This is a genomic window from Streptomyces sp. NPDC126503, from assembly GCF_040302405.1.
In the GTDB taxonomy this organism is placed as follows: Bacteria; Actinomycetota; Actinomycetes; order Streptomycetales; family Streptomycetaceae; genus Streptomyces; species Streptomyces gulbargensis.
Genome location: NZ_JBEORS010000010.1, coordinates 53,865 through 109,368, shown reverse-complemented (window position 1 = coordinate 109,368; position 55,504 = coordinate 53,865). Strand labels below are relative to the sequence as shown.

Sequence of the window (55,504 nt, the reverse complement as noted above, 5' to 3'; positions counted from 1 at the left end):
GGCCGCCTGCTGGTACGTCGTCGCGGGCGCGGCGGCACTGACCGTACCGGCCGTCGTCGTCACGGGCTTGTGCGCGGTGCGCGGCCCGGCGGCGGAGCTGGTGAGCGGCGACCGTGGCTGAGGGCGGAACGGGGGGCCGTGGCGACCGGCCGGGGGCGCGGGCCGGGAACCGCGACGACGGGTCCGGGGGCCCTGGCAAGGAGCCGGGGAGCGGCCCCGTCCGCGTACGAGCCTTCCGGGCGTGGCGGGCGCGGTCCGCGCGGGTGGGTGGCGCGGGATCGCCGGGGTCGTCCACGGCGGAGCGGGGACTTTCGCCGGTGCGGGGCGGGGAGTGGGCCTTCGCCGTCGCCGGTCTGCCCCTCGCCGTGTTCGGCGGCGTCTACGCGCTGGCCGTCCTGTACGCGGGGGCGCTGCTCTCGGTGACCGTGGTCGGTCTGCCGTTCGTGGCCGCCGCTCTGCTGGGGGCACGTCGTCTCGGCGCGCTGCACCGGTGGCTGGTCGGCCGGCTGCTCGGCGAAGACGTCGAGCGGCCGGCCCGCCTGCCCCGCCCGGGGGGCGTGCTCGCCCGTGGCCGCGTCGTCCTGGCGGATCCGGTCGCCTGGCGGGCGCTGCTGTATCTGGTCCTGCGCCTGCCGCTCGGGGTGCTCGGGTTCACGGCAGCCGTGGGACTCCCCCTGGGCTGCGTCTGGTTGCTCGGCTTTCCCCTCTGGGGCCGTCTGCTGGAGGCGGAATCGCGGTCGGCCGGCCTGCTGGACGCCGTCTCCGTGGGGCTGGGCATGGCGGTTCTGGTGGCGGTGCCGGGGGCGGTCCGGGCGCTGAGCGCGGTGAACCGGCGGCTCGCGCGGCTGCTGCTCGGCCCGGCCCGCGCGCAGCAGCGCGTCCGGCAGCTGGAGGCCGCCCGCGCCACCCTGCTGGCCGACGGCACCGACCGGCTCCGCCGCCTGGAGCGTGACCTGCACGACGGTACGCAGGCCCGGCTGGTCGGCCTGGCCATCACCCTCTCGCTGGCCGAGGACGCGCTCGCTGCCGCCGACCGTCCGGACTCCTCCCGGCTGCGCGCCCTGGTGGAGCGTGCCCGTGGCCAGACCGACGACACGATCACCGAGCTGCGGAGGCTGACCCGGGGCATTCATCCCGTGGCCCTGGACGGCGGCCTCGACCAGGCCCTGCCGGGCCTCACCGCCACCTCGCCGGTGCCGGTCACCCTCCGCCTGGACCTGCGGGAGCGCCCGCACCCGGCGGTCGAGCAGGCGGTGTACTTCTGCGCCGCCGAGCTGCTCACCAACGTGGCCAAGCACAGTGGTGCCCGTGCGGCCGCGCTCACGGCGAGTTCGGCCGACGGCCGCGTCCGGCTGCGCGTGCGGGACGACGGCCGCGGTGGCGCGGCGCTCGGCACCGGCACGGGCCTGACGGGGCTGGCCGAGCGGCTCGCGGCGGTGGACGGCGTCCTGCGGGTCGACAGCCCGCCGGGCGGGCCCACCACGGTCACCGCCGAGCTGCCGACACGCCTGCGGTGAGGCGTCAGCCGCCGGACCGGTCGTGGGCGTCCGCCCCGCCACGGTCACGGATCCGGGTGCCCGTACCGGTACGGGGACCGGGGCCCGACGCGCCCCCGGCCCCGGTGCCCGTACCGGTCTCGGAGAGGTAGTGGAGGACGGCCTTCACCCGCCGGTTGTCGGTGTCCGTCGGCGGCAGGTCGAACTTGGTGAAGACGGCGGCGACGTGCTTCTCCACCGCCCGCTCCGACACCACCAGAAGCGCCGCGATGGAACGGTTGGAGTGGCCTTGTGCCATCAGCTCCAGCACCTCGCGCTCACGGGCCGTCAGCGCGTCCACCCCGCGCCGCCGGCCACCGCCCATCAGCTGGGTGACCACCTCCGGGTCGAGCACCGTACCCCCGTCGGCGACGCGGTGCAGAGCGTCGACGAACTCGGCGGTACGGGCGACGCGTTCCTTGAGGAGGTATCCGACGCCCGCGGCGCCGTCCGCCAGCAGCCGGGAGGCCCAGACGGTCTCCACGTGCTGGGAGAAGACCAGGATGCCGGCCCCGGGACTCCTTCTGCGGATCTCGACGGCCGCGCGAATGCCCTCGTCCGTGTGCGTGGGCGGCATCCGGATGTCGACCACGGCCACGTCGGGCCGGTGCTCGGTGACGGCGGCGAGCAGCTCGGGCGCCGTACCGGCGGTCGCCACCACCTCACAGCCGCGGAGGGTGAGCAGCTCGACCATGCCGTCCCGCAGGACGACGGAGTCCTCGGCCAGTACCACCCGCAGGTGCCTCGTGATCATCACGTCATTGTCGCGGGTCGGCCGACGGCCGCCGGGGCCGGGGCGGTGCGGCCCGCCGCGGCGGCTCGGGCAGGCCATCCCCCGGCGCGTCCCGGACAGCGGAGTGACCAGGCCGGACGGCCGGCGTCCCGTCCGGGACGCGCGACGGACGTTGCCTGTGCCATCGGCTCGCGCGCATCGTTCCCCCGGCAACCCGCGAGCCTTCGGATCCGGAGCACGACCGAGAGGGTTCGCCCCCCCCCCGGGCGATGAAGGAGAACACGTATGAACGCGCGTCTTCGGTTCGCCGGCCTGGCCCTGTCCGCCACCGCGCTGTGGGGCGGCGCCGCCGCCGCGCAGGCCGCCCCGTACCCCTTCAGGTGAGCGCCGAGGCGGCTGTGCCGGGGTACTGGAAGTACGACGGGCGCTACTCGGAATCGACGTGCTACGCGCCGGCGTCGTCGTACGCCGGGCCCGCCTACTGCACTCCGTCCGGAAGCAAGTGGGCCCTGTACATCTGGGTCGCGTGACGGCGAATGACCCGGCGTCCGGCCCCTCCCCGTCGCCGGGGAGGGGCCGGACGCGCACCATCAGCGGGAATCCGGTGGACGCGCGGCGCGGGACACCGGTGGGAGCGCGGGGTCCCCTCCCCCTGGCGGCCCCGTCCGGTGCCGGGCGGCCGTTCCGGTCGCGAGAGGGTCGACCGCGCGGCCGCGTGGAACCGCACGTACGCCGCGAGCCCGGCGAGATCCGAAAGACAGGCCCCTAACGGAGGTGCTTTCTGACCTCTTCGTAGACCGCTTGGTCGCTGAGCAGTTCGCTGTGGCCGAGGCAGGCGGTGGTGTGGTTGACGGCGCCGGTGACGGCGACGCTGTCCTTGGGGCTGATGATCATGTCGCAGGGTGAGCGCCAGGTGGCGTAGCGGGGCGAACCGGGGGTCTCGTCACCGGCGTTGAGGGTGTTGAGGAAGGCGGATCCCGGTCGCATCTCGACGCAGGGGGCGCCGCCGCACCAGCGCGCGGTCTCCGTTCCGTGGTTGGGTCCGGCCAGGGAGACCCAGGCGTCGACCTTCGCGGCGCCGCCGAGCTTCTTGAGGTAGTGGCGGGAGGAGAGGCCGCCCATCGAGTGGGTGACGACGTCGACCTTCGCGGCGCCGGTGGCGGCCAGGACGCGGTCGATCTCGTCGGCGAGCCGTGCGGCGGTCGTGGCGTTGGACTGCGTGGCGTCGTACGTCCACTGGTCGAGGCGGCCGGCCGGCCAGCCGTCCGAGCGGAAGCGTCCGGCCATGGTCCGCCAGGTCGAGCCGTCGGAGTTCCAGCCGTGGACGAAGACGACGGGGTCGGGGGCGAGGGCCTTGTTCCCGTGGCCGGCCGCGGGGGCGGTGGTGAGGACGAGGGGGACGAGGGCGAGGAGGAGCGTGGGCATGCTCCGGGGGAGGTTCCTGATCACGGTCGGTTTGTAGCGTCCCGGCCCGGAACCGAAGGGTCCCGACGCGCGGCCTCACCCGGCCGGACGCGGTGTTTCACCGCAGAAACGTGTCGGCCCCACCGGACGCGCGATCCGGCGGACACGTGCGGGGGCGCTCACGCCCGGCGCCCGACGCGTCCGCGCGCTCGTCGTGCGCGCCGGGGGACGGCGGCTCGCGCCGGGGGACGCGGGGAATCTGATCCGACTATTGGCGTGACCCTGACAGGGACGCGTTCCCTGCGGCGCCCCGGAGAAGTCTGGGGGTGAGACGCCGGCATCCGCGCCGGAACGTCGGCCGGTACGGGCCTCCACGCACGCTCACGACACCGCCACCGGCACCGGCACCGGCTCCACCACCACCGGCATCAGCACGCCCCTCCAAGCCGCCGCGACCGCCCCCGTTCCGCCCGGAAGCCACCGGCCGGGACCAGCGCCTCTCCGGGGTTCGCACCCGCCCCGACACGCACGGCCCGCCCCGGGCGGGGCACGGCATGTCACCGCACCGCCGAATCGAGGAGTACGTCATGAGCACCCCTCCCTCCGCTCCGCACCGCGTCGCCCTGGTCAACGGCAGCTTCGAGCAGCCCGCCGTCAACGGCGTCGAGTTCCTGCCGGACGCCTCGCAGACCCAGGCGGCCAAGAAGGTCCCGGGCTGGCTCACCACCGCCTCCGACCACATGATCGAGCTGTGGAGCAACGGCACCAACGGCGTCCCCTCGGCCGAGGGGGCACAGTTCGCCGAGCTCAACGCCAACGAGGTCTCCACGCTGTACCAGGACCTGCCGACCGCGCCCGGCACCAAGCTGTACTGGCGGCTGTACCACCGCGGCCGTCAGGGGCAGGACACCATGGCGCTGGACATCGGCGTGCCGGGCTCCGCGGCCGAACAGCGCACCTTCACCGACGGCAACACCTCCTGGGGTTACTACACCGGCACCTACACCGTCCCGGAGGGCCAGACGGTCACCCGGTTCGCCTTCCGTTCCGTCTCCGCGGCCGGCGGCAACCGCAGCGTCGGCAACTTCCTGGACGGCGTCTTCTTCGGCACCGCGCCCCACGTCGAACTCACCAAGACGGCCATTCCCGCGGGCCCGCTGGAGGTGGGGGACGTGGTCACGTACCGCATCACGGCGAGGAACGAGGGCGGGGGCGGGGCCGAGGCCCTGGTGCTGACCGACCGCATCCCGGAGGGCACCACCTACGTTCCCGGCTCCCTGCGCATCGTCGACGGCCCGAACGCCGGGCCCAAGACCGACCGGAAGGGGGACGACCAGGCGTCCTACGACGCCGGGGCCGACCAGGTCGTCTTCCACCTCGGGGACGGCGCGACCGGCTCCCAGCCCGGCAGCCTGCCCAACACCGGCGTCCTGCCCGGTGGCACGACGGTGGAGTACCGGGTCACCATCGACCGCGCCAGCGGCGGCAAGCAGCTCCGCAACACCGCCACCGCCACCTACGAGAACCGGCTCGGCGACACGCCGGAGCCACTGACGGCGACGTCCGGCGAGGCGGTCACCGAGGTCCGGCCGGCGGCCGACCTGACGGTGACGAAGGCGGCCGACGCCACCACCGTGACCGTCGGACAGACCGTCACGTACCGCGTCACCGTGCGCAACGACGGCCCGAACGGGGCCACCGGGGTCACGGTCACCGACCGGCTCCCGGAGGGCCTCGTCTTCCTCTCGGCCACCGACTCCCCCGGCACGTACGACCCGGCCGACGGGCGGTGGACGCTGGACGAGCTGGCCGAGGGCGGTTCCGCGACCCTCGTGCTGCGGGCCAAGGCCACCCGGGCCGGATCCTTCACCAACACCGCCACCGTCACCGGCGACGACACCGATCCCGACCCGCACGACAACACCGACAGCGTCACCGTCTGCGTCCGGCCGGCGCCCTCCTGCTGCGGTCCCTGCGGCTCCGAGGAGTGAGCCGGAACCGTGACGCGCGCGGGCGGCCCGGACCGGCATGACCGTCCCCGCCGCCCGGGCCACCGCTCCCGGCTCCCCGACGCCACCGGGGGCCGCCCGACACGGGGGCGGTGGGCCTGCCGTGCCGTAAGGTCCCCTTGTCCAGGGGCTCTTGCGGTACGGCCGCGCGCCACGGGACACCTTCGGATCCGCAGAAGAAAGCCGAGTATGAGACACCTCTCGACACCCCTCAGGGCCCTTGCCGCCTCGGCGTGCGCCCTCGCCCTGCTCGCCCTGCCCGGCCCGGCGGCGCAGGCGGCTCCGGAGCCGGCCGTGTACGGCGAACTGGCACGGAACGGAACGTTCACCACGAACGGCGAGCACTGGTGGGCGGGTCCCGGCGCGTCGCTGGCCTCCGTCGGCGGCGCGCTGCGGGCCACGGTCGAAGCGGCCCCGGCCGACCAGATCGGGCAGTCCTACCGTACGGTCGTGGGCCAGAGCGGCATCACCCTGCGTCAGGGGGCGCGCTACACGCTCTCCTTCGAGGCCCGCGCGTCCACGCCCACGCGGATCGGGTCGACGGTCCAGCTGGGCGACCCCCCGTACCCCCAGACCCTGGGGAACACCCTCGATCTGACCACCACCCCGCAGCGGTTCAGCTGGACGTTCACCTCCTCGCTGGCCTCGGCCGACGGACACATCGACTTCCAGGTCGGCGGTCAGCCGGTCCGCACCGACATCACCTTCGACAACGTCTCGCTGACGACGTCGACGGCCCGCGAGGGCTTCTTCGTCGACCCCCGTTCGACCGCGCGCGCCTGGGTGGACGCCCACCCCGCCGACCAGCGCGCCGGCACGATCCGGACGCAGATCGCGGACCGGACGACGGTGAAGTGGTTCGGCGGCTGGAACACCGACGTACGGGCGGACGTCGACCGCTACGTGGGCGCGGCCGCGGCCGCCGGCCGGCTCCCCACGCTGGTCGCCTACAACATTCCGGGCCGGGACTGCGGCGGGGCCTCCGGCGGTGGCGCGGACGACGCCCGCGCCTACAAGGAGTGGATGGACCGGTTCATCGCCGGCATCGCCCGGCGGCCGGCGCTCGTCATCCTGGAGCCGGACGCGGTGGCCCAGGCCGACGTGGAGCAGAAGTGCCTCACGGCGGAACAGCGCGAGGCCCGCTTCGACATGCTGTGGTACGCCAACCAGCACCTCGACGCGCAGGGCCCGCACGTCCGGACGTACCTCGACGCCGGCAACGCGACGTGGACGCTGGGCGCGGGGCGGACGGACGACCCGGCGGACGGCGGCATCGGCCTGAACGACATGGCCGACCTGCTGGGGCGCTCCGGGATCTACCTGGCCGACGGGGTGGCGGTGAACGTGTCCCACTACCACTCCACGGACGTGTCGAACGACTACGGCCGCCGGCTCGCCGCGCGCGTCAAGGAGCGGCTGGGCGTCGACACCACGTGGGTCGTGGACACCTCCCGCAACGGGAACGGCGCCTACACCGTGCCCGGGGACGAGAGCAGTGGCCTCGTCGGATTCTGCAACCCCCCGCTGCGCAAGCTGGGGCCGTCCTCCCGGGTCGGCGAGGGCGGCGCCGCGTACTACCTGTGGGTCAAGAACCCGGGTGACTCCGACGGCCGGCACGCCGACGACGCGCGCTGCCCGGCGGACGGTCCGCAGTACGCGGCCGGCTCCTTCTCCCCGGAGTTCGCGCTGCGGCTCGTCGACGGCAGCTGAGCCGGGCACGGTGCGGCCGCTCCCCGCGCCGTACCGTGCCGGCTCGTCCCGGGGACGGGCACCGGCCGTCCGGGAGACGTGTCGGCGCACCGTCCCCGGGTAGGCGCGCGGGAAGGTCCGCCGACGGAGGAGGGCAGGTGTTCGACGGCTTCGAACTGACGCGCCGCGAGGGGGACGGTGCCCGTCTGCGGGTACGGCACGGCGGCGCGGGGCCGCCGGTGCTGCTCCTCCACGGCCATCCGCGCACCCATGTGACCTGGCACCGGGTCGCCCCGCTCCTCGTGGCGGCCGGCCACACCGTGGTCTGTCCCGATCTGCGGGGCTACGGCGAGTCGGAGAAGCCTCCGACGGACGAGCGGCACCGGCCGTACTCGAAGCGCGCCATGGCCGCCGACTGCGTGGCGGTCATGCGGCGTCTCGGCCACGAGCGGTTCGCCGTCGTCGGGCACGACCGGGGCGCCTATGTGGCCACCCGGCTCGCCCTGGACCATCCCCGGTCCGTCGTCGCCCTCAGCGTGCTGGACGCCGTCCCCATCGGGGAGGCCCTGCGGCGCTGCGACGCGGAGTTCGCCGCCCGCTGGTGGCACTGGTTCTTCCTCGGGCAGACCGCCAAACCCGCCGAGCGCGTGATCAACGCCGATCCCGACGCCTGGTACAAGGGCAGCGCCGAAGGGATGGGCGCGGAGGCGTTCGAGGACTACCGGCGGGCGATCCACGATCCGGCGACGGTGCACGCGATGTGCGAGGACTACCGGGCGGGTCTCGGGGTGGACCGGGAGCACGACGACGCCGACCACGAGCGCGGGCGGCGCATCGGCTGCCCGGTGCAGGTGCTGTGGGCCACCCGCGACGACCTGGCCGACCTCTACGGTGACGTGCCGGGCGTCTGGCGGCCGTGGGTGGACGGCCCGCTGGAGGGCGGACCGGTCGAATCCGGTCATCACATGGCCGAGGAGGCGCCGGGTCCCCTCGCCGAGGCCCTGCTCTCGTTCTGGCGCAGGGCGTAGATCCCGTCCCGTGGACCGGCGGGGCGCCGCGGCCGGGCCTCCCTGAGGAGACCCGGCCGGACGGCAGGAGCGGGCCGGAAGGGGCCGGACGGCTCAGGAGCCGTACCAGGCGTTGTGGATCGTCAGCGCCGACCGGTTGCCCTGCCGGTCGGTGACCTGGGCGCGGAGCGAGATCCCCTTGTCCTTCTCCGGGGTCCTCACCGCCACCGTGCCGTGGTCGACCTTCAGGGTGCGCCAGGTCTTGCCGTCGTCCTCGCTCACGGAGACGGTGAGCGAGGCCAGGTTCTTCCCGGCCGCCGCTCCCTGGACGGTCACCGGCAACAGGACGGGCGTCCGTGCCGGGACGCGAGAGGCGAGGTCGACGGGGGCGGCGAAGCGGACCGTCGACACCGGAAGGGCGGTCGTGGCCGCGACCTGCCGGGACCGGAAGGTGAAGTCGGTCTCGACGCGGGTGGTCGCGGCGGCGACGTCCGCCGGCCTGGTCGCCGAGGTGACCAGCCGGTACTCGGCGTCGGCGGCGTCGACCGTGAAGGGCCGCGTGCCGCTGAGTGGGTCGTCGTTCCGGCCGGCCTCGACCCCGTCGCGGTACAGCGTCGTCGTGGCCGAGGTGCCCGCCGTGAGGCCCACGTGGCCCTGGCCGTCGGCGAACAGCGGCAGCGATCCGACGATGTGCTGCTCGCCCGTCGCCGGGTCCGGGGCGGTGCGGAAGACGCCCGCCCCGCCACCCAGGAGCGGCCCGAAGACGCCGGTGTTGAAGGTCTCGCGGTACGTCCGGCCCGCTTCGTACCGCTTCGGGCGGGTCATCTCGTAGCCGCCCTCGAAGGCGGGGTAGCCCCACTCGTCGGGCTGCCCGAACTGGTTGAACTTGGACAGCCAGCGGACGCCGTCGGCGGTGGAGATGTGGAAGGTGCGGGTGCCCGGCGCGGGCTGCGGCGCCGAGAAGCCGTTGCCCTCCGGCGCGCCCGGCAGGTGGGGGAACGGGGAGGCGAGAGCGGTCTTGCCGGGGGCGGAGGCGCCGAGGCCGATCCGCAGCGTGGCCAGTTCGTCCGCCCGCACGTGCCGGGTGTAGCCGGTCGCGACCGTGCTCGCCGGGCCGCCGAAGGCCACGGCGTACTGGCTGGTGGCGTCCTTGAGGAAGTGCGCGTCCCAGGTCTGCAGGAGCGTGCCGTCGGTGACGGGCGGGCCGGCGTGGGCGGTGCGGAAGCCGGTGAAGCCCCGCAGGACCCAGCCGTTGCCGACGCGGCCGATGTCGGTGGCGCGTTCGTAGTACGTCCCGCCGTAGTCCGCCCGGTCGAGGCCGGGCACGGTCAGGTCCACCGGCCGGGTGGTGCGCGCGTCGGCGGTGACGGTGGTGTCGGCGGAGATGTCCAGCTGCGGCCGCGCGATCCAGTCGGTGCCCCGGGTGTAGTCCGAGGGGTCCTGGTAGACGGCCGTGTTGAGCGTGTACGAGCCCTTGGGCACGCGGAGGGTGTGCGTCCCGGGCTCGTTGTCGACGCGGGCCTCGAAGCCGGCGGCGGGGCCGGCGACGCCGGTCAGGGTGGTGGAGAAGTTCTCGGCGTCGGTGCCGTCGCGGTCGACGGCCCTGAGCGTGAGGTCGTACGACTCGGCCTCGCGCGTGGCGACCGCGGCCGTGCGGACGGTCGCACCGCCGGGAGCGGTCGCGGTGAGGGAGGCGGAGTAGGTGCCGTCGGCCTCGCCGATCCGGGTGTCGGCGACGAGGTCGACCGCGGCGGTCCCGCCGGCGGGCACGGTCACCTGCCGGGTGGGCAGCGCGAAGAATCCGGCGGGGGCGGGCCTGCCCGCCGGGTCCAGGGCGGACACCGCCAGGTCGAGGGTGACGTCGGTGGTGCCGAGGTTGCGGTAGGTGACCGTGCGGGTGAGCGGCCGGTCGTCGGTGTGGGGCCAGGCCGCCGTGCCGAAGTTCAGCGAGACGGGTTCGGCGATCACGTTCTGGCCAGGGCCCGGTCGGCCCGGATGCGGCCCGAGCCCTGCTGGAAGGCGGTGTGGCCGCCGTCCTCGGCCGTCGCGACGAGGGCGCCCTTCAATTCGCCGGCCGTCCAGTCCGGGTGCCGCTGCTTCAGGAGCGCGGCCGCGCCGGCGACGTGCGGGGTGGCCATGGAGGTGCCGTCGAGCCGCAGGTACCCGGGGGCGGGATGGACGGTGCCCGGGCGGGTGTCGAGGGTGCTGCCGGGCGCGGCGGCCGCGGCGACGGCGACGCCGGGCGCGGTCACGTCGGGCTTGACGGCACCGTCGCCGACGCGCGGGCCGGTGCTGGAGAAGGGGGCCATGCGGTCCTCGTGGTCGACGGCCCCGACGGTCAGCGCGGCGTCCGCGCTCCCGGGCGAGCCGATCGTCGAGGCGCCGGCCTCGCCCTCGTTGCCGGCCGCGACGACGAAGAGGATGCCCTTCTCCGCGGAGAGCCGGTCGACGGTCGCCTCCAGCGGGTCGGTGCCCGGGCTGTCGGGGCCGCCGAGGCTGAGGTTGACCACGTCGGCGCCTTCGGCGGCGGCCCATTCCATGCCGGCGAGGACGGAGGAGTCGTCGCCGTGGCCGTCGTCGTCGAGGACCTTTGCGCTGATCAGCTCGGCGCCGGGCGCGACGCCCTTGTACCGGCCGCCGGACTTCGCGCCGGTGCCGGCGGCGATCGACGCGACGTGGGTGCCGTGGCCGACGCGGTCGGCGGTGTCGGGAGAGGCGGAGAAGTTCTTCTCGGCGACGACCCGGGTGCTCAAGTCGTCGTGGGTCTTGTCGACCCCGGTGTCGAGGACGGCGATCCGGACGCCCGTGCCGGTGTACCCGGACTCCCAGGCCCGGTCGGCGCCGATCTGCCGGGTGCCCCGGTCCAGGCTCGCCGTGCGCACGCCGTCGAGCCACACCGCGGCGATGCCGGGGGCGGCGGCGCGGGCGCCGGTCCGCTCCGTGGCGGTCAGCGCCTCCCAGACGCGGGGCTCGTCCCCGGGGGCGGTCTGCACGGCTTCGGCGCCGAGGGTCGGGAAGGTGCGGCGCGTCCGTGTCTCGCCGGCCGCGCGCACCTCGGCCCGTGCCGCGCCCGCGGCCGCCCCTTCGTACCGCACGATGAGCTTGAGGCCGTCGCGGTGACTGACCCGCAGCCGCGGGTCGGTGAGCACGGCGAGGTCGAAGAGGCGCTGGTCGAGCCGGCCGTCGGCGATCAGGCGCCGCGCGTCTGCGGGCACCACCAGGGTGCGGTCGCCGGTGCGCTGCACCTGGACGGGTATGCGCTCGCGGCCCTCGGCGGCCTCGAAGCGCACCATGCGGCCCCGGGCGTCCACCACCAGGTGGTCGCCCGTGACGAGCGGGATCCGCTGGTGCCCGCCGACGGGGGTGATGTCCGGTGCGGCCGCGGGGTGCGCGGCGGTCGCCGTCGCGGGGCCGGTCGTGCCTGCCAGCAGGGCCACGCAGGTGGCCGCCGCGACGGCGCAGGCGCGTGTTCTCTTCACATGTGCGCGCAAGTCTCCCCCAGGGAGCTCGGGATGAGGTCGGGTGGTGTGTCCGGCCCGGGGTGCGAGGGCACCCGGCGACCGGTCAGCGCAGTATGCGAGGCGCCCGACGGCCCACCACCGCCCACGCGTTGCGGAATGACGCTTTCCGGCCATCCGGGGGCCGCCGGGTGCGATGGCACCATGACGGCACTGTGACGGGGCCGTGACCGCCCTGCGATGCTTGCGCGACGGCGGCAGGCGGTCGCCCGTCCCGGCGGCGTCACGGGGCGGGCGCGGCGGGCATGTGGCGGTCCGGTGGCCTTCCGGCCGGGGCGCTCCCCTCCTCTTGGCCGTATCCGAACCCCTGCGCGGGGTCGCCGCCGGGCGGTGCGCCGCGCGGATCACGGCCGGATGGAGCAGCGGGAGGGCGGGCGCGGCCCGCGCGGCGGATGCTGGGCGGACCCGCACCTCCGGGTGTCCCCCGATGTCCCGTCGAGAAGGAGTCGTTCGTGGCACGTATCGGAACCCGTCCGCGCTCACGCGCCCTCGTGCGCCTGACCGGCACCGCACTCGCCGCCGCCGCGCTGGTCGGCGGTCTCGTCCCGGCCGCGCGGGCGGGCGGCGCGCCTTTGTCGGGGGAGTTCCTGGACAAGCGGCTGGAGGAACTGGTCCGGACGGCGGGCGGGCCGCCCGGGGCGATCGCGCTGCTGCGGGTGGGGGACCGGACGGTGGTGCACCGGGCGGGTGTGGCCGACCTCCGCAGCGGCCGGCCGCCCCGGACGGTGGATCACATGCGGCTCGCGAGCGTCGCCAAGGCGTACAGCGGGGCGGTCGCCCTGCGGCTGGTGGACCGGGGACGGCTGCGTCTGGACGACACGATCGGTGAGCGGCTGCCCGCGCTGCCCGCCGCCTGGCACGCGGTGACGCTCCGGCAGCTGCTCCAGCACACGAGCGGGCTGCCCGACTTCTCGGCCGCGCCCGAGTTCGTCGAGATCGTGGTGGCGGACCCGCAGCACCGCTTCGACTCGCGCCGGCTGCTCGACTTCGTCGCCGACCGGGGGCTGGAGTTCCGGCCGGGAACCCGGTACGCGTACTCGAACTCGGACAACATCGCCGTCACCCTGATGGCGGAGGCGGCGACCGGCGAGCCGTACGAGCGGCTCCTGGAGGAGTTGGTGTACCGGCCCCTCGGCCTGCGGAACACCAGCCTGCCGCAGAGCCCGCGGATGCCGAGGCCGTATCTGCACGGCTACGACGTCACGCCGCCCGACCCGCCCGAGGACGTCAGCGAGCTCCTGAGCCCCACGGGGGTCTGGGCCTCCGGCGGCATCGTGGCCACGCCCGAGGACCTGAGCACGTTCATCCGGGCGTGGGCGGGCGACCAGGGGTACCTGTCGCAGGAGACCCGGCGCCAACAGCGGCGGTTCCTGCCCGGCGCGGCCTCGGAGCCGGCGGGGCCCGGTGCCAACGCGGGCGGCCTGGCCGTCTTCCGGTACACGACGCGGTGCGGCACGGTCTACGGCCACACCGGCAACTTCCCCGGCTACACCCAGCTCGCCGTCGCGACGGCGGACGGCCGGCGGTCCCTGACCTTCTCCCTCACCACGCAGATCAACAAGACCGTGAAGCCCGACCTGTTGGCGAAGGTGCGGGCCGTGCAGGAGGACTTCGTCTGCGCCCTGCTGCGGCGCTGACGCGGCCGGAGACGGCGGGCGGGCGGCCCGTGGTCAGAGCATGCGGCGCAGCAGCCGGTCGCGGTCGACGAGCTGGTGCTTGAGGACCAGGCCGACGTGGGCGGCGAGCGCCGCGAAGAAGGCGAGGTGCGCCGTGACGTGCAGCCACAGCAGGTCGTCGCCGGAGGCCAGGAGGACGAGTCCGGTGGCGGGCACGGCGAACGTCAGGGCGTAGAGGGCGGTCTCGGTGCGGTGGGCGAGGCGCCGCTCGGCCGCTGAGAGGGTCGGCGCCCACGGCGGCAGGGGCAGGCGCCGGCGCAGCACCAGGCGGACGGCTCCCAGCAGGACGATCGTCACGCCGAGCAGGATGTGCGCGGTCAGCGGCCCGTCCTCGCCGAACGCGGGGAATCCGCCGCCGCGCCCCCTGCCGGGCCCTTCGCCCCTGCCCCTCCCCCGGCCGGACTCCGAGGCGTCGAGGACGTAGCCCAGGACGAACTGGGCGGCGAAGGCGAGGACGACGGTCCAGTGCAGGAGCTTGGTCACAGGCCGGTATCCGGTGGTCGGTCCCATGGCTCCACTGTGCACCGGGGCGGCGGCCGGTGGCGCCGTGGGCGCTGCGCCGTCCGGGCGGATCCCCGTGGTGCGGGGATCCGCCCGGAGCGGCCGTGCGGTCAGGCGGCGGTGTCGAAGGTGTAGTGGCGGGAGTGGTCCAGCATGTCGGCCGGGGTCACGTCGTTCCAGGGGCGCATGGTGTCCCGGAGGTCGACGACGTTCGGGGTGCCCGCGGCGGGCAGGTACGGGGATCCGGGGTGGCGGGCCTGCCAGTCGGCCCACAGCTTGTCGATGAACGCGTGGTGCAGCCAGAACACCGGGTCGTTGGGGGACACGCCGGTGGCCATCTGGCCGCCGACCCAGACGTGGACGCGGTTGTGCAGGTTCACGCCGCGCCAGCCCTCGAGGTGGTTGCGGAAGCCGTCCGAGGAGCTGTTCCAGGGAGCGGTGTCGTACGTCTCCATGGCGAGGACCGAGTCGACCTCCGCGCGCGTGGGCAGCTGGCGGCCTCCGGCTCCGAGGTCGCGGCGCAGGTAGTCGCGGCCGTCGACGCGGACGTTGACGGTCCACCGGTTGCCGGCCCGGGCGAAGGGCCCGTCGGTGACCTGGCCGTCGCGGGCCCGGCCGGTGCCGCCGAGGAAGTCGGGCGCCCAGAGCGAGGAGCGGGCGGTGCGGTCGGCCGTCCAGTCCCAGTAGGGCAGGGTGACGGTGGGGTCGACGGACTGCAGCGCCTGCTCGAACTCCAGGAGGAAGCGCCGGTGCCAGGGAAGGAACGAGGGCGAGCGGTGGCCGACCCGGTCGCCGTTGTCGGTGTCGCTCATGATGAAGGCGTTGTGGGTGGTCACGAAGGTGTCGTACCGGCCGGAGCGCTTGAGCTCGAGCAGCGCGTTGACGAAGCGCCGCTTCTCGTCGGCGGTGAGGGTGGCCTGGTTCTTGCGTACGGTCATGGTGTGCGGGCTCCGGATCGGATCAGGCGAGGGTGAGGGGAACGAGCGGGGCGCCCTGGAGTTCGCGGACCGCCGCGCGGGCGACCGCCTTGGGCGTGGCCAGCGGCTCGTAGTGGTTGATCACGCTGATCCAGGTGCCGTCGGCGTTCTGCATGACGTGCAGTTCCTCGCCGTCGATCGTCACGGAGTAGCCCCCCGTGTGGTGTCCCCCGTGGTGACCGCCGTGCGTGGCGCCGCCCTTGATGCGGCGGCCCAGGTACACCTCGTCGAAGGCCGCCGGAGCGGGGCCCGTGCCCGCCGTCCCGGCGGACGGGGCGGGACGGTCCGCGGCCCCGGTGCGCGCGGTGGCGGCGCCGGCGGAGGCGGCGGGTCCGGCGAGGGCGAGGCCCGCGGCGCCGACGGCGGCGCCCAGGGCTGTGCGGCGGGTGATGCTGGACATGGAAAACCCCCTGTTGGTCTGCGCGCCAGGGGATTGGTCATATGCCCCCGGCAGGCCTCATCAGTACCCGGGGGTGCCGGTACCGGGGTAATCGCCGCGCACCGGTTGGCCACGATACGGACAACCTGCCGTGAAAGGTGCAGGATTGAACGAAGTTGATCTTGCTGTTCACGGCGCACCGCGGCCGTCGTGGCGAAGTTTTTACGGAGAACGTGATCGATATGTGAACGATCTTTCGAGTGGAGTCCCGCGGTGTGGTGGGGTTCACGCCGTCAGACTGTCCGGAACGTGCTGGTGACCGTGAGCGACAGGAGGCGGGAAACGGGCCGGTCGCTCGTGTTCAGGCACCGGGAAGGAAGAGGCAGAACAGGTGGCCGTGCGGGTCGCGGAGGACCCGTACGTCCTTCTGCGGCTGGTGCTCCTCCACCGTGGCTCCGAGGGCGCACGCCCGCCGGGTCTCCCCTTCCAGGTCGTCGACCTGGATGTCCAGGTGAGCCTGCATCTGCTGACCGCCGGGCGTCTGCGGCCAGACCGGCCGCACGTGATCGGTCTCCAGCTGGAAGCTGAGGCCGGGGCGCTCCCCGCCCGGGGACCGCAGGCGGACCCACGCCGCCTCGCGCTCGGCCTCCTCCCAGCCCAGGAGGGCGCGGTAGAAATCGGCCAGTGCGGGCGGATCGGGGGTGCCGAGGACAAAGGCGGCGAGCATCGTCGTCATGGATCGACGCCTGCCCTCGTCGCGCGCACACACACGTCCCCGCGCCCGTGACACCCCACCGGCACCACATCCGGGCAGCGCGGGTCGCGCCGGTCCGTCCGTCGCGTACCGCCGTCGTGAAGTCCGGGACATCCCTCGGCGGGATCGGGGCACGCGAAGGGGCATGCTGGGACTCGAGACGTTCACCATGCCCGCCGTGCGCACGCGGACGCCGGAACGACGGACCGGCGACCTTCCCCGACGGACCGAAGGCAGGCACCGGCGCTCCGGACGGCGCTGGGGGAGGTGGCACCGCCGCATCGTCGCCTACCGGGACGTCCGCCTGCTGTCCTCCCCCGCCCCCGGAGGGCACGGCGAGGAGTGCCTGCTGCTGGTGCACGTGCGCCGGGTGGTCGGGCGGGTGACGTACCGGGCGTGCGCGCGGTGCGCCGAGGGGGTCATCACCGAGGTGGTGCTCGACCCGCCGTTCCGCGACTGCGGACTGGGCACGAGGGCCCTGTCGCACCTGCGGGCGCGGTATCCGGGTGTCACCTGGCGCACCACGGTCAACCGGCGCCTCACCCGTGATCTGCTGCGGCGGATGCGGGTCCTCCGGGCCGCCGCCGGAGGGACCTGTCCTCATCTGCGTCCGCCCGGCGCCGGAGCCGCCCGTTCCGGTGCGTGAGGGCGGTCGGGCGGTGACGGTACGACGAGGGCGCGACGGCGCGGGAACGGGGTCCACGAACTGGGTGGGGGCGGTCGGCACGAGGTGCCGGGAAGTGGCGCGCGGCCGGCGGGAGACGCTGCTGCGAGCGGTGCGCCGGCCCGGTCCGGAGCGGGACGCGCTGCTGCTGCAGGCCAAGGGCGCCGCAGCCGCCGCGACGGCCTGGTGGCTGGCCTCCTGGCTGCTGCCGCACACGGTCACGGCCTTCGCCGCGTTCACGGCCCTGATGGCGCTGCAGTCCACGGTGTTCCGGTCCCTGCTGGACTCGGCGCAGTATCTGGGGGCCATGGCCCTGGGGACGGGGGTGGCGGCCGCCTTCGGCAGCACCGCCGGCGTCCACGCCTGGAGCGTCGCGGTCCTCGCGTTCGTCGCCCTGACGGGGGCACGGCTGAACCTCCTGGGGCGGCAGAGCACCCAGGTGCCCGTGGTGGCGCTGTTCGCGTTCGCGGGCGGCGGTGGCGAGATCGGCTACATCGGGCACCTGGTGGCGGCCGCGTCGATCGGCGTCTGCTGCGGCCTGGCGGCCCACGTCGCGGTCGCGCCCTCGCCCCATACGGACACGGCGGAGGAGATGACCGGCGACCTGGCGGCCCGGGCGCAGGACCTGCTGCGGACCCTGGCGTGCGCGGCGGCGGGCGAAGGAACCGAGGAGTCCTCGCCGAAGGAAGGCGACCGCCGGTGCGAGGAGCTGGCCCGCGAGGCGGCGCGGGCACGGACGACCGTGGACAAGGAGCAGGAGAACACCCGGCTCAACCCGCGCCGGCCCTGGAGCAGCGCGGAGGGCTCCCTCCAGCGGTGCCAGGACACGATCAGCATGATCGAACGGGTCGGCACGCATCTGCGCTCCGTCTCCCGGGCCCTGTCCCACGCCCGGCGCGCCACGGCCACCGAGGAGGTTCTGGCCTCCTACGCGGAGCTGCTGCGCTGCGCCGCCGCCGCGCTGGGCTGTCTCCGCCTCCCGCGAGGACCGGAGGACTCCGGCCGGCTCGACGACTGCCTGGAGGAGGCGGCACGTCACTACGACGACGTCGCCGCGTCGGTGCGGCAGGGCCGCCTGGACACTCCGGGCGAGTGGCCCGTCTTCGGGACGGCCCTCACGGAGGCCGAACGGGTCCTGGACGAGATACGCCACATCCGCGAGCACGCGGACCGCGCGTGCCGGTCGGCCTCCTGACGTACCGCCGGCCGCGGTGCCGACGGGCATGACGGCGCCTCGATAATGTCCTGACAGGTACATGACTTCAGATGCGCGTGGGTCTACCGTCGGAGTTCCCAGGGAGGAGCCTCCAACTCCAGGCGTACGCGCACCGGTTGGGTCCCCCGCTCCTTCCCGCTCCCCCGGCCCGATCCCCGGTGCCGGGTCCCCCACGGGTGAAGGGACAGCGATGCAGTTCTCCACATGGGTGAAGACAGGAACCACCGCCGCGGTGGCCGTCCTCGCCGCAACGACCGCCGGCACACCGGCGAACGCCCTCGCGGACACCGGTCCGTCGGCGGCGAGGCCCTCGGCGGTCGTGACGCTCCGCTACGACGACAGCCGGGCCGGCGGCTGGGAGGCGGCGATCGCGGCCGGTGTCGCCTCCTGGAACGCGAACGTCGACAACGTACGACTGGTGGAGGCCGCGCCCGGCACGCGGGCCGAGATCGTCATCGTGGCCACCACCGGCTGGCCGCAGGCCACCCTCGGCCCGGTCCGCCCGGGCGGCCAGGTCCGCGTCGAACTCGGCAGCCAGGCGGTCCTCCAGGGCTACGACAAGACCCGCATCGCCGCCCACGAGCTCGGACACAGCCTGGGCCTGCCCGACACCAAGCCCGGACCGTGCTCCCAGCTGATGTCGGGCTCGAGCGCCGGTACGAGCTGCCGGAACGCGGTCCCCGACGCCACCGAGCAGGCCCGGGCGGAGTCCCGCTACGCGTACGGCGCGGCCCTGCTCGTCCCGGCGGACGGGCGGACGCTGGTGGACGCCCCGTAGCCGAAGCCGTCCGGAGCGGGCCCACCACGGTCGCGTGGTGGGCCCGTCGGGCGAGGGGACGTGAACGGCGCGGGGACACCGCCGCGGCGCGGCCCCGCGTCCGGCCGCGAAGAGGGGAAGGGCGTCGACAGGTCCGGCGCGCACGTTGCGTCCGCCGATTGGCGGGCACACGAACGCAGACGCAAGCGACGAACGCGGACGCGCGCTGACACATACGGACACGACGCCGGCCGAAGGAGAGACCATGCCGCAGGACCCCTCAGTGAGAGCCGTCGGATGGGCGCGATCGCTGCCGATCAGCAGCGGAGTGAAGACAGCACGGGACTGGACCCGCGATCACCTGGCCGCGCTCGGCTGGCAGCACACGTCACCGGACCTGGTCGACGCGGTCGTCCTGGCCGTCTCCGAGATGGTCACCAACGCCCATGTGCACGCCCACAGCAACGCCCAGCTCATCCTCACCTGGGACGAGAAGTGCCTGCACGTGACGGTGCACGACGCCTCGACGCAGCTTCCCGAGCAGCGCAAGGCGAGTGAGGGGGCACTCGGTGGGCGGGGGATGCTCCTGATCGACGCCCTCGCGGACGAGTGGGAGGCCCGCCGCTGCCCCCGCGGCAAGGACGTCACCGCCTGCTTCCAGCCACCCGAGTCCCGGGAGCCGGCCGAGGCGTGAGACGGATCGGGCCGCGTACCCGCCCTCACCGGCCCCAACCTCAAATCAACCTCTGAACGTTCCCCCGACGAGATTCGAACGCCCGGCGCAGGGCCATCACGTCAGGGACCGAAGGAGGGGACATGGGGGAACTGGTGATCGGGGCCGACAGGCGCCCGCGGATCACGGAGGCGGCCGCGGTGCCGCCCGGAGTGGGCCGGCAGGAGCCCGCGGCGGAGACGACCGGCGCAGGGCGGCGGCTGTCCGACGCGCCGTTCCGGCCCGGTGGGAGCCGGTTCGGGGGAGGTGGGCGCCGATGACCGCGTTCGCCGTACTGGTGGCGGTGGCCGTACCGGTCGCGCTGGTCCTGCTCGTCGTCCGGCTCCGCGCCGTCCGCGCGGACCGGGGCGGAGCGGTGCACGACATGGCCGAGGCCGCGTTCCTCCACGGGGGTCCGCCGCGCGTCGTGGACAGCGCCCTCGCCCAGCTCCACGACGACGGGCGGATCGGCGTCGGCGGCCCGGGTCTGGTCGTCGTGCTCCGCCCGGACCTGGCCCCGCGCGATCCGGTCGAGCGGGCCGTCATGGAGCGGTTGGCCGCCGCGCCGAGCGGAGCCCTGCACGATCTGCGGCTCGCCGTGATGCGGGACCCGGCCGTCCAGGAGGTGGGTGACGGCCTGGCGGCGCGCGGCCTGCTGGTGGACCCGGAGCGGCGCCGGGCGGACGGCCGTCTGTGCGGGGCTCTCGGCCTCGCACTCCTCGGCCTGTTCGCCCTGTCGGTGGTCCTGTCCATGGCGGTCGATCCGGGCCGGGGCGAGGCACCGCTCGCCTTCAAGGTGGTGCCCGTCCTGTTCCTGGGCGGGCTGGCCACGCTGGTGTGCGCCGGATACAACCGGAACCGGGTCACCCGGGGCGGGGCGCGTGCCGTCGCCGCCTACCGCGGTGACCACGTGTACGACCCGGACGCCGGACATCAGGTCGCGCTGCGAGGGCTGCGCGCCCTCCCGAACGACGAACTGCGGACGCAGCTGATCGACGCGGCGCGGGTGTACGGCCCCCGGCGCGGGCAGCGGCCGCTGCCGGTGGCGTCGCGCTCCTCCTCCGGCTCGGACGGGGCGGCGGCCCTCGCGGTGATCCACTGGTGCGCGGGGACCCCGGGGGGCGGCCCGTGCGGCGGTTCCCCCGGGGCTTCGGGCGGAGGATCAGGGGGGTCGGAGTCCGGCACCGGGTCGGGCTGTTCCGCGAGCGCCTGTTCCTCGGGCGGCGCGACCTGCGCGAGTTCCTCCGGGAACGGCTCGTCCGGAGGGGGCGGGTCGAGCTGCGGCGGATCCTCGGGGGGATCGAGCTGTGGCGGGTCCTCGGGCGGGTCGAGCTGTGGCGGCTCCTCCGGTGGATCGAGCTGCGGAGGGGGTTCGAGCAGCTGATCCGGGCCGCACCCGGCGCCCGCCGGTCCGTGCCGTCTGTCCCATCGCGAGCCGCCCGACTTCGGGCGGCTCGCACTTTTGTCCGCCTGTGCCCCGATTGGTGTGACGTGACCCGGGTACTCGTCGGCTGGGCGGGGTCCCCGGGACCCCCCGCAGCATCGACACCCCCGGCCCCACCACAGGCCCCACCGGCACGGAGGCCCGTCCGTGAAGGACAGGAGCGACAGGAGCGAGATGAGCGAGATGAGCGAGCAGACGCCGTCCCAGGCCGAGGGCGAGCGCGAACAGGAGAACGGGACGGCCGACGGATCCTCGGGATCCGGCTCCTCCGGTGTTCCCCGTACGACGCCCTCGCAGGCCGAGGGCGAAAGGACCGGAGACGACGACGGACCCGGCGCCGGGGCGACCGGCGCGGACGCGGCCTGAGGAGCGGCGGGATGCCCGGAACGATCAGGGAGCAGACGGTCGCGGAGCTCGGGGGCCGGGACAGTGTCCTCGCGCGCCAGCGCCGTGACCACGCCGAGATGGACCGGCTGATGGACCGGTACGACACCGTGACCGACCCCGGTGAGCGGGACGAGGTCCTGAGGCAGCTCGTCCGGCTCGTCTTCGGCCACGCGTTCGCCGAGGAGACCGTGCTCTGGCCGGCCGTCCGACGGAGCGTCCCCGACGGCGAGGCCCTGACCGCGCGGGTCGAGGAGGAGCATCAGGAGATCAACCGGCTCACCTCCGAGATCGAGCGCCTCCCTCCCGGGGACGACGCGCGTGAGGAGCGGGTGCGACAGGTCTTCAACCTGATCCGGCAGGACATCAGGGACGAGGAGGACACCCTCCTCCCCCGCCTCCAGGAGGCGCTCGACGCCCCCCGGCTGCGCCGGCTCGGCACCGCCTGGGAGTCCGTGCGCAGGACCGCTCCCACCCACCCCCACCCCGCCGTTCCGCGGCGACCGCCTGGCAACGCGCTCCTCGGTGTGCCGCTGAGCGGGTACGACCGGTTCCGGGACGTGCTGGGCGCGGGTACGGGGACGGCCACGACCGGCCGGAGGGCCGGAGCCCTGGCCGCGCTGCTCGCCGTGGTCGCGGCCGCCGCCGTGGCGCGGAGAAGACGGTAGGTCCCGAGGCGGCCGGCACACGGGCGCCGCGCCCGGAGCCGCGTCCGGCAGAACAGGACAGACATCAAGGAAGAAGGCCCATGATGACCAGCGGAACCCACGCGTCACGCAACGCCCGCACCCCCGTCCAGCAGGCCGCTTTGCTGGTCGGAGCCGTATTCCTCCTCGTGGGGATCCTCGGCTTCATTCCCGGGATCACCACGGACTACGACACCATGAAGTTCGCCTCGCACGACTCGGAGGCCAAGCTGCTGGGTGTCTTCCAGGTCTCGATCCTGCACAACCTGGTCCATCTGGCCTTCGGCGTCGCCGGTGTGGCCATGGCCCGTACCGCCGCGGCGGCGCGGACGTTCCTCCTGGCGGGCGGCGCCGTCTACCTGGTCCTGTGGCTGTACGGCCTGCTCGTCGACCACCACAGCAGCGCGAACTTCGTCCCGCTGAACACGGCGGACGACTGGCTCCACTTCGTCCTCGGCCTCGGCATGATCGCGCTCGGCGCCCTTCTCGGCCGACGGCACACGACGACCACCCCGCGGGCGTGACGGGCATGGCGGGAAAGAGGACGCTGCTCACCGCCGCCGCGGGACTCGCCGCCGGAGCCGTCGCCCTGCGGCGCCTGACCGCACGGAGCCAGGAGCCCGGCGACACGAACCGCTGGCTGGTCGTGACCGTCCAGCGCGCGCCGGAGGACGTACGGCCCCACGAGATCGGGCCCCTGAAGGAGTTCGGCGACCGGATCGAGACCCGGATCAGCGCCGCGCCCGGCGACCGCGGCACTGAACTCGCCGCCCGCTTCAGGGACCCGGAGGCGGAGGGCACCGGCTCCGTGACCGCCCGGGTCACGGGGGACGACCCGCGTCAGGACCTGCGCCGCGCCCTCCGGGAGGCCAAGGCCCTCCTGGAGGCGGGCGAGGTCCTCCTGCCCGACGCGCCGCCCACCGACCACGAGACCCCCGGCGGAAAACTCATCGGGACGCTGAGCCGGCGCGCCGGCGGGGAGGGAGTGCTGTGAAAGCCCTGTGCTGGGAAGGAGTCAACCGGCTCTCGGTCGAGCAGGTGCCCGACCCGATCCTCCGCAACGACCAGGACATGATCGTCCGGCTCGTCGCGGGCACCACCTGCGGATCCGACCTCCACCTCATCGGCGGCTACATCCCGTTCATGCGCGCCGGAGACGTGATCGGGCACGAGTTCGTGGGCGAGGTCGTCGAAATCGGCTCCGGGGTGCGGCGCCACGCGGTGGGCGACCGGGTGGTCGTCTGCTCGTTCGTCGGCTGCGGGCGCTGCTGGTACTGCGCGAACGACCTGTGGTCCCTGTGCGACAACACGAACACCAATCCCGGGATCGGGCAGGCCCTCTTCGGCGCCGACACCGCGGGCATCTTCGGCTACTCGCACGCCATGGGCGGGCTGCGCGGCAGCCACGCCGAATACGTGCGTGTCCCGTTCGCGGACCACGGCGCCTTCACCATTCCCGAGGGCGTCGACGACACCAGCGCCCTGTTCGTCTCCGACTCGGTCCCGACGGGCTGGATGGGCGCGGACCTCGGCGGCGTGGGCCCCGGCGACGTGGTCGCGGTGTGGGGCTGCGGCGCCGTGGGGCAGATGGCGGCGCGGGCGGCGATCCTCCTCGGCGCGGAGCGGGTCATCTCCATCGACCGCGTCCCGGAGCGGCTGCGGATGACCGAACGCCACGTGGGCAGCGAGGTCATCGACTACAGCGGCACCGACGTCGGCGCCGAACTGAGGGAAAGGACCGGCGGCCGGGGTCCGGACGTCTGCATCGAGGCGGTCGGCATGGAGGCGCACAGCGACGGCCCGATGCACGTGTACGACCAGGTCAAGCAGCAGCTGCGGTTGCAGACGGACCGTCCGACCGCCGTCCGCCAGGCCATCCACGCCTGTCGCAAGGGAGGCACCGTGTTCATCCTCGGCGTGTTCGCCGGCGCCGTCGACAAGTTCCCGCTCGGCGCGGTGATCAACAAGGGGCTGACGGTGCGGGGCGCGCAGATGCACGGCCAGCGCTACATTCCCATGCTGCTCGACCGCATCGCGGCCGGGGAGCTCAGCACCTCCCACATGGCGACCCACACCGTGAGCCTGGACGAGGCGCCGGCCGCGTACGACATGTTCAAGCACAAGACCGACGGCTGCGTCCGCGCGGTCATCCGGCCGGGGGCCTGAGCCATGGGACCGAGGCGGTGCGGCCACGGCCGCGTCAGCGGTACGGACACGGACGGCCGCCCCGGCCTGATCAAGGGAGTGCTGCGCGAGGGGCTCATCGCGGGCGCCGCGGGGAGCGTCGTGATGACCCTCGGCGAGAAGCTGGAGCAGGCCGTCACGGGGCGCCCCGACTCGTACGTGCCCGCGCGGGTGCTCCAGCGCCTGACCGGCCTGCCCGAACGGCCGGGGAAGCGGCCCCGGGCGGCCAACTGGGCCATGCACATCGGGCAGGCGACCCTCCTCGGGGTCCTGCGTTCCGTCATGGCGCACGCCGGGCTGCGCGGCCCGGTCGCCTCGGCGAAGTTCGCCGTCGTCCGGCTGACCTCCGACCAGATCCTGGAGAACGCCACCGGCGTCGGCGCGCCGCCTTCGACCTGGCCCCGGAAGGAACTGGTCGTCGACGTGCTCCACAAGGCCGTCTACGCCTTCGCGGCCGGCGCCGTCGCCGACGCGCTCGCGGCCCGGGGAGGACCGGGGCCGGGACAGCGCCACGCGGCCCTGCGCCCCGGGCGGCACGCCGGCGTCGGCCCGGTCCCCCGCGAGGACGCGTACGGCGGGTAGCACCCGCCCGGGAGTAAGGAGACCGTCCGTGGCCCATGAGGGGACCGGGGCGCCGGGCCGTCCCGTACGGCTGCTGCTCGTCTCGGACACGCACGTGCCGCTGCGCGCCAGGCGGCTCCCCGAGGAGCTGTTGCGGGAGGTGGAGGCGGCGGACGTGGTGCTCCACGCCGGGGACTGGGTCGACGTGGCCACCCTGGACCTCCTGGAGGAACGCGCGCGGCACCTGGTCGGGGTCCACGGCAACAACGACGGCCCGGAGCTGCGGGCCCGGCTGCCGGAGGTCGCCCGCGTCACGCTGGGCGGCCTCCGGTTCGGCGTCGTCCACGAGACGGGACCGGCCCGGGGCCGCGAACAGCGCTGCGCCGCGCTCCACCCGGACCTCGACGTCCTCGTCTTCGGCCACAGCCACATCCCCTGGGACACCGAGGCCCCTGGAGGCCTGCGTCTGCTCAATCCGGGCTCCCCCACGGACCGCAGGCGCCAGCCGTACTGCACCTACATGACCTGCGTGGTCGCGGACGGCACGCTCTCGGAGGTGGTCCTGCACCGTTTGCCGAGGCGCTGACACCGCATGCCCACGCCCTCAGGCCCGCTCGGCGCCGCCCTCGCGGTCGGAGGACGGCCAGACGTAGGGCAGGTCGTCGGGCACGTCCGGGAAGAGGGGGCGGTACAGGCCGGGGTCCTTGCGCAGGAGGGCGGAGCGGTGGCTGCGGTGGAAGGCGGGGTCGCCGAGCCAGGGCGGGAGGTCCCCGGCCGCCGCGAGCCGCTCCTGGTCCCGCACCTCCGCGCCCGGGTGCCAGGCGAGGTAGTCCGCCATGAGGGTGGTGGCGCAGGTGTCGGCGCGGCCCCCGGCCGTCCAGGCGGCGCAGACGTCGAGACCGTAACGCACCAGGGCCTCCTCGTACCCGGCCCACATGCGGACGGCCGGATGGTGGCGCCAGCCGTACGTCGGCACCGTGAGCCCCCGGAAGACCTGGAGTGCCTCCACGCGCTGCTTGCCCAGACGCCGCGCGTCCAGCACGGCCGCGGAGCGGGAGAAGTCCGCGTACGGGAGGAAGGTCTGCACCGGGGGCTCCTGTCGGGGCGGTCGGGGGCCGGCGCACGCGCCGGCGGGGGCGCGCGGCCCGCGCGGGGTCAGGCGGGTCCGGGGCCCTGGGGGCAGGAGGTGTGGTCGGGGTGGCCCCGGGTGCGACGCGCCTCTTTGAGGCGTGCTTCGAAGAGGTGGTCCCGGCCACCGGCGAGGCACGAGACGGCCTTCTGTTCGAGGTCCTTGAACGGCTCGTAGTACGTCCGGTTGTAGGCCTCGACGATCTGGAACGTCCAGTGCCCGGGGATGACGTTGCGCCCGAGGAGCTCGGTCTCGACGCGGTCGGCCCAGTCGTCGTGGCCGGCGTCCCGCAGCAGTCGGACGGCACGGTCCAGTTCGAAGTCGGCCGTGCCGGTCAGCTGGTGGAAGCCGTACAGGTGGCCGCGTGCCCGCTCGACCGTCTCCAGCGCCTTGGAGAGGGACCCGAGGGCCTCCACCGTGAGGTCGCTGACTCCCGGCGGCCGCTGATGAGCGGGGTCCGGGCCGTCGCCGTCCCGCCGGGGCCTCCCCCACGGGCCGGTCGCCGCCTGTTCGGTCTCGTGCGTCATGGGACGTCCTTTCCTCCGGCGGCCGCGTCCGTTGCGCGCTGCCGGCCTTCCGATGTCTCTTCCGCCCCGGCGGCGCCCCCGGATGCGCGGGGCGGGCGGGGCCCGGTCCTCGTCCGCGGCGAGTCCCGCTCGGGGAAGTGGCGGACCCTCCGGCGGTCCCGGGGGGCGCGTCAGGGCCGGGTCGCCACGAAGGTGTGCGTGATCCCGGCCTGCCAGCCGGGCAGGGGCAGCGTGCGCACCCCGGTGAACCCGGCGCGCCGCAGCCGGTCGGCGAACTGCGCCGCCGTGTCGAAGGCGAGGACGCCGCGCCACAGGTGCCGGTAGAGCGCTGCGTCGCCGTGCCGCCGTCCCCACGGAAGGACGACGGTGGCCATCACCGCCGACCAGACGGCCCGGTGGACGGCCCGGCCGCCGAGGGCGTACTCGTGGACGGCGAGCCGGCCGCCGGGGCGCAGCAGGTCGCGCGCCACGGCGAGGCCGGCGTCGGGGTCCGCCAGATTGCGGAAGAGGTACGCGGCGAAGACCGCGTCGTACGGCCGTCCGGTCACCGTCCCGGCCCTCGCATCCGCCTCCTCCCCCGGCCCCGTCCCCGTGGCTGCTCCCGCTCCTGCCAGGTCCTCGACGTAGGCGTGGACGAAGGTCACGCCCGGGGGCCAGGTCTTCTGCCGGGCGCGGGCCAGCATGCCGGCCGAGGCGTCGACGCCGGTGACGGTGGCGCGCGGGGCGGCGCGCAGCAGGGCGGCCGTCGACGCGCCGGTGCCGCAGCCGAGGTCGAGCACGGCTTGCCCCGCTCCCTCCCGGGGCAGTCCGAGGCGGCGTGCCGAACGCAGCAGGTGGCGGTGGTAGCCGGGGCTGGCCGAGGTCATCCGGTCGTACGTCGGGGCCGCGTGGTCGAACGCTCCGGCGAGGTCGGCGTCGGTGAGCAGGGACATCGTCGGCTCCTCCACGGTCTCGGTCTCTCCAGTGTCGGCCCCCGTCCGGTCCGCCGCGCCTCGCCGGGTCCTTTCGGGGTGCCTCACGACCCGGGCGGGTGCCGGCTGTGCCTCGGAGGCGGTCGCCGAGGGGGGCCGCTCGGCGCAATGCGCGTGCATCCGCGGGCGAGGGCGGTACGGAATGACTCGTGAGCCTCATCCGCCATGCCGCCGGCCCAGGGAGTTCCGATGCGTGTACAGGACCCGCTCGACCCGCCCGTTCCCTCCGATCCGCCTGAGCCGGCCGCTTCCGGCGGTCGGGGCGACGCGGTCGGCCCGGCCGGTCCCGTGGATCCGGTCGATCCGGTCGCCGTCGACAGGGACGTGCCCGCGGCGGTGGAGGCCTGGCTCCGCGAGACTTTGGAACGGCGTGTCCGGGAGGCCTGCGCCACCGACGCGGTCTTCGGGAGCGATCTCGCGGCCCGGGTGGCGCGTTTCGCGCTCACCGGCGGCAGCCGGCTGCGGGCCGAACTCCTCTGGTGGGCGGCCCGGGGCTGCGGAGGCGGGGAGTCCGGGGCGGCGCGGCTCCTGGGGGCCGCGGCGGCCATGGAGCTGGTCCAGACATGTGCGCTGATCCACGACGACGTGATGGACGGGTCCGCCCTGCGGCGGGGGCGTGCCGCCCTGCACGTCGTCCTGGACGAGCAGTACGGGACCGGCGCGCGCGAGCTGCCCTGCGGCACGTTCGGCGGCGCGGCCGCCGTGCTGGCCGGCGACCTGGCCCTGGCGTGGGCCGACGACGCGTTCGTGGAGTGCCTGGACGGGTCGGGGACGACGGCCCGGGGCGCGTACGCGATCTGGCGTGCGATGCGTACGGAGATGGTGGCGGGCCAGTACCTCGACCTCCGGGCCCAGGCCACCGGTACGGGGTCGGCCGGGCAGGCGGCCCGCGTCGCGGCCCTGAAGACGGCCTCGTACACCGTGGAGCGTCCTCTGGCCCTGGGGGCGACGCTCGCCGGCGCACCGGAGCGCACCGTCCGCCGGCTGCGGGAGGCGGGTCGGTCGGCGGGGCTCGCCTTCCAGCTCCGCGACGACCTGCGGGGGACGTTCGGGGATCCGGCGGTGATCGGGAAACCGGTCGGTGAGGACCTGCGCGAGGGCAGGGCGACGTACGTCCTGGCCGTGGCGCGCGAGCGGTGCGCACGGGCCGGGGACGAGGCGGGCCTGCGGCTCCTGGACGGGGCCGTGGGGCCGGCCGGGGCCGGCGGGCGGGCGTTGGACCGGGTGCTCGACCTGCTGGTGGCGTGCGGGGCGCGGGACGAGGTGGCCCGGCGTGTCGAGGAGCTGTGCCACCGGGGCGCCGAGGCGGTCCGCGAGGCCGGTCTCGCCCCGGGGGCCGAGGACCGGATCATGACGCTGCTGCGCGGCGCCTGCGGACCGGACGACGGCGCGTCCGGCTCCGGTTCGCCGCAGGCCGTGCGGAAGGCCGGCCGGCCGGTGCTGACCGGAGGTGGCCGTTGAGGACCGTGAACGGTCCGACGGACCACGTCGTCGTGGTGGGCGCCGGTCTCGCGGGGCTGGCCGCCGCGCTGCATCTCATGGGTGCGGGGCGCCGGGTGACGGTGGTGGAGCGGGAGGCGCTCCCCGGCGGGCGGGCCGGGCGCCTCGATCTCGCCGGCTACCGGGTGGACACCGGGCCGACCGTCCTCACCATGCCGGAGATCCTCGACGAGGCGTTCCACGCCGTGGGCGACTCGCTGCGCGAGCGGCTCGACCTGATTCCGCTGCGGCCCGCCTACCGGGCGCTGTTCGCCGACGGTTCGCGGCTCGACGTCCATACCGACGGCGCCGCCATGGAGGAGGAGATCACCGCCTTCGCCGGCGCGCGGGAGGCCCTCGGGTACCGCCGGCTGCGCGGCTGGCTGGAACGGCTCCACGCCGTGCAGATGCGGCGCTTCATCGACGCCAACTTCGACACCCCCGCCCAGCTGCTGTGTCCCGAGCTGGCCCGGCTGGCCGCGCTGGGCGGGTTCGGCCGCCTCGACCGGGCGATCGGCCGGTTCCTGCGGGACGAGCGGCTGCGCCGGGTCTTCACGTTCCAGGCCCTGTACGCGGGGGTGGCGCCGTCGCGCGCGCTGGCCGCCTACGCCGTGATCGCGTACATGGACACGGTGGCCGGCGTGTACTTCCCCCGGGGCGGGATGCACGCCGTACCGGAGGCGATGGCACGGTCGGCGGAGCGGGCGGGGGCGGTGCTCCGGTTCGGGGAGCCGGTGCTGCGGCTGGAGCGGACGGGGAGCCGGGTGACGGCGGTGGTCACCGCCCGCGACCGCGTCCCGTGCGACGCGGTGGTCCTCACCCCCGACCTGCCGGTCTCCTACCGGTTGCTGGGCGGGGCGCCCCGGCGGGCCGTACGCCTGCGGCACGCGCCCAGCGCGGTGGTGCTGCACGTGGGGACGGACCGTACGTGGCCGCGACTGGCCCACCACACCCTGTCGTTCGGGTCGGCGTGGGAGGCCACCTTCGACGAACTGATCGGCAGCGGACGGCTCATGAGCGATCCGTCCCTGCTGATCACCCGACCGACCGCCACCGACCCGTCGCTCGCCCCGCCGGGACGGCACCTGCACTACGTCCTGGCGCCGTGCCCCAACACCGAGACCGGGCCCGGCGTGGCGCACTGGGGCGAGCTCGGTCCCCGCTACCGCGACGGGCTGGTGCGCGAGCTGGAGCGGCGGGGGCTCGCGGGCCTCGGGGCGTCGATCGAGGCGGAGAGCCTGGTGACGCCGGCGGAGTGGTCGGCGCTCGGCCATGCGGCCGGGACGCCGTTCTCGGCGGCGCACACCTTCGCGCAGACCGGTCCGTTCCGTCCGCGGAACCTGGTCCGGGGGACGGAGAACGCCGTCCTCGCGGGCTGCGGCACCACCCCGGGCGTGGGAGTGCCGACGGTGCTGCTCTCGGGGAAGCTCGCCGCCGCCCGGGTGACCGGCGGCGCACGTCCGCGCCGGTCCGTCCGGGCATCCGCGGCCGCCCCGGGGCCGGCCGCCGCACCGGGCGAGGGGCGGACGGCATGACGGCCCGGGAACTGGACGCGGCCGGCATCACCGACCCGTCGCTGCGCGCGGCGTACGCGGTCTGCCGGCGCCTCAACGCCCGCCACGGCCGCACGTACTTCCTCGCGACCCGGCTGCTGCCCGCCGACCGGCGTGCCGCCGTGCACGCCCTGTACGGCTTCGCGCGGTACGCCGACGACATCGTCGACGACCTGGGCACGGCGGCCACGCCCGGCGAGCGGGGCGAGGCGCTGAGCGCACTGGAGCGGCAGTGGAGGCGCGCCGTGCGGGGCGAGCGGGTGACGCAGCCGGTGGTGCGGGCGGCGGCGGACACCCGGGCGCGGTACGGCATCGGCGCGCACCACTTCGCCGACTTCCTCGCCTCGATGCGCAGCGACCTGACGGTCGGTGCCTACGCCACGTACGCCGATCTGCGGGCCTACATGCACGGTTCGGCCGCCGTCATCGGCCTCCAGATGGTGCCGGTGCTCGGCACGGTCGGGCCCCGTGCGGAGGCGGAGCCGTACGCCGCCGACCTCGGTGTGGCCTTCCAGCTGACGAACTTCCTCAGGGACGTCGGTGAGGACCTCGACCGTGGCCGGGTCTACCTGCCCGCCGACCTGCTGGCGGCCCACGGGGTCGACCGGGACCTGCTCCTGTGGAGCCGGCTGACCGGCTGTCGGGACGCCCGGATCACCGCGGCGCTGCGGGCCGCCGCGGCGCTGACGCGGAAGGTCTACCGGGCGGCGGAGCCCGGGATCGCCCGGCTGGATCCGGTCTCGGCGCCCTGCGTGCGGACGGCGTTCGTGCTGTACGGCGACGTCCTCGGCGCGATCGAACGGGACGGGTACGCGGTGGTCCACCGGCGGGCCGCCGTGGGCCGCCGGCGCCGGGCGGCGGTGGCGCTGCGGGGTCTGGCCGGCGCCCTCGCGGCACGGCACGGGCCGCGCCCGGCCGCGCGCGGCGATGGGCCCCCGACGGCGCCCTGGCGGACGGACCCGCGGCCGGGTGGGGGCCCGGCCGCCACGGGAGGAGGCGCCGGTGCGACCGGCCGTCGGGGAAAGGACACGCGGTGAGTGAGCGAGACGGGACGGGCCGGCGGAAGGCGATCCCTCTCCGGCTGCGCCGGGACGCCGTCGCCTGGGAGCGTCAGCGTCCGACCTGGCGGGACGCGCGGCCGGCGCTGATCGCCGAGGCCCTGGAGCGGGCACGGGCGCGGCCCACGGGCAACTGGTTCGTCGTCGGTGCGGCCCGGGACCTGACCGCGCGGCGGCCGCTGGGACGCACGGTGGCGGGTACCGAGATCGTGCTGTGGCGCGGCGAGGACGGCACGCCCCACGCGGGTCCCGGGGCGTGCCCGCATCTGGGGGCGCCGCTCAAGGACGCGGCCGTCCGGTGCGGGCGGCTCATCTGTCACTGGCACGGGCTGGACCTGGACGGCGGCCCGTTCGCCGGCTGGACGCCGTGGCCGGTGCACGACGACGGGGTGCTGCTGTGGGTGCGCCTGGACCGGGTGGGCGGGGAACCGCCCACCGAGCGGCCCGCCGTGCCGGCGCGTCCCGCCCCGAGCGCGTCGCTCGCCGCCGTGTACACGGGGAGGGGCACCTGCGAGCCGGAGGACGTCGTCGCGAACCGCCTCGATCCGTGGCACGGTGCATGGCTCCACCCGTACTCCTTCGTGGACCTGGTCGTCCGCGACGTGCCGGACGGGGCTCCACCGGACGACGCCAAGGACGTGCTCCTGGTGGACGTGTCGTTCAAGGTGGCCGGGCGGATCGTCGTGCCCGTGCGCGCCGCGTTCCACGCGCCCGACGCGCGGACGGTCGTCATGCGGATCGTCGAGGGCGAGGGGGCGGGATCGGTGGTGGAGACCCATGCGACACCCTTGACGCCGGCGGGCGCCGGGCAGCCCCGCACGGCCGTGGTCGAAGCGGTCGTGGCCGGCTCGGACCGGCGCGGCTTCGCGGTGGCACGCGCCCTCGCTCCCCTGCTGCGCCCCGCCGTGCGGGCCGCGTCGGGGCGCCTGTGGCGGGACGACCTCGCGTACGCGGAGCGGCGGCACCGGCTGCGGGCGGAGGGGCGGTTCCCGGGCTGAAGGGCGGCCCCCGGGCGCGGGGCGGTTCCCGGGCCGAAGGGGTCGGGTGGCACCGGTCCGGGCCGACGGCTGACCGTCAGGTCGTCCCGAAGCGGCGGGCGAGGAGCCGCAGGGGTGCCGAACGGCCGTGGCGGGGGACGGTCCACAGGGCCTGGCCGCCGAGGCCCCAGCGGCGCAGATGGGCGTTGGCCGCGAGGAAGCCGGTGGTCGCGGCCCGTTCCATCAGGGCCACCGGGAGGCCGGTGCGGACCAGGTCTCCGGCGACGGTGACGGTGGGGTCCGGCGTCTCCACGGTGGGCCGGTCGGTGTGGGTGCCCACGGCGAACAGCGGGCAGTCGCGGCGCCATTCGTCCCGCCGGTCAACGATCCGCGCGGTCGCCGTCTCCGGGTGGACACGGTGCAGTTGGGCCACGAGCTCGCGCGCGAGGGCGTGCGGACGCGCGGCCGGGTCGGCGGCGTAGGCGTGGAGTTCGAGGACTGCGCCTCCGGTCTTCCGGGCCCAGCGGGCGGCCTCGCCCTCGAACACGTTCAGCACCGTGATGTTGTCCAGCGGCCCGTATCCGCTGGTCCCGAGGAACCCGGGGCGGTGGGGGGCGACCGGCCGGTCGAGCCAGATCCGGGTGACGAGGAAGGGCGGGGCGACGCGGAGCCTGCCGATCCCGGCCCGCCACGCGGCGTCGCAGAGGTCCGGGGAGGCGGCGGTGAGCGCCTTGAGCCCCGCCGTGTCGAGGGCGAGCACCACCGCGTCGGTGTGCTCGGTGCCGTCCGCCGTGTGGACGAGGTGGCCGCCGTCCGGGCCGGGCTGGAGGCCCAGCACGGGCGTGCCGGTGCGGACGGCGGCGCCGTGGGTGTCGAGGTAGCGTGCGAGCGGGTCCCACAGGGCCTGGGGGTAGGGCTCGTCGGGCACGTCGAAGATCAGGCCTTCGGAGGAGCCGAGGAAGTAGATGTGGAACATGAGGGCGAGTTCGGCGGCGGACAGCTCGTCCGGGTCCGCGAAGAAGCTGCGGGAGAAGACCTCGAAGGCGAGGTGCCGGGCCGCCTCGGGGAAGCGGACGCGGTCGAGCAGCGCGCGGGCGCTGATGCCGTCGTACCGCTGGTAGACCTCGGGGACGCGGACGTCCAGGAGCGGCAGTGCGGCGCGCGGGTTCATCCGGGCCAGGTCCCCGGCGCCGAAACTCGGGCTGAGGAGGGCGAACCCGAGGGCGCTCCAGGGCGGTGTCCTCGGGACGCGGGCGAAGCTGTCGTACGTCCCCGAGCCGTGCCGCAGCGGGTAGTCGGGCAGCGGGCGGAGCCGGTCGAGGCCCGGGTCGACGCGCCGGAGCAGACCTCGCAGGTTGTAGTACTGGCGGAAGAAGGCGTGGAAGCCGCGGCTCATGGTGACGGTCGATCCGTCCGCGAGTTCGGTGGGCCAACCGGCCAGGCGGCCTCCGAGCGTCGGCTCGCGCTCGTAGAGCGTGACGCGGACGCCTCGTTCGGCGAGGGCCGTGGCGGCGGCGAGACCGGCGATACCGCCGCCGACGACCGCGCAGCGGACGGTCCCGCGCGCGCCGGCGCGCCGGGGTGGCGGCGCGGGCAGGACGACGGCCTTGCGGTCGCGGCCGCGGCGGGCGGCCGGGACGGGCTCGTGACGGGGCATCGGGAAACTCCTCGGGGCTTCGGTCAGCGGCGGCGGGTGAGCAGCGGCAGCTCGGCGGCGGTGCGCAGCATGGTGAGGACCGGGGTGCGCAGCCCGATGGCGAACTCCTCGGCGGGGCGGGTGGTGCCGTCGAGGAAGCGGAGCAGACGGGCGCTCGGTACGTCGCGGAAGAGGCGGGTGAAGAACGCCGGGCCGTCGATGCGTCCGGTGTCGAGGCCCCTCAGGAGGACGGCGTCCATGGCGAGGGCCCGCGCCGGGTGGGCCGGCGGTGGTACGGGCGGGCGGCCGGTGTGCAGGGCGTGGGCCACGGCCCGGCTCTGGCGCTGGATGGCTGCGAAGGCGTAGCCGGTGGAGGGGCGCACGGCTCCGCCCGCCGCGCCGATGCGGAAGACGTGCCGGCCGGCGCGGCGCTCATGGCGGCCGTCGGTCATGGGGATGACGCCCTGTTCGGTGCCCGTCACCCGGAAGGCGCCGAGGCGGAGGACGCGGCCCGTGTAGTGGCGGAGCGCGTCGTCGTAGGCCTGGCGGGTGAGGGGGGCGCGGCCGAACTCGGTGTATTCGACGAGGGCCTCGTACCGGCTGGTGGGCAGCACGTATCCGAAGGAGAGTCCGTGCCGTGGCTGGGGGGTGCGGAAGTCCATGAGCTCGACGGTGCCGGGGGTGAGGACCGGCCGCTCGCACCGGACGAACCAGCCGCGGAAGTGCTGGCACAGCGAGACGCGCGCGGCGGGGGGTGCGGCGGGTGGCCGGGAGTCGTACACCCAGCTGGCCCGGAGCGTGAAGGGGGCGCCGTCGGGGGTGCGGCCGCTCACCTCGGCGCCGTCCGGACGGTCGGCGACGGCCTCGACGACGGCTTCCATCCGGCGCAGCCCCGCGAGGCGGGGTTCCAGGCCCCGTTCGAAGGCGCCGGAGCGGAGCATCTTGTAGGTGAGGTCGCCGAGTTCGCGGGCCTGGCCGTCACCTCCGGGGGCGCGGACCCGCACCCTGTGCCAGCGCGCGGTGAGGAACGGGTCGTAGTCGCCCGGGCCCGGCTCCCAGTAGCACCAGGTGCGTTCGGGGGGACGGAGGCGGCCGGGCGGCGGGGTGACGAGGACGACGTCCGGGGGGCGGACACCGGGCGGCGGGTCGAGCAGCCGCCACGCGAACGAGAGACCGGCCGCTCCGGCGCCGACGATGACGATGTCGCTGCTGTCCCTCATGGTCTGCGGTGCTCTCCTTCGAACCGGCGGCGGGCCCGGCCGCCGGCCCACGGGGCCACCGCCGCGGGTCGCGGACGTGCGCTCCACCTTCTCGCGCGGGCCCGCCCCCGGATGCGGTCCGGCCCCGGCCACGCCGTACGGGTCGCCGGTCAGGGCGAACCGGTGCGGAGCCGGACTGCCGCACGGGGCCGGCGGAGGGGCGGCCGTCGGGCTCCGCGCGCCCGGGGCCAGGAGCCGGGGACGGGGAAGCCTGGAGCCGGCGCCGGGTGCCGGCCGCCGGGTGCCGGGCCGTGTCAGTCGATCCCGGTGTCGCCGAGCGCCTCCAGCACCTTCCTGAGCCCGTCCGCGATGTCGCCGACGACCTGGCGGTCGACATCGGCGAGCAGGTCGGCGTAGGTGGCCAGATGGTCGGCGAAGGCGGCCCGGGTCACCTCCTGCCCGTGTTCGGTGAGGCGGATTCTGACGGTCCGCCGGTCGTCCCCGTCGCGTACCCGCTCGACCAGGCCCTTGGCCTCCATCCTGTCGATGCGGTTGGTGATCGCTCCGGAGGTCACCATGGAGGCCTTGAGCAGGGCGCCGGCGGTGAGGGCGTAGGGCGGCCCGGAGCGCTGCAGGGTGGTCAGCACGTCGAACTCGCCGATTTCCACCCCGTGCCGCGCGGCCGTCGCCTTGACCGTTCTGTCGACCACGCGGGAGAGCCGCTGGACCCTTCCCATCAGCTCGACGGGCCAGAGTGCCTCCGTCACATCGGGGCGTTCCTCGGTCCACTGGGCGATGACCGCGTCGACGGCGTCGCTCATCCCACCACTTCCTCTCGGCGTACGTCCGCTCAACGTACGTCATCTCAACGTACATCCTCTCAACGTTAAGACACTTGACGGCCAGAGACGCGAGGCGCTTTTATCTCAACGTTGAGATTATCAACGTTGAGCAACAGGTGACCGCCTGCCCTGCGACCGACCGAACCGGAGCCCGCCATGCCCCTGCTCGACCGCAGCCTCCCCCACTCCCCCGCGAACGCCGGCGCCGTGCGAGCCCCGGGCCGGGTGCCCGCCCTGTGGCTGGCGTTACTGGCGACTCCCCTGGCCGCGAGCGCCAACGCCCCGGTCCTGATCGTCCCCGACATCGCCGCCGCGCTCGGGGTGCCCACGGCCACGGCGACCTGGCTCGTCACGGTGTTCGCGTGGGCGGTGGCCATCGGTACTCCCCTGATGGCGGGGCTCCTGCGCCGCCGCGGCCTCGGCGGCGCGCTCCGGCTGAGCGCGTTCCTCGTCGTGGCGGGCACCGCGGTCGTGGCGGTGGCGCCGTGGCTGCCGGTGGTGGCGGCCGGCCGTGCGGCCCAGGCCGCGGGAGGAGCGGGGCTCGTCACCGCGGCGATGAGCCTGGCCGGGTCGGTCCGACGGATGGGCGTGATCACGGCGGGCTTCGGCACGCTGGGCGCGGTGGGGCCGCTGCTCGGCTCGGTCCTCGCCGACGCGGTCTCGTGGCGGCTGTCCCTCGCCGTGGGCGTGGTCGCGCTGCTCGCCCTGCCGGTCGTCCTGCGCCGCGCCGACCTCTCCGCCCCGCGGCAAAGCGACCCGTTCGACGGCCGGGGCGCCACGCTGCTGGTGCTGCTGGCGACGGCCCTGGTCCTGATACCGCGTCACCCGCTCCCGGCGGCGGCCGGGGCGCTCGTGACGGCCGTCGCCCTGGCGCTGCACGTCCGGGCCCGCCCTCTGGGTTTCGTCCCGGCCTCCCTGCTGCGCAGCAGGCGGTTCGTCCTCTCCACGGCGCTCGCCTGCGCCTTCTCCACGTCGTACTTCACCCTTCTGTTCACCGTCCCCGCGTCGCTGCGCGACCGTACCGACTGGTCCACGTCCGCGATCGGCGCCGGCCAGCTGGTCGCCCTTCTTCTGGGCTCGGCCCTCTCCATGGCTCTGGCGGCCGCTTCGGCCCGCGTGAGCCGGCGCGCGCTCCTGACCCTCCTGCTGACGACGGGGCTCCTGGCTCCGCTCCTCGCCCTGCTGACGCCGTGGGCTCCTCTGCTCCTCCCGGTGGCGGCCCTCGCCGTCCTCACCACGAGCGCGGGTCAGGCGACCCTCGGGGTCTCGGCGACACGGGCCGCGCCGGACGCCCTGCGTCCTGCGGCGATCGGCCTGTTCAATCTCGGCTACCAGCTGGGCGGCGCCTTCGGCCCGGCGATCGCGGCCCTGATCGCCTGGGGCGGCTGACCACCCACCTCTCCGACGGGCCGGTGCTCGTCACGCCGCACGGCCGGAGACGGAGCCGTACGGAAATCGGATCGCCACCGGGGTGAGGCCCTCGCTACCGTTCAGAACGCCCCATCACCTTCCCGCGGCCCCGGCCGGAGAGCGACGCACCCATGACCAGCAGTCCCGCGACGACGACCCTGTGGCGCCCCACCGGTCCCGAGGAGCTGGACCTGGTGAGGGAGGCGAACTGGCGCGCATGGCCGCCGAGGCTGCCCGAGCAGCCGATCTTCTACCCGGTCCTCGACGAGGACTACGCGATCCGGATCGCGCGGGACTGGAACGTGAAGCACGACGGCGCGGGTTTCGTGACGCGCTTCGAGGTCGAGTCGGCGTTCCTGAGCCGTTACCCCGTCCGCCGGGCGGGCGGGCGGACGATCCTCGAACTGTGGGTTCCGGCCGGGGAACTGGACGACTTCAACGACCACATCGTGGGCGAGATCCAGGTGATCCACGAGTTCCGCTGAGGCCGGCGGCCGGGTGGCCCCGCGCACCGGAACCGGCCGACGCCGCCCGGGGACGCCTCCGGGACAGTCGGGACGCGAACCCGGCTGTCCCGGACACGTCCGGGACGTTCCGGCACGTTGTCCTGACCACCGCCTCGGGCCACACTGGCGCCTCCGTCCCCCGCACCGGGGGAACCGGTGCGGCCGGCTCCGCGTACTCCTCGCCAGGGGTGATGTGTCCATGACCCGCATACGTCGTTCCGGTCCCCTGCTGGTGACCGTGCCGCTCGCCGTTCTCACCGCCGTCCTGCTGACGAGGACGATGCGCTACCCGGCGATCGGCATGTCGGCCGTCCTGGGGCTGGTGCTCCTGGTGCTCGTCCTCTCCGTCCTGAGCCGGCTCACGGGCGAACCCGCGGAGAGCGCCGCTTCGTCGGACCTGCGGGACCTGGGTTGCCTCCTCCTGGCCCTCCTCGCGGTCGCCCCGGTGCTGATCCTGCCCGTCGACCGCCCGTGGAACGCGCCCTGGTGGCCCGGCCGCCACGAGAGCGCCTCGCTGCCCGACCCCTGCGACGTGGGACGCGCCACGGCCAGGGCCCTCGTGCCCGGTGGCCCGGGCACGGCCGACCACGACGACGACGGCCCGTACGGTCCGACCGCGGGGTGCACGTGGCGTGACCCGGACGGGGCGTCGACGCTGACGCTGGAGTACCAGCTCGTGAACTGGGAAGGCACGTTCGGCGGCTCTGCGACGGACAGCGCACGGGACGCCCTCGCGGACACCTTCACTCTCGGCCCCCGCGTTCCCCTGCGGGGCGTGGGCGACGAGGCGTGGCGCGCCGACTTCGGGGCCTCCCACCACGTCGCGGCGCGCAGGGCCAACGTGATCGTCGAGGTCCGCCTCTCCGGCGCACCGCCCCCACCGGCCGAGGCGGCCCGCCGCTCGGCGGAGGAGCGTCTCCTGCGCACGGCGGTGGAGCACGTCCGCACCCGGTGACCACCGTGGCACCGGCGACAGGCACGCGTCGCGGGGCACGGCCCCCGCGTGTCGCCCCGCGCCTGCCCGGTCCTACGGGCCGGCGCGGGGGTGCGTGGCGGTCGGTCACCACTCCGGCATCAGAGGCGTGCCCGGCGCGTGGCGTCGCCAGGTCTCGGTGATGCGGGCGAGGCGGCCGGGGGCGGCGATGCCGCGGACCGTGGCGATCCTGCCGGCCGTGAGGTCGAACGTGACGGTGCCCATGACACGGTCGTCGAGGACGAACAGAAGGGCCGGGCCGCCGTTGACGGTGGCGTAGTGGACGGCGGGGGTGCCGCCCGCGAGGCGGCGCTTGGCCGGGGTGGGCTTGAAGCCGGCCCGCACGACGACGGCGATGCGCCGGACCGTGTCGTACCGCAGCAGCGTCCTGGTCAGACCGGCACCGTCGGAGAGGGCGGTCGCGTCGTCGGTGAGCAGGGCGACCAGTCGCTCGGTCCGGCCCGAGGTCGCGGCCTGGAGGAATTCCTCGACGATCCGGCGGGCAGACGCCGGATCGACCTCGCCGCCGGGGCGGCGCGTGGCGGTGACACGGCGCCGCGCCCGGTGGAGGTGCTGCTGGCTCGCGGACTCGGTGAGATCGAGGATGTCGGCGATCTCGGCGTGACTGTACGAGAACGCCTCCCGCAGCACGTAGACGGCCCGCTCCAGGGGTGAGAGGCGCTCCATGAGCATCAGGACGGCCAGGGAGACCGACTCCCGCTGCTCGAAGGTCTCGGCCGGGCCGAGCATGGGGTCGTCGTCGAGGAGCGGTTCGGGCAGCCAGGCGCCGGCGGTGCGCTCCCGGCGGGCGTGAGCCGAACGGAGGCGGTCCAGACACAGGTTGGTGACGACCTTGGTCAGCCAGGCTTCCGGGACCCTGATCCGCTGCCGGTCGGCGGCCTGCCAGTGCAGGAACGCGTCCTGGACGGCGTCCTCGGCGTCGGTGGCCGAGCCGAGGAGCCGGTAGGCCAGGGAGGCCAGCCGGTTCCGGTCGGCCTCGAACCGGTCGGTGTCGAAACGGTCCGCGGTGGTGTCCACGCGCCTCACCCTAGGCGACCGTCGTCTCGGTGCTCACCCGCGGGGCGCCGGCCACCCGGTGCTTGCGCGTGGGCAGGCCGAAGGTCGGGTGCGAGGTGGCCCACAGCGACATCGCGAGGATGCCCGCCTTGATTCGCGCGGCCTTCCGCCCGCCCATGTACGCCGGTCGGGCCCGGCCGTCGCCGTCCACCTTCTGGAGGATGCCGTCCCTCCTCCCGAGGCTGATGTGGTTCCCCACGTATTCGAGCTTGGTGCGCGCGACCTCACGGCCGGTCAGCTGTCCGACGATCGCCTCCACGGCCTGGCGGCCGGTGTAGCCGGCCGTGGCGCAGGACATCGGCAGCGGCAGGCCGTTGTCGCCGACGGCGTGGGCGCTGTCGCCAGCGGCGTAGACGTCCGGATGCGACAGGGACCGCATGGTGCGGTCGACGAGGATCCTGCCGTCCCCGGTGACGGCCAGCCCACCGGCGGCGGCGAGGGGCTGGACGGTGAACCCGGCCGTCCACACGGTGGCGTCGGAAGGAAGGGCGGCGCCGTCGGCGCAGCGCACCTCCGTCGCCCCGACGGCTTCGACGGTCGCGTGTTCGAGGACGGTGACGCCCAGGCGGTCGCAGGCCTGGCGCAGATGGCGGCGGGCTCCGGCGGAGAGCCGGGCGCCCAGCTCGCCCCGGGCGATGAGGGAGACGGACAGTCCGGGCCGGGATTCGGCGATCTCGGTGGCGGTCTCGATACCGGTCAGTCCGTCGCCGACGACCAGCACCCTGCCGCCGGCGCCCTGACTGGTCAGGGTGTCCAGGCGTTCGCGGAGGCGCAGGGCCGAGGGCCGGGCGGCGACGTCGAAGGCGTGCTCGGCCGCGCCGGGGACGGCTCCGTCGCCGTGGCTGCCGAGCGCGTAGACCAGCGTGTCGTAGGGAAGGTCGCCGCCACCGTCGGCGTCGGCCACCGCGACGGCGCGGCGGTCGGGGTCGAGGGCCGTGACGCGGCCCAGGCGCAGCCGTATCCCCGTACCGGCGAAGACATCGGTGAGCCGGGGGGCGTCGATCGGCTGCCCGGCGGCGAGTTGGTGCAGCCGCATGCGCTGGACGAAGTCGGGCTCGGCGTTGACGACGGTGATCTCGGTGTCCGCAGGGGACAGGCGGCGGGCGAGATTGCCGGCCACGTGTGCTCCCGCGTAGCCGGCGCCGAGGACGACGATGCGGTGCTTCATGGTTGCTCCTGTCGGGTCGGTCGTTCTGTCGGGCCGCTTGGCTGTCGGTCCGGGCCTCGTGGGTTGAGCGGGACAGCGCGCCGATTCCTGACAGAAGGCCTCCGTGACGCGCGTCACAGAGGCCCCGACGACGGCTGATCACGGCGGCGGTGGGTTGCGCCGAAGGTGCCGGACCGAGGGCCCGGCGGGGCCGAGGGCCCGGCGGGACCGAGGGCCCGGCGGGACCGAGGGCCCGGCGGGACCCGCATCCCCTCTCCCTGGTGCTGCGCGCGCTGTCGGCCGGGCTTCGAGCAGGCCGCCGTCTTCGAGGAGTACACGCGTTGCCGGCTGCGCCGCACGCCGGGCGGCCCGCTCCGTGGGGCGGGTGAGGACGAGGGGACGGGTGGGGCCTGTGGGGCGGGTTAGCCTCGGAGCATGCCCTCACCGTCCTCCGCGCGCGGCGCCGTCCGGCCGCTGCCCCTTCCCGAGATCACGCGCACCGAGTGCCGGAGGTGCGGTGCGCTCATCAAGGGGCTGAACCACCGGTACGCCTGTACGAGCTGCGGGTGGGTCAACCCGTCCGGCGAAGGGAGCAGACCGCTGCCGGCGGTGGACCCCTGGCCGGTGGACGAGCGGCCCCGGACCCGCTGAGGCCCGCCCGTCGCCCCGACGGCGGACACCCACATGGCGGGCGCGTCCGGAGGGTCCCGCCCCCACGCCGTGTCCGCCGGAGCGCCTACGGGCGGCCTGAGAGCCCTTGCGCGCCGGGCACGCTTCCTCCTGCGCCGGGCGCACCTCAGGGTGGGAGTCGGCGGCCGTGCGCTCGTCGGTACAGGTGAATCCGGGCCGGTGGGCGTTGGTATGCCAATGTCATCGGGCACGTCTCCCCCCAGCGGTTCTCGCCGTTGAGAGGGACACGGATGACGAGTCAGGCCACCGAAGTCGAGCTGGAGGATCTCCTCCACCAAGCGCTGCGCGCCGCGGAGAGGGACGCGCGCTGGGCGGTCCGTTCGGAGGGGATGTGGTGCCACGCCGTGCCCCGGGAGGGGACGCAGCGCGAGCAGGGCTGGAAGTTGCACGTGTCCGCGACGGTCGCCTCGGCGCCGGCGGTCCTCGCGAAGGCACTGGACGTGCTGGTGCGGGGTGATTCCGCCTTCAAGTTCGCCCGGTCGCTGGACCAGGTGCGGGTGCTCAACTCGCGGGGTGCGCCCCGGGGCAGCTCGGGCAAGGTCGTCACCGTCTATCCGTCGTCCGACGAGGAAGCGGTACGGCTGGCGCAGGAGCTGCACCGGGCCACCGAGGGACTCGACGGGCCCCGGATCATGTCCGACCAGCCGTACGCGGCCCACAGCCTGGTGCACTACCGCTACGGCGCCTTCGTCGGCCGGCGGCGGCTGTCCCAGGACGGGCTGCTGATCTGGTACTTCCTCGACCCCGACGGCAATCCCGTGGAGGACAGGCGGACGGGTCAGTACGAGCCGCCGTCCTGGGCCGTGTGTCCGTTCCCCGCCTCGGTGCCCGCTCCGCCGCGCCCTGCGCAGGCGCCCGCGAAACCGGTGGTGATCGGTGGCCGCTTCGCGGTGCGGGAGGCGATCCGGCACACCAACAAGGGCGGTGTGTACCGGGGTTCCGACGTCCGTACGGGCGAGCCGGTGGTCATCAAGGAGGCCCGGCCGCATGTGGACACCGACGACACCGGCCGGGACGTCCGCGACTGGCTGCGGGCCGAGGCGCGGACCCTGGAGAAGCTGAAGGGGCTGGGACTCGCCCCGGAGCCGCTGACGCAGTTCGAGCACGGCGGGCACCTGTTCCTGGCGCTGGAGGAGATCCCGGGCGTCGCGCTGCGCAACTGGGTCGCGGAGCACTTCCGGGACGTCGGGAGCGAGCGGTACCGCGCCGAGGCGCTCGCCCTGGCCGGACGCCTGGTGGACCTGGTGGCGGCGGCCCACGCGCACGGCTGCGTGCTGCGGGACCTGACGCCGGGCAACATCATGGTGCTGCCGGACGGTGAACTGCGCCTGATCGACCTGGAGCTCGCCGTCCTGGCGGACGACGACGCCCTGCCGACACGCCTGGGCACGCCCGGGTTCAGCGCTCCGGAACGGCTCACCGACGCCCCCGTCTCCCCCACGGCCGACTACTACAGCCTCGGCGCCACCCTCTGCTTCGTGCTCGCCGGCAAGGTGCCGCAGCTGCTGGCCGAGGAACCCGCCGACCGTCCCGACGAGGAGCGTCTCGCCGCGTGGCTGGACGCCTGCGCGGCCCCGTCGGCGCTGCCGCCCGCGCTGGCCGAGGTGATCCTCGGCCTGATGCGGGACGACCCGGCCGAACGCTGGGACCCTGCGCGGGCGCGCACGGCCCTGCGGGCCGCGTCCCCCCTGCGGCCGGTGGGCGACGCGGCCGGTCCGGCGCGGAACGGCCAGGACGTCGAGGCGGCCGTGGCGGGGATCGTCGACCACCTGGTCGACTCCATGACCCCGGAGGACGAGCAGCGGCTGTGGCCGGTGTCCACGACGGCCGGGGAGACCGATCCCTGCACCGTGCAGCAGGGCGCCGCCGGCGTGCTGGCGGTCCTCACGCGGTACTTCGCGCTCACCGGCGACCCCCGGCTGCCGGAGCTGATCTCCACCGCGGGCCACTGGATGGTGCGCAGGACCGACACCCGTTCCGCACGTCCCGGTCTGCACTTCGGCGCACGCGGTACGGCGTGGGCCCTTTACGAGGCGGGGCGGGCGGTCGAGGACCGCCGGCTCGTCGAGCACGCCCTGGAGCTGGCCCTGGCCCCGCAGGTGACGACACCCAGCCACGACATCACCCACGGCACGGCCGGCAGCGGGCTCGCCGCGGTCCACCTGTGGCACCGCACCGGTGACGCGCGCTTCGCCGAGCTGACCGTCGAGGCGGCCGACCGGCTGGCCGCCGCCGCGCGGCGGGACGCCTCCGGGGTGAGCTGGGCGGTGCCGGCGGAAGCCGCCGCGCAGGAGGCCGGCAAGCGGTACCTGGGCTTCGCGCACGGCGCGGCCGGCGTCGGCTGCTTCCTCCTCGCCGCTTCCGCCGTCTCGGGGCGCGAGGACCACCGGGAGCTGGCCCTGGCGTCGGGCGAGCTCCTCGCCGCGAACGCCCTGAGGATCGGCGAGGCCGCGCAGTGGCCCGCGCACTCCTCGGACGCTCCCACGGCTCCGTACTGGTGCCACGGCTCCGCCGGCATCGGCTCGTTCCTCCTCCGGCTGTGGCAGGCCACCGGCGACGACCGGTTCGGCGAGCTCGCCCGCCGCGCCACGTACGCGGTCACGGAGCAGGCCTCCCGGGCCGGCGGGGCCCAGTGCCACGGCCTGGCGGGCAACGGTGACTTCCTTCTCGACATGGCCGACGCCACGGGCGATCCCGCCTACCGTGCCCGGGCGGAGGAGCTGGCCCGCCTGATCCTCGCCGAGGGGGCGTGGCGCCGCGGCCATGTGGTCTTCCCCAACGAGTACGGGGACGTCTCGACCAGCTGGAGCGACGGGTCGGCCGGAATCCTGGCCTTCCTGCTGCGGATCCGGCACACCGAGCCCCGGCACTGGATGGTCCAGTCGCCGGTCTGATCGGCGGGAAGTTCCTGCCGTAGTTTCAACGGAAAGGGAGAACCCCATGGAGAACCGCGACCTCGAACTGCTGGCTGAGCTGCACGCCCTCCCGGAGACCGACCCGGTCGGCGTCGACGGCGAGCCCTTCGCCGGCACCTGTTCCTGCGTCGGCCTGCTGACGCTGCTGAACACCGTCTGCATCGGTATCACCTGCGCGTAACGCGGGCATCGCCCCTCGTCCGGTGGCCGTCCCGGGACAGCCGTCGGACGGGGGGTCCGTTCCCTTCCGGCGTGGCCGCTCGCGGCCGCGCCGCGCAGGTGCTTCCGGGCCGCGCGGTTCCCCCGCGGGCCCGGCCCGGACCACCGGTTCCACCGCGCACCCGGCCCGTGGGCCACGGGCCGGGTGCGGTGCCCTTCCGCCCGTACGCCGTGCGGGGCGCGGGTGGGCACTCGTAGATGAGGAACAGACCCCATGCAGCTCCCCGCCGGTGACGAGGACCCCACCCGCGCCGCCCTGCCGACCACCGCCGTCATCAGCGCGCACCCCGCGCCCCACACGTCCGGGACGGCGTACGCGATCAGCACGCGCGCGCTGGTCAAGAGCTACCCGGGACCGGACGGGACCGTCGACGCCGTGCGCGAGCTGGACCTGGACGTGTTCCAGGGCGAGACCTTCGCCTTCCTGGGGCCCAACGGGGCGGGGAAGTCGACCACCATCTCCCTGCTGTGCGCGCTGGCCCGCCCCACCTCGGGTCAGGCCGTGGTGGCCGGTGTCGACGTGACGAGCCGCCCGCAGGAGGTACGGCGGCGGGTCGGCATGGTGTTCCAGCGCAGCGCCCTGGACCCCGATCTGACGGCCGACCAGAATCTGCTGATCCATGCCCGGTTGTACGGCCTCGGCCGCCGCTGTGCCCGGCGCCGGGCGGGCGAGGTGCTCGAGGCGGTGGGGCTGGCCGACCGTCGGCGCTCCCCCGTCCGCACGCTGTCGGGCGGGATGCGGCGCCGTCTGGAGATCGCCCGGGGGCTCCTGCACGCCCCGGAGGTGCTGTTCCTCGACGAGCCGACGACCGGACTCGACCCGCACGCGCGCGCCCAGGTCTGGGAGCACCTGCGCACGCTGCGCGAGCGGCACGGCAGCACCCTCTTCGTCACCACCCACTACCTGGAGGAGGCGGAGCACTGCGACCGGATCGCGATCATCGACCACGGCCGGCTCGTGGCCCAGGGCACGCCGACGGCGCTCAAGAGCGCCGTCGGCGACGACAAGGTCCACCTGCGCACCAGTGACGACACGACGGCCCGGCGGCTCGCGGGCATGATCGCCCCGCCGGACCGGCCTGTCACCGTGGACGCCGACGGTGTCCACCTGCGGCTGCCCGACGGGAGCACCTGGATCCCCCGCCTGTGCGCGGTCCTCGAGGAGCACGGCATCGCCGTGCGGGCCGCCTCCGCGACCCCTCCGACGCTCGACGACGTCTTCTTCCACCACACCGGCCGCAGCCTGCAGGCCACCGGCCGCCCGCCCGCGGCGCCGCCCCGGCAGGGCACCGCGGCGGACTCCGGAGGTGCGCGATGACCACGGCGACCCTGCCCGTCCCCGGGACCGCGCGAAGCGGCGGGCCGTCCCGGACGCGGCACGAACTGCGGGCCGTGCACGCCCTGGTGCACCGGGATCTGCTGCGCCTCGCCGGACAGCCCGTCCACACCGCTCTGACGCTGCTGCACCCGCTGCTGTACCTGTTCGTGCTGGGCGGCGGACTGGCCACGCTGATCCCCAAGGCCTCGCTGGGGGTCGACTACCGGATCTACCTCTTCCCCGGGATGCTGATGATGACGGTGCAGATGCCGGCCATCACGGTCGGGGTCCGGCTCATCACCGACCGGGAGAGCGGCTATCTGCGGGAACTGCTGATGGCTCCGGTCAGCCGGTCGACGCTGCTTCTCGGGAACTGTCTCGGCGGCACCCTGGTCGCCGCCGTCCAGGGCGCCCTGCTGCTGGCTCTGGCCGGTGCCGTCGGCCTGCCGTACGATCCGGCGCTCCTGCTGCTGCTCCTCGGCGGCATGCTGCTGACCTCCTTCACGCTCACCGCCCTCGCGCTGGCCCTGGCCGTGACCCTTCGCAGGGCGGAGATGTTCCACATGCTGCTGGGGCTGGTGATGATGCCGCTGCTGTTCCTCTCCGGCGCGTTCTTCCCGCTCGACGCCATGCCCGGATGGGCCCGGGTCCTCGCCGACATCAACCCGCTCGCCCACGGGGTGGACCTGCTGCGCCGCTGCATCGCGCTGCGGGTGCCGGACGGCGCCGCGGCCGGCGGCATCGAGTGGGGCGGCTGGCAGCCCCCGCTGCTCCTCGAAGCGGGCCTGCTGTTCGCCGCGGGGGCGCTGGCCCTCGGCTGGGCCGCCCACCGCTTCGGCCGCCCGGAGTGACGCGGCGCCAGCCGGCGGACCGGCTCGCGGTTTCGACGCCGAGGTGAGTACGCGTACTCACGCGCGGATGTCCTGAGTTCCCCATGCTGGTGCGCGACCGCTATTCCGCCCCAGGGGGACATTCATGGACCAGGCCCTTCAGTTGCGTGTCGCGACTCCGCTCGATCTCGACTGGATCGGCGAGTTGCGTCACCGTGTCTACGCGGAGGAGCTCGGCCAGCATCCGGCGCACCCCTCGGGGAGGTTGAGCGACGCGCCCGCCGAGGGGGACGGCGACGGGCCGGGCGACGCGGCCGTGCGGCTGGTCGTGGCGCGCGGTGCCACGAAGATCGGTTTCGTGAGCATCACGCCGCCGTGGGCGGGCCGCTACGGGCTCGAGAAGTACGTGAGCCGTGACGCGCTGCCGCTGCTGTCGGAGGGCGCCCCCTTCGAGGTCCGGATCCTCACGGTGGAACCGGGCCTGAGGTCGACCGTGGCCGCGCCCCTCCTGATGTACGCCGCGTTGCGCTGGATCGCGTCGCGCGGCGGCCGGCGGGTGGTGGCGATGGGCCGCACGGAGCTGCTCGGCATGTACGTCGCGACCGGCCTGCGCCCGGTCGGCCGCACCATCCGCTGCGGCGACGTCACGTTCGAGGTGCTGACCGGCTCGGTGGCCGAGCTGACGCGGAACGTCCTGCGGCGGTACGGCACGGTCGTGGAGCGGCTGCGGGCGTCGGTGGACTGGCGTCTCGACGCGGACTTCGCGCCGCGGGCGGACGGCTGCGAGCACGGGGGTGCCTCCTTCGGTGCCATCGGAACGGACTTCCGGACGCTGGAGCGGCGCCACGAGGTGGTCGCGGCGGACGTGCTGGACGCCTGGTTCCCGCCGGCTCCCGGGGTGCGGGCGGTGCTCGCGGACGATCCTTCCTGGGCGGCGCGGACCTCTCCCCCGACCGCCGCGGACGGCCTCCTCGCCGAGATCGCCCGAGCCCGGGCGCTCCCGCCGGAGTCTCTGGTGGTGGGGGCCGGTTCCTCCGACCTGATCTTCCGGGCGTTCGGACGGTGGCTGACGGCGGAGAGCCGGGTGCTGCTGCTGGACCCCGGCTACGGCGAGTACGCCCATGTCACCGAGCGGGTGATCGGCTGCCGCGTGGACCGGCTCGCGCTGCGCCGCGCGGACGGCTGGCGGATCGATCCCGAGCGCCTCACGGCCGCCGTCCGGGCGGGAGGGTACGACCTCGTGGTGGTGGTCAATCCGAACAACCCGACCGGGCGTCACGCTCCGTCGGCACAGCTGCGGGCGGCGATCGAGGCCTCCCCTGCCGACACCCGGTGGTGGATCGACGAGGCGTACCTGGGCTACGTGGATCCCGCGGACTCCCTGGCCCCTCTCGCCGCGGCCGACCGGCGGGTGACCGTCTGCACCTCGATGTCGAAGATGTTCGCCCTGTCGGGGGTCCGGGCGGCCTATCTCGTGGCCGCTCCGGAGACCGCGGGGGAGCTGCGCCGCTGGACCCCGCCGTGGGCGGTGAGCCTGCCCGCCCAGCTGGCGGCCGTGGCGGCGCTGCGCGATCCCGCCTACTACGCCGCCTGCTGGGAGCGGACCCACGTGCTGCGGGGCCGGCTGGCCGCGGACCTCCGCGCCCTGGACGGCTTCAGCGAGGTCGGGGAATCGGTGGCGAACTTCGTCACCGTGACGCTGCCGCACGCCGGGCCGAGCGCCGCGCGCCTGGTCGGGGAGTGCCGGCGGTACGGCGTCCACCTGCGGGATCTGTCGCCGATGTCACCGGCGTACGAGGGGCGTACGGTCCGGATCGCGGTGCGCGACACGGAGGAGAACGCGCGGATCGTGGCCGCCTGCCGGAGCGCGCTCGACGCGCTGCGGCCGGGGGACGCGGTGCCGGCACCGGCCGTACCGGGTGGGCGGGCCGGCCGGTGACCACCGTCGCCGACCTGGTGCCCTTCCTCGGCGGGGCCCTGGTGGCCGGGGGTGTGGCGGTGGCGGTGTCCCGCCGCCGGGAACTGGTCCTGCGCTGGTGCGTGTGGGCGGCCGGTGTCCCCCTCCTGACGGGCGCGTTCTGGCTCGGGCCGGGCGGTGCCGCGGCCGTCGCCGCGCTCGTCGGGGTCGTGGCGGTCGTCGAGTTCGGCGGCCTGCTCCGGCTGACGCCGGTGGACCGTGCCGTGCTGGCCGCGTCCGTCGTCGCACTGGTCCTGGCGGTGTGGCTGGTGCCCGGGGAGCTGCCCCGGGTGGCGGCGGCCTGCGCGCTCGCGGTGGTCGGTGTGCCGCTGCTCGCGGGGGACGCCGCGCACGGTCTGCGGCGGGCCGGCGCCGGGCTGCTGGGGCTGGTCTGGCTGGGGCTGCTCGCCGCGCTGGTGCCGCTCGGGGCGACGGGCCTCGCCCTGTTCACGGCCGTGTCCGTCGCCGACATCGTGGCGTACGCGGCCGGTCCGCGTCTCGGCGGCCCCCGGCTCTCCCCGTTGTCGCCCGCCAAGCGGTGGAGCGGCACGGTCGCGGGGGCGGCCGCCGGGCTCGGGGCCCTGGCCGCCCTGTCGGCCTGGAGCCTTCCCCTGGTGATCGCCGTGGCGGTGGGCGGCCCGCTGGGCGATCTCTTCGAGTCGATGGTCAAGCGGGGAGCCGGGGTGAAGGACGCGGGCCGCTGGCTCGCCGGCTCCGGCGGCCTCCTGGACCGGATCGACTCCCTGCTCCTCGCGCTCGCCGTGCTGCTGGTGCTCCGCTGAGGGCGGCGGTGCGGCGAAGGGGACGCGGGGCACACCACCCGCGCCGGGTCCCGCCTCCGCGGGGGCGGGACCGGGTGGCGGACCCGCCCGCGCGGTTGCCGGACGGCGGTGCTCAGGGCCGGTGGAACCGCACCTCCGGGTGAGCCGGGTCGGGCCCGTCGAGGAGGGGCTGGTCCCTGCCCCGCAGGTGCTCGTCGAAGAAGGCGGCCACGTAGGCGCGCGTGACGGACACGGCGCGGTCCGCCGGGAGGGGGCCGTCCGGGCGGCCGACGTGGCGGAGGATCAGGGGCGCGTCGGAGAAGTCGAGATGGCCGGCGCGGTCGACGGTCAGCCAGTGCTTCTCACCGCGCACGTCCGCCCAGGTGGTGTCCCAGGAGGTGTCCCCGCCGCCCGGCCGGTGGAACTCGTCGGTGCCGAGGAACAGGAACGGCCGGCCGCCGAGACCGTCGGCGGGCGGCGCGTCCCAGAACGTGCCGTCCATGTTCACGCCGGCGTCGATCCGCCGGTCGGCGGCCATGGCGGGGACGGCGCTCGCGCCGCCGACCGAGTGGCCGGCCATGCCGACGCGCGTCGGGTCGATGGCGGAGGCGTACCGCCAGGCGGGCCGGGGACCGGTCAGCCGGTCCAGGAGGAACCGGGTGTCGGCGGCGCGGGCGCCGGTGACCAGGTGGCCCTTGGTCCACTCGTTCCCCTCCATGACGGTGCACGCGACGCAGGTCAGGGTGCGCCCGCCGGGAACCGCCGTTCCGGACGACTCGTAGGCGTGGTCGACGGAGGCGACGACGTAGCCACGGGAGGCGAGGTCGGTGGCGAGAGCGGTCAGGGTGAAGCGCGGCATGCCGAAGCCGGGCGAGAGCACGACCAGCGGGTGCCGACCCGGGGCGGGGCGCACGTCCGGCACGCTGTGCGTGCGGGCCTCCGCCACCTGCCGTGTCGCCACCGGGTCCTCGACCGGCACGCCCCGCAGCAGGAGCCGGGCCTCCTCCGGTGTCGCGTACGGGGCGGGCCGGCCGGGGCGGTGCCGGGCGGCCGGGTAGTGCAGGGTGACCATCAGTTCGCGGCCGTCCGCCTCGGGGACCCAGGGGTCGGTGCGGGAGCGGTCCACGAGGTGCAGGACGGAACGTCCCACACCGTACGGTCCGGTGGGGGCCGGCAGGCTCAGGCGTCCGGCCGGCCGGTCGGGGGTGGTCGTGGCGGCGGGCGGAGGGGCCGGAGCGGCGGTGGCGGTGGTGGCGGCGGCGGCCGGTAACGTGACGGCGCAGGCGAGAAGGGCGGCGGTGGCCGCCCGGGTCAGCTTCCTCATGCCGGGGACGCTACGGGCCGGGCCGGGCGCCCCGCGTCCTCCCACGGTCGCAACCGGCGCCGGGGCCGTACGTCCCGGGTCGGACGCGGATCTCCGCCGGGCAGGCTCCCGGACCCGGGCCGGGCCGCTCCCGGCCCCGCCGTCCCGCCGGCGGGGTCAGCCGAGGGAGAGCTGCCAGTAGGCGGCCGCGCGGTGACTCCGGTGCGGGGGCCGGACTTCGACGGTGAGCGGGAGGCCCTTCCGGCTCGCGGTCACCCGTACCGGGACCGTGCGCTTCTCGTCCTCGGCGAGCGGCCGGTCGAGGAGTTGCTCGGCCTCGCGGAAGTCGAGCCGGTCGATGGTGCCGTCGGCGGCGGCCCAGGACGAGTCGGCCGGCCGGCCGGGGCGGACGTCCAGCGTGTCGTCGTGGCCGCCGGTGTCCGGTTCCAGCGTCTCGTCCGAGCCGTTCTCGAAGGTGACGGTGATGCGGTAGGTCCTGCCGTCGTCCTCCGGGCGGGGCGGGCCGACCGTGACGCGCACGCCGTCCTCGTACCGTGCGGTGGCGCCGGCGGGCAGCGGCTCCACCGCGCTTCCGGCGTACGCGCGGGGCATGTCCAGCTGTCCGTCCCCGTCCAGGCCCTTCTCGAACTCCCGCAGGCTCCACGCGCCGAGGATCACGAGGACGAAGGCGGCGACCAGGGCGACGGAGCAGCCCACGTGCCATCGCCGGGTGCTCCCGGCGCCGCCGGTCCCGCTGTGTGCCTCGTTCGCGTTCACGGGGATCACCGTAGGCGGGCCGCGACGGCGGCTCCTGAGCACCCGTACTCATGTGCGCCCCAGTACGGGTGCCCGGTGCGTCCGGTCGGATGAGCGGCGGGTGAATTCCGGCTCCGCCTGCCCGGCGGGCGGGAAGGGGCGTCGGAGAGTGGGCGCACGCGCGGTGCGCGTGACCGTCGAGCGGGAGTCAGGGGAGTCGGATGGGCAGAGGTCCGGTCGTCCGTTGCCGTCGGGCGTTCGTCGCCGTGGTGCTGGCCGCCGTGTCGGTGGTGACCGTGTCCGGGGCGGGCGCGGCGCACCGCGCCTCCGGGACGGTCGCCGCCGTCGAGGGGGTAGGGCAGAGCCCGCCGGCCGTGTCCGGGGCGGTGCCCGCCTTCGACGTGGCGCCGGCCCGGGCGAGCCTGACGCGACTGCTGGGGCAGCGGACCGCCGCGCAGTTCACCCTGGTGCCGGTCCCGAAGGGGGCCGGCGGTGACCACTTCGCGGTCTCCGGCCCGGCCGGCGCGATCCAGGTGCGGGGCACCTCGCCCGCCACGCTGCTCACCGGCGCCGGCTGGTACCTGAAGGAGGTCGCCGGGGTGGACCTCGGGTGGCCGGGCGACAGCCTGGGCCGGCTGCCCCAGATCCTCCCGGCCGTCGCGGGGACGGTGACCCGGTCGGCGGCGGTGCCCCACCGGTACGCGCTGAACGACACGGACGAGGGGTACTCGGGCGCGTACCGCGACTTCGCCACGTACCGGCACGACATCGACCGGATGGCGCTGCACGGGGTGAACGAGGTCTTCGTGCCGACGGGCGCCGAGTACCCCTACTACCGGGCCTTCCAGCAGTTCGGTTACAGCGCGGCCGAGCTGCGGGAGTGGATCCCCGGCCCTGCGCACCAGGGCTGGTGGCTGCTGCAGAACATGTCGGGGTTCGCGGGGCCGGTGTCCGAGCAGTTGATCGAGGCGCGCGCGGCGCTGGGCAGGCGCGTCGCCGACCACCTGCGGTCCCTGGGGATGACGCCGGTGCTGCCGGGTTACTTCGGCACGGTGCCGCCGGAGTTCGCCGCGCGGAACCCGGGCGCGGTGACGGTGCCGCAGGGCCGGTGGGTGGGGTTCGAGCGGCCGGCGTGGCTGGACCCGACCGGGCCGGTGTTCGAGCGGGTGGCCGAGGCCTACTACCGGATCCAGCGGGAGCGGTTCGGTGACACCGGCCTGTTCAAGATGGACCTGCTGCACGAGGGCGGCACTCCGGGCCCGGTCGACGTGGCGGCGGCGGCCGGGGCGGTCCAGCGGGCCCTGGAGGCCGCCCGGCCCGGCGCGACCTGGGTCATGCTGGGCTGGCAGCGCAATCCGACGGCGGAGCTGCTGAGCGGGGTGGACCGGCGCCGGGTCCTCATCCTGGACGGCCTGTCGGACCGTTACGACGGGCTCGACCGGGAGACGCAGTGGGGCGGTGCGCCGTACGCGTTCGGCACGATCCCCAACTTCGGCGGTCACACCACCATCGGCGCCAACACGGGTGTGTGGACGAGCCGTTTCGACGCGTGGCTGTCCAAGCCCGGGTCGGCGCTGAGCGGCATCGCCTACCTTCCGGAGGGCACCGGCCAGAACCCCGCCGCGTTCGCCCTCTTCACCGAGCTCGCCTGGCGGCCGGGCGCGGTCGACCAGAAGGCCTGGTTCGCCGGGTACGCGGCGCGGCGCTACGGCGGTGCCGATCCGCACGCCGCCGCCGCGTGGGAGGCCCTGCGCCTCGGGCCGTACGGCATGCCCTCGGGCACGTGGAGCGAGCCGCAGGACAGCCTCTTCACCGCGCGGCCGGGCCTGACGGTGACCAGGGCCGCCCGGTGGAGCCCGACCGCCATGCGGTACGACGCCGCGACGGTCGAGCGGGCCCTCGCCGAGCTGTTGCGGGTGGCGCCCGCGCTGCGGACGACCGACGCGTACCGCTACGACCTCGTGGACGTGGCGCGGCAGGCGCTCACCAACCGGAGCCGGGTGCTGCTCCCCCGGATCAGGACGGCGTACCAGGGCCGGGACCTGGAGGGCTTCCGGACCCTGGTACGGGAGTGGAACGGCCACCTGGACCTGCTCGGGCGGCTGGTCGCCTCCGACCGGCGGTTCCTGCTCGGGCCGTGGCTGGCCGACGCGCGGTCCTGGGGCGCCGACGCGGCCGAACGCGACCGGCTGGAGTACGACGCCCGGTCGATCCTGACCACGTGGGGCGGGCGCGGTCCCAGTGAGGAGGGCGGGCTGCGCGACTACGCCAACCGGGAGTGGGCGGGGCTGGTGCACGACGTGTACGCGCCGCGCTGGGCGGCGTATTTCGAGACCCTCGACCGGGCGCTGGTGACCGGTACGGAACCGGTGGCGGTGGACTGGTTCGCCCGGGACGACGCCTGGGCGCGCGGCCACCAGCGGTACGCCACGGCGCCGGTGGGTGATCCGGTCGTCCTCGCCGAAGAGGTACGGGCGGTGCTCCAGGCCTCGACGGCAGGGGCCGCGCGGTGAGAGGAAGGCGGGTCAGCGGCGTGGGCGGAGCACCCGCAACTCGCTCACCTCGTACGACATCTCGGTGGCGTCCGGGTCGGGCGCGGGGTGATAACGGCCCGCGCACACCGAGAGGTTGACGATGAGGTACGCGTGCCAGTGGCGGCCCACGCCGACGCCGTCGGAGAAGACCCGGGCGTCGTCCACCCACCACACGACCGAGCGGGCACCGAACTGGGTGCGCAGCCGCACCTCGCCGCCGGGCCGGATGCCGGGGTCGCGGTGGTAGTGGTATCTGCCGCGGACCCGGTTGGACAGTTCGAGCAGGTCGGGGTTGTCCGGGTGGTACTCGAAGACGTCGATCTCCTGACCGCCGTCGCGCCAGGTCCAGATGGCGGGCCAGGCGCCGATCTCCTCGGGGAGCCGCACCCGCGCCTCCAGGATGTCCCCCGTGCGGACCTCGAACGCCTCGCGGCTGCCCTCGGTCGTGAGGAGTCCCGCGTCCCACAGTCCGTCCTCGCGGCGGGTCGCGCGGAAGACGCCCGAGCGGCTGTACGCGGGGTCGGCCACCAGGTGGTCGAGTTTGTTGTCCCCCGGGTTGACCGGGCCGCCGTCGGGATAGGCCCACGAGCGGCCGGCGACCCACTGGGTCTCGGAGGTGAAGTCGGCGACGAAGACCGGTTCCGTGGCCGAGCGTGGTGACTGCATGGGCGCTCCTGCGGTGTCTGGTTCTCTCCCGTTGCCTGCCCGCCGGGGCCGCCCTCCATCCGGAAGGAGGCACTCCTTGTCGTGAAGTCGTCACAGAGGGTTGACGTCGGGTTGGTCGGGCAGGGGAGGGTCCGGGTGGACCGCGCGGCCGGGCGGGGAGAGGGTGGGCGGGGTACCGGGAAGTCCTCTGGAGGTTGGCGCATGCTCTCGCCCACGTACCGCCCGTCCGTCCGCCGGCGCCGTCTCGGCGTGCTCGCCCTGCTGTGCGTCCTCTCCCTCAT

The 55,504-nt window shown here is 75.0% G+C and carries 50 protein-coding genes and 2 pseudogenes (2 of these 52 only partly in view); 34 read left to right on the top strand and 18 right to left on the bottom strand.

All coding sequences use genetic code 11. The annotated features are described in order from the left end of the window. Positions 1-121, top strand: the 3' portion of a protein-coding gene (locus ABTY40_RS15970; protein WP_352060036.1) for an FtsX-like permease family protein. Its footprint begins 1,247 nt before the window's first position; 121 of the gene's 1,368 nt are visible here — the last part of the coding sequence; its start codon lies off the left edge, out of view; the stop codon is at positions 119-121. Between the two features lie 196 nt (positions 122-317). Continuing rightward, positions 318-1,517, top strand: a complete 1,200-nt coding sequence (locus ABTY40_RS15965) for a sensor histidine kinase (RefSeq protein ID WP_352060035.1) — start codon at positions 318-320, stop codon at positions 1,515-1,517. 112 nt (positions 1,518-1,629) lie between these two features. On the opposite strand, the pseudogene ABTY40_RS15960 reads toward ABTY40_RS15965, so the two are convergent. Both ABTY40_RS15960 and ABTY40_RS15955 read right to left on the bottom strand, forming a co-directional pair. After that, positions 1,630-2,289, bottom strand: a pseudogene (locus tag ABTY40_RS15960) (response regulator transcription factor); the annotation flags it as partial. 744 nt (positions 2,290-3,033) lie between these two features. After that, the gene (locus tag ABTY40_RS15955) at positions 3,034-3,717 is read right to left on the bottom strand and encodes an esterase/lipase family protein (protein WP_352060034.1); all 684 of its coding nucleotides are present in this window, start codon (positions 3,715-3,717) and stop codon (positions 3,034-3,036) included. Between the two features lie 542 nt (positions 3,718-4,259). Here ABTY40_RS15955 and ABTY40_RS15950 point away from each other — a divergent pair. The 3 genes from ABTY40_RS15950 (at position 4,260) to ABTY40_RS15940 (ending at position 8,398) form a co-directional block, all read left to right on the top strand. Further along, the gene (locus tag ABTY40_RS15950) at positions 4,260-5,663 is read left to right on the top strand and encodes a CLIPPER-2 domain-containing protein (protein WP_352060033.1); all 1,404 of its coding nucleotides are present in this window, start codon (positions 4,260-4,262) and stop codon (positions 5,661-5,663) included. 207 nt (positions 5,664-5,870) lie between these two features. Next, positions 5,871-7,391, top strand: coding sequence for a glycoside hydrolase family 6 protein (locus ABTY40_RS15945; protein ID WP_352060032.1), 1,521 nt, complete (start codon positions 5,871-5,873; stop codon positions 7,389-7,391). A 137-nt stretch (positions 7,392-7,528) separates the two neighbouring features. Continuing rightward, complete coding sequence (locus ABTY40_RS15940) at positions 7,529-8,398, top strand: alpha/beta fold hydrolase (protein WP_352060031.1); 870 nt, start codon at positions 7,529-7,531, stop codon at positions 8,396-8,398. A gap of 93 nt (positions 8,399-8,491) precedes the next feature. Here ABTY40_RS15940 and ABTY40_RS30885 read toward each other — a convergent pair. Continuing rightward, positions 8,492-11,856: pseudogene (locus tag ABTY40_RS30885) on the bottom strand (S8 family peptidase). 500 nt (positions 11,857-12,356) lie between these two features. Between ABTY40_RS30885 and ABTY40_RS15925 the strand changes: the two are divergent. Next, positions 12,357-13,532: a serine hydrolase domain-containing protein gene (locus ABTY40_RS15925; RefSeq protein WP_502990593.1), complete on the top strand. Its 1,176-nt coding sequence runs from the start codon at positions 12,357-12,359 to the stop codon at positions 13,530-13,532. Between the two features lie 33 nt (positions 13,533-13,565). Here the strand turns inward: ABTY40_RS15925 and ABTY40_RS15920 are convergent, their stop codons facing one another. From ABTY40_RS15920 to ABTY40_RS15905, 4 genes are all read right to left on the bottom strand, one after another. Beyond that, the gene (locus tag ABTY40_RS15920) at positions 13,566-14,081 is read right to left on the bottom strand and encodes a cytochrome b (RefSeq protein WP_352060027.1); all 516 of its coding nucleotides are present in this window, start codon (positions 14,079-14,081) and stop codon (positions 13,566-13,568) included. A 101-nt stretch (positions 14,082-14,182) separates the two neighbouring features. Beyond that, complete coding sequence (gene melC2 / locus ABTY40_RS15915; protein ID WP_352060026.1) at positions 14,183-15,010, bottom strand: tyrosinase MelC2; 828 nt, start codon at positions 15,008-15,010, stop codon at positions 14,183-14,185. Positions 15,011-15,032: 22 nt separating this feature from the next. After that, positions 15,033-15,449 carry an apotyrosinase chaperone MelC1 gene (gene melC1 / locus ABTY40_RS15910; RefSeq protein ID WP_352060025.1) on the bottom strand — a complete coding sequence of 139 codons (417 nt, stop codon included), beginning with the start codon at positions 15,447-15,449 and terminating at the stop codon, positions 15,033-15,035. 340 nt (positions 15,450-15,789) lie between these two features. Beyond that, positions 15,790-16,164, bottom strand: coding sequence for a VOC family protein (locus ABTY40_RS15905; RefSeq protein WP_352060024.1), 375 nt, complete (start codon positions 16,162-16,164; stop codon positions 15,790-15,792). Positions 16,165-16,327: 163 nt separating this feature from the next. Between ABTY40_RS15905 and ABTY40_RS15900 the strand changes: the two genes are divergently transcribed. The 12 genes from ABTY40_RS15900 (at position 16,328) to ABTY40_RS15845 (ending at position 25,376) form a co-directional block, all read left to right on the top strand. Then, positions 16,328-16,828, top strand: a complete 501-nt coding sequence (locus tag ABTY40_RS15900) for a hypothetical protein (protein WP_352060023.1) — start codon at positions 16,328-16,330, stop codon at positions 16,826-16,828. A gap of 94 nt (positions 16,829-16,922) precedes the next feature. After that, positions 16,923-18,041: an FUSC family protein gene (locus ABTY40_RS15895; protein WP_352060022.1), complete on the top strand. Its 1,119-nt coding sequence runs from the start codon at positions 16,923-16,925 to the stop codon at positions 18,039-18,041. A 211-nt stretch (positions 18,042-18,252) separates the two neighbouring features. Further along, positions 18,253-18,840 (top strand): snapalysin family zinc-dependent metalloprotease, encoded by a 588-nt coding sequence (locus tag ABTY40_RS15890; RefSeq protein ID WP_352060021.1) that lies wholly within the window; start codon positions 18,253-18,255, stop codon positions 18,838-18,840. A 244-nt stretch (positions 18,841-19,084) separates the two neighbouring features. Further along, the gene (locus tag ABTY40_RS15885) at positions 19,085-19,513 is read left to right on the top strand and encodes an ATP-binding protein (RefSeq protein WP_352060020.1); all 429 of its coding nucleotides are present in this window, start codon (positions 19,085-19,087) and stop codon (positions 19,511-19,513) included. A gap of 295 nt (positions 19,514-19,808) precedes the next feature. Next, on the top strand, positions 19,809-20,915 hold the full coding sequence (locus ABTY40_RS15880) for a TIGR04222 domain-containing membrane protein (RefSeq protein WP_352060019.1): 1,107 nt from the start codon (positions 19,809-19,811) through the stop codon (positions 20,913-20,915). Positions 20,916-21,149: 234 nt separating this feature from the next. Further along, the gene (locus tag ABTY40_RS15875) at positions 21,150-21,341 is read left to right on the top strand and encodes a hypothetical protein (RefSeq protein WP_502990590.1); all 192 of its coding nucleotides are present in this window, start codon (positions 21,150-21,152) and stop codon (positions 21,339-21,341) included. 11 nt (positions 21,342-21,352) lie between these two features. After that, positions 21,353-22,027: a hemerythrin domain-containing protein gene (locus tag ABTY40_RS15870; protein ID WP_352060018.1), complete on the top strand. Its 675-nt coding sequence runs from the start codon at positions 21,353-21,355 to the stop codon at positions 22,025-22,027. A gap of 80 nt (positions 22,028-22,107) precedes the next feature. Beyond that, positions 22,108-22,569 carry a DUF4383 domain-containing protein gene (locus tag ABTY40_RS15865; RefSeq protein WP_502990589.1) on the top strand — a complete coding sequence of 154 codons (462 nt, stop codon included), beginning with the start codon at positions 22,108-22,110 and terminating at the stop codon, positions 22,567-22,569. 5 nt (positions 22,570-22,574) lie between these two features. Continuing rightward, the gene (locus ABTY40_RS15860; protein ID WP_352060017.1) at positions 22,575-23,039 is read left to right on the top strand and encodes a hypothetical protein; all 465 of its coding nucleotides are present in this window, start codon (positions 22,575-22,577) and stop codon (positions 23,037-23,039) included. Next, entirely contained in the window at positions 23,036-24,211 is a 1,176-nt protein-coding gene (locus tag ABTY40_RS15855) for a zinc-dependent alcohol dehydrogenase (protein ID WP_352060016.1), read from the top strand. Before ABTY40_RS15860 ends, ABTY40_RS15855 begins: the two co-directional genes overlap by 4 nt. A 3-nt stretch (positions 24,212-24,214) precedes the next feature. Beyond that, positions 24,215-24,811 (top strand): hypothetical protein, encoded by a 597-nt coding sequence (locus ABTY40_RS15850; RefSeq protein WP_352060015.1) that lies wholly within the window; start codon positions 24,215-24,217, stop codon positions 24,809-24,811. A 28-nt stretch (positions 24,812-24,839) separates the two neighbouring features. After that, a complete protein-coding gene (locus ABTY40_RS15845) occupies positions 24,840-25,376 on the top strand; it encodes a metallophosphoesterase family protein (RefSeq protein ID WP_352060014.1) in 537 nt (178 codons plus the stop codon). An 18-nt stretch (positions 25,377-25,394) separates the two neighbouring features. On the opposite strand, the gene ABTY40_RS15840 is transcribed toward ABTY40_RS15845, so the two are convergent. The 3 genes from ABTY40_RS15840 to ABTY40_RS15830 form a co-directional block, all read right to left on the bottom strand. Next, on the bottom strand, positions 25,395-25,877 hold the full coding sequence (locus ABTY40_RS15840; protein ID WP_352060013.1) for an MSMEG_6728 family protein: 483 nt from the start codon (positions 25,875-25,877) through the stop codon (positions 25,395-25,397). A gap of 68 nt (positions 25,878-25,945) precedes the next feature. Beyond that, on the bottom strand, positions 25,946-26,446 hold the full coding sequence (locus tag ABTY40_RS15835) for a hypothetical protein (protein ID WP_352060012.1): 501 nt from the start codon (positions 26,444-26,446) through the stop codon (positions 25,946-25,948). Between the two features lie 170 nt (positions 26,447-26,616). Beyond that, positions 26,617-27,378, bottom strand: a complete 762-nt coding sequence (locus tag ABTY40_RS15830) for a methyltransferase domain-containing protein (protein ID WP_352060011.1) — start codon at positions 27,376-27,378, stop codon at positions 26,617-26,619. Between the two features lie 228 nt (positions 27,379-27,606). Between ABTY40_RS15830 and ABTY40_RS15825 the strand changes: the two genes are divergently transcribed. Genes ABTY40_RS15825 through ABTY40_RS15810 form a run of 4 tightly spaced genes read left to right on the top strand, consistent with a single transcriptional unit; the run spans position 27,607 to position 32,505 of the window. Beyond that, positions 27,607-28,878 (top strand): polyprenyl synthetase family protein, encoded by a 1,272-nt coding sequence (locus ABTY40_RS15825; protein WP_352060010.1) that lies wholly within the window; start codon positions 27,607-27,609, stop codon positions 28,876-28,878. Further along, positions 28,875-30,431 carry a phytoene desaturase family protein gene (gene crtI, locus ABTY40_RS15820; protein WP_352060009.1) on the top strand — a complete coding sequence of 519 codons (1,557 nt, stop codon included), beginning with the start codon at positions 28,875-28,877 and terminating at the stop codon, positions 30,429-30,431. Before ABTY40_RS15825 ends, crtI begins: the two co-directional genes overlap by 4 nt. Then, positions 30,428-31,486, top strand: coding sequence for a phytoene/squalene synthase family protein (locus ABTY40_RS15815; RefSeq protein ID WP_352060008.1), 1,059 nt, complete (start codon positions 30,428-30,430; stop codon positions 31,484-31,486). Before crtI ends, ABTY40_RS15815 begins: the two co-directional genes overlap by 4 nt. Then, positions 31,483-32,505 (top strand): Rieske (2Fe-2S) protein, encoded by a 1,023-nt coding sequence (locus ABTY40_RS15810; protein WP_352060007.1) that lies wholly within the window; start codon positions 31,483-31,485, stop codon positions 32,503-32,505. Before ABTY40_RS15815 ends, ABTY40_RS15810 begins: the two co-directional genes overlap by 4 nt. Positions 32,506-32,581: 76 nt before the next feature. Here ABTY40_RS15810 and ABTY40_RS15805 read toward each other — a convergent pair whose 3' ends face one another. From ABTY40_RS15805 to ABTY40_RS15795, 3 genes are all read right to left on the bottom strand, one after another. After that, the gene (locus tag ABTY40_RS15805) at positions 32,582-34,141 is read right to left on the bottom strand and encodes an FAD-dependent oxidoreductase (RefSeq protein ID WP_352060006.1); all 1,560 of its coding nucleotides are present in this window, start codon (positions 34,139-34,141) and stop codon (positions 32,582-32,584) included. A 23-nt stretch (positions 34,142-34,164) separates the two neighbouring features. Next, on the bottom strand, positions 34,165-35,340 hold the full coding sequence (locus tag ABTY40_RS15800; protein WP_352060005.1) for a lycopene cyclase family protein: 1,176 nt from the start codon (positions 35,338-35,340) through the stop codon (positions 34,165-34,167). Positions 35,341-35,633: 293 nt separating this feature from the next. Then, a complete protein-coding gene (locus tag ABTY40_RS15795; protein WP_352060004.1) occupies positions 35,634-36,140 on the bottom strand; it encodes a MarR family winged helix-turn-helix transcriptional regulator in 507 nt (168 codons plus the stop codon). Between the two features lie 177 nt (positions 36,141-36,317). On the opposite strand from ABTY40_RS15795, the gene ABTY40_RS15790 reads away from it, so the two are divergent. From ABTY40_RS15790 to ABTY40_RS15780, 3 genes are all read left to right on the top strand, one after another. Beyond that, a complete protein-coding gene (locus ABTY40_RS15790; protein ID WP_352060003.1) occupies positions 36,318-37,550 on the top strand; it encodes an MFS transporter in 1,233 nt (410 codons plus the stop codon). A gap of 152 nt (positions 37,551-37,702) precedes the next feature. Continuing rightward, positions 37,703-38,056, top strand: coding sequence for a hypothetical protein (locus tag ABTY40_RS15785; RefSeq protein ID WP_352060002.1), 354 nt, complete (start codon positions 37,703-37,705; stop codon positions 38,054-38,056). 220 nt (positions 38,057-38,276) lie between these two features. Further along, positions 38,277-39,032, top strand: a complete 756-nt coding sequence (locus tag ABTY40_RS15780) for a hypothetical protein (protein ID WP_352060001.1) — start codon at positions 38,277-38,279, stop codon at positions 39,030-39,032. Between the two features lie 105 nt (positions 39,033-39,137). Here ABTY40_RS15780 and ABTY40_RS15775 read toward each other — a convergent pair whose 3' ends face one another. After that, positions 39,138-40,088: a sigma-70 family RNA polymerase sigma factor gene (locus tag ABTY40_RS15775; protein ID WP_352060000.1), complete on the bottom strand. Its 951-nt coding sequence runs from the start codon at positions 40,086-40,088 to the stop codon at positions 39,138-39,140. Positions 40,089-40,098: 10 nt separating this feature from the next. Then, on the bottom strand, positions 40,099-41,295 hold the full coding sequence (locus tag ABTY40_RS15770) for an NAD(P)/FAD-dependent oxidoreductase (RefSeq protein ID WP_352059999.1): 1,197 nt from the start codon (positions 41,293-41,295) through the stop codon (positions 40,099-40,101). A 414-nt stretch (positions 41,296-41,709) separates the two neighbouring features. Between ABTY40_RS15770 and ABTY40_RS15765 the strand changes: the two genes are divergently transcribed. From ABTY40_RS15765 to ABTY40_RS15735, 7 genes are all read left to right on the top strand, one after another. Next, entirely contained in the window at positions 41,710-41,925 is a 216-nt protein-coding gene (locus ABTY40_RS15765) for a hypothetical protein (RefSeq protein WP_352059998.1), read from the top strand. Between the two features lie 269 nt (positions 41,926-42,194). Beyond that, a complete protein-coding gene (lanL, locus tag ABTY40_RS15760) occupies positions 42,195-44,858 on the top strand; it encodes a class IV lanthionine synthetase LanL (protein ID WP_352059997.1) in 2,664 nt (887 codons plus the stop codon). 46 nt (positions 44,859-44,904) lie between these two features. Next, positions 44,905-45,060, top strand: a complete 156-nt coding sequence (locus ABTY40_RS15755; protein WP_345277945.1) for a VenA family class IV lanthipeptide — start codon at positions 44,905-44,907, stop codon at positions 45,058-45,060. Positions 45,061-45,312: 252 nt separating this feature from the next. After that, on the top strand, positions 45,313-46,416 hold the full coding sequence (locus ABTY40_RS15750) for an ATP-binding cassette domain-containing protein (RefSeq protein ID WP_352059996.1): 1,104 nt from the start codon (positions 45,313-45,315) through the stop codon (positions 46,414-46,416). Beyond that, complete coding sequence (locus ABTY40_RS15745; protein ID WP_352059995.1) at positions 46,413-47,267, top strand: ABC transporter permease; 855 nt, start codon at positions 46,413-46,415, stop codon at positions 47,265-47,267. Before ABTY40_RS15750 ends, ABTY40_RS15745 begins: the two co-directional genes overlap by 4 nt. A 124-nt stretch (positions 47,268-47,391) precedes the next feature. Further along, entirely contained in the window at positions 47,392-49,185 is a 1,794-nt protein-coding gene (locus tag ABTY40_RS15740) for a histidinol-phosphate aminotransferase family protein (protein ID WP_352059994.1), read from the top strand. After that, positions 49,182-49,985 (top strand): phosphatidate cytidylyltransferase, encoded by an 804-nt coding sequence (locus tag ABTY40_RS15735; RefSeq protein WP_352059993.1) that lies wholly within the window; start codon positions 49,182-49,184, stop codon positions 49,983-49,985. Before ABTY40_RS15740 ends, ABTY40_RS15735 begins: the two co-directional genes overlap by 4 nt. Positions 49,986-50,097: 112 nt before the next feature. Here ABTY40_RS15735 and ABTY40_RS15730 read toward each other — a convergent pair whose 3' ends face one another. Beyond that, positions 50,098-51,288 carry an alpha/beta hydrolase family protein gene (locus ABTY40_RS15730; RefSeq protein ID WP_352059992.1) on the bottom strand — a complete coding sequence of 397 codons (1,191 nt, stop codon included), beginning with the start codon at positions 51,286-51,288 and terminating at the stop codon, positions 50,098-50,100. Positions 51,289-51,444: 156 nt separating this feature from the next. After that, entirely contained in the window at positions 51,445-52,044 is a 600-nt protein-coding gene (locus ABTY40_RS15725; protein ID WP_352059991.1) for a hypothetical protein, read from the bottom strand. 200 nt (positions 52,045-52,244) lie between these two features. Between ABTY40_RS15725 and ABTY40_RS15720 the strand changes: the two genes are divergently transcribed. Continuing rightward, on the top strand, positions 52,245-54,536 hold the full coding sequence (locus ABTY40_RS15720) for an alpha-N-acetylglucosaminidase (protein WP_352059990.1): 2,292 nt from the start codon (positions 52,245-52,247) through the stop codon (positions 54,534-54,536). A 12-nt stretch (positions 54,537-54,548) separates the two neighbouring features. On the opposite strand, the gene ABTY40_RS15715 is transcribed toward ABTY40_RS15720, so the two are convergent. Then, positions 54,549-55,223, bottom strand: a complete 675-nt coding sequence (locus ABTY40_RS15715) for a LamG domain-containing protein (RefSeq protein ID WP_352059989.1) — start codon at positions 55,221-55,223, stop codon at positions 54,549-54,551. A 201-nt stretch (positions 55,224-55,424) separates the two neighbouring features. Between ABTY40_RS15715 and bla the strand changes: the two genes are divergently transcribed. Then, positions 55,425-55,504: the 5' portion of a class A beta-lactamase gene (gene bla / locus ABTY40_RS15710; protein WP_352059988.1), read on the top strand. The gene runs 922 nt beyond the window's last position; 80 of the gene's 1,002 nt are visible here — the first part of the coding sequence; it begins with the start codon at positions 55,425-55,427; the stop codon falls past the right edge of the window.

What these genes read in the sequence shown, in the direction of transcription:
- ABTY40_RS15950 (WP_352060033.1), top strand. Translation starts at nt 4,260, where the DNA reads ATGAGCACCCCTCCCTCCGCTCCGCACCGCGTCGCCCTGGTCAACGGC.
- ABTY40_RS15945 (WP_352060032.1), top strand. Translation starts at nt 5,871, where the DNA reads ATGAGACACCTCTCGACACCCCTCAGGGCCCTTGCCGCCTCGGCGTGC.
- ABTY40_RS15920 (WP_352060027.1), bottom strand. Translation starts at nt 14,081, where the DNA reads ATGGGACCGACCACCGGATACCGGCCTGTGACCAAGCTCCTGCACTGG.
- melC2 (WP_352060026.1), bottom strand. Translation starts at nt 15,010, where the DNA reads ATGACCGTACGCAAGAACCAGGCCACCCTCACCGCCGACGAGAAGCGG.
- melC1 (WP_352060025.1), bottom strand. Translation starts at nt 15,449, where the DNA reads ATGTCCAGCATCACCCGCCGCACAGCCCTGGGCGCCGCCGTCGGCGCC.
- ABTY40_RS15905 (WP_352060024.1), bottom strand. Translation starts at nt 16,164, where the DNA reads ATGACGACGATGCTCGCCGCCTTTGTCCTCGGCACCCCCGATCCGCCC.
- ABTY40_RS15900 (WP_352060023.1), top strand. Translation starts at nt 16,328, where the DNA reads ATGCTGGGACTCGAGACGTTCACCATGCCCGCCGTGCGCACGCGGACG.
- ABTY40_RS15890 (WP_352060021.1), top strand. Translation starts at nt 18,253, where the DNA reads ATGCAGTTCTCCACATGGGTGAAGACAGGAACCACCGCCGCGGTGGCC.
- ABTY40_RS15885 (WP_352060020.1), top strand. Translation starts at nt 19,085, where the DNA reads ATGCCGCAGGACCCCTCAGTGAGAGCCGTCGGATGGGCGCGATCGCTG.
- ABTY40_RS15880 (WP_352060019.1), top strand. Translation starts at nt 19,809, where the DNA reads ATGACCGCGTTCGCCGTACTGGTGGCGGTGGCCGTACCGGTCGCGCTG.
- ABTY40_RS15875 (WP_502990590.1), top strand. Translation starts at nt 21,150, where the DNA reads ATGAGCGAGATGAGCGAGCAGACGCCGTCCCAGGCCGAGGGCGAGCGC.
- ABTY40_RS15870 (WP_352060018.1), top strand. Translation starts at nt 21,353, where the DNA reads ATGCCCGGAACGATCAGGGAGCAGACGGTCGCGGAGCTCGGGGGCCGG.
- ABTY40_RS15865 (WP_502990589.1), top strand. Translation starts at nt 22,108, where the DNA reads ATGATGACCAGCGGAACCCACGCGTCACGCAACGCCCGCACCCCCGTC.
- ABTY40_RS15860 (WP_352060017.1), top strand. Translation starts at nt 22,575, where the DNA reads ATGGCGGGAAAGAGGACGCTGCTCACCGCCGCCGCGGGACTCGCCGCC.
- ABTY40_RS15850 (WP_352060015.1), top strand. Translation starts at nt 24,215, where the DNA reads ATGGGACCGAGGCGGTGCGGCCACGGCCGCGTCAGCGGTACGGACACG.
- ABTY40_RS15835 (WP_352060012.1), bottom strand. Translation starts at nt 26,446, where the DNA reads ATGACGCACGAGACCGAACAGGCGGCGACCGGCCCGTGGGGGAGGCCC.
- ABTY40_RS15830 (WP_352060011.1), bottom strand. Translation starts at nt 27,378, where the DNA reads ATGTCCCTGCTCACCGACGCCGACCTCGCCGGAGCGTTCGACCACGCG.
- ABTY40_RS15825 (WP_352060010.1), top strand. Translation starts at nt 27,607, where the DNA reads ATGCGTGTACAGGACCCGCTCGACCCGCCCGTTCCCTCCGATCCGCCT.
- ABTY40_RS15815 (WP_352060008.1), top strand. Translation starts at nt 30,428, where the DNA reads ATGACGGCCCGGGAACTGGACGCGGCCGGCATCACCGACCCGTCGCTG.
- ABTY40_RS15805 (WP_352060006.1), bottom strand. Translation starts at nt 34,141, where the DNA reads ATGCCCCGTCACGAGCCCGTCCCGGCCGCCCGCCGCGGCCGCGACCGC.
- ABTY40_RS15800 (WP_352060005.1), bottom strand. Translation starts at nt 35,340, where the DNA reads ATGAGGGACAGCAGCGACATCGTCATCGTCGGCGCCGGAGCGGCCGGT.
- ABTY40_RS15795 (WP_352060004.1), bottom strand. Translation starts at nt 36,140, where the DNA reads ATGAGCGACGCCGTCGACGCGGTCATCGCCCAGTGGACCGAGGAACGC.
- ABTY40_RS15790 (WP_352060003.1), top strand. Translation starts at nt 36,318, where the DNA reads ATGCCCCTGCTCGACCGCAGCCTCCCCCACTCCCCCGCGAACGCCGGC.
- ABTY40_RS15785 (WP_352060002.1), top strand. Translation starts at nt 37,703, where the DNA reads ATGACCAGCAGTCCCGCGACGACGACCCTGTGGCGCCCCACCGGTCCC.
- ABTY40_RS15780 (WP_352060001.1), top strand. Translation starts at nt 38,277, where the DNA reads ATGACCCGCATACGTCGTTCCGGTCCCCTGCTGGTGACCGTGCCGCTC.
- ABTY40_RS15770 (WP_352059999.1), bottom strand. Translation starts at nt 41,295, where the DNA reads ATGAAGCACCGCATCGTCGTCCTCGGCGCCGGCTACGCGGGAGCACAC.
- ABTY40_RS15765 (WP_352059998.1), top strand. Translation starts at nt 41,710, where the DNA reads ATGCCCTCACCGTCCTCCGCGCGCGGCGCCGTCCGGCCGCTGCCCCTT.
- lanL (WP_352059997.1), top strand. Translation starts at nt 42,195, where the DNA reads ATGACGAGTCAGGCCACCGAAGTCGAGCTGGAGGATCTCCTCCACCAA.
- ABTY40_RS15755 (WP_345277945.1), top strand. Translation starts at nt 44,905, where the DNA reads ATGGAGAACCGCGACCTCGAACTGCTGGCTGAGCTGCACGCCCTCCCG.
- ABTY40_RS15750 (WP_352059996.1), top strand. Translation starts at nt 45,313, where the DNA reads ATGCAGCTCCCCGCCGGTGACGAGGACCCCACCCGCGCCGCCCTGCCG.
- ABTY40_RS15745 (WP_352059995.1), top strand. Translation starts at nt 46,413, where the DNA reads ATGACCACGGCGACCCTGCCCGTCCCCGGGACCGCGCGAAGCGGCGGG.
- ABTY40_RS15740 (WP_352059994.1), top strand. Translation starts at nt 47,392, where the DNA reads ATGGACCAGGCCCTTCAGTTGCGTGTCGCGACTCCGCTCGATCTCGAC.
- ABTY40_RS15730 (WP_352059992.1), bottom strand. Translation starts at nt 51,288, where the DNA reads ATGAGGAAGCTGACCCGGGCGGCCACCGCCGCCCTTCTCGCCTGCGCC.
- ABTY40_RS15720 (WP_352059990.1), top strand. Translation starts at nt 52,245, where the DNA reads ATGGGCAGAGGTCCGGTCGTCCGTTGCCGTCGGGCGTTCGTCGCCGTG.
- ABTY40_RS15715 (WP_352059989.1), bottom strand. Translation starts at nt 55,223, where the DNA reads ATGCAGTCACCACGCTCGGCCACGGAACCGGTCTTCGTCGCCGACTTC.